The sequence below is a fragment of the Bradyrhizobium sp. Arg237L genome (assembly GCF_029990105.1).
In the GTDB taxonomy this organism is placed as follows: Bacteria; Pseudomonadota; Alphaproteobacteria; order Rhizobiales; family Xanthobacteraceae; genus Bradyrhizobium.
Window position 1 is genome coordinate 1 of the sequence record NZ_JAQMIL010000024.1, and the last position, 56770, is coordinate 56770.

At 62.3% G+C, this 56770-nt stretch carries 53 protein-coding genes, 3 tRNA genes and 2 pseudogenes (1 of these 58 cut by a window edge); 41 read left to right on the forward strand and 17 right to left on the reverse strand.

Annotation, left to right across the window (positions count from 1 at the left end):
• Positions 1 to 199: 199 nt before the first annotated feature.
• The gene (locus OZ411_RS16575) at positions 200 to 1411 is read right to left on the reverse strand and encodes an ABC transporter substrate-binding protein (RefSeq protein ID WP_282528830.1); all 1212 of its coding nucleotides are present in this window, start codon (positions 1409 to 1411) and stop codon (positions 200 to 202) included.
• Between the two features lie 154 nt (positions 1412 to 1565).
• Here OZ411_RS16575 and OZ411_RS16580 point away from each other — a divergent pair.
• Together OZ411_RS16580 and OZ411_RS16585 are read left to right on the forward strand one after the other, a co-directional pair.
• Positions 1566 to 1840: pseudogene (locus OZ411_RS16580) on the forward strand (SAM-dependent methyltransferase); the annotation flags it as partial.
• Positions 1841 to 2139: 299 nt separating this feature from the next.
• Positions 2140 to 4035, forward strand: a complete 1896-nt coding sequence (locus tag OZ411_RS16585) for a peroxidase family protein (RefSeq protein ID WP_282528831.1) — start codon at positions 2140 to 2142, stop codon at positions 4033 to 4035.
• A gap of 356 nt (positions 4036 to 4391) precedes the next feature.
• Here the strand turns inward: OZ411_RS16585 and OZ411_RS16590 are convergent, their stop codons facing one another.
• The 4 genes from OZ411_RS16590 to OZ411_RS16605 all read right to left on the reverse strand — a co-directional run bounded on the left by OZ411_RS16590 (position 4392) and on the right by OZ411_RS16605 (position 7577).
• Complete coding sequence (locus OZ411_RS16590) at positions 4392 to 4991, reverse strand: hypothetical protein (RefSeq protein WP_282528832.1); 600 nt, start codon at positions 4989 to 4991, stop codon at positions 4392 to 4394.
• Between the two features lie 332 nt (positions 4992 to 5323).
• The gene (locus tag OZ411_RS16595; protein ID WP_282528833.1) at positions 5324 to 5557 is read right to left on the reverse strand and encodes a hypothetical protein; all 234 of its coding nucleotides are present in this window, start codon (positions 5555 to 5557) and stop codon (positions 5324 to 5326) included.
• 121 nt (positions 5558 to 5678) lie between these two features.
• On the reverse strand, positions 5679 to 7088 hold the full coding sequence (gene glnA, locus OZ411_RS16600) for a type I glutamate--ammonia ligase (RefSeq protein ID WP_130583903.1): 1410 nt from the start codon (positions 7086 to 7088) through the stop codon (positions 5679 to 5681).
• Between the two features lie 150 nt (positions 7089 to 7238).
• Positions 7239 to 7577 carry a P-II family nitrogen regulator gene (locus OZ411_RS16605; RefSeq protein WP_011441447.1) on the reverse strand — a complete coding sequence of 113 codons (339 nt, stop codon included), beginning with the start codon at positions 7575 to 7577 and terminating at the stop codon, positions 7239 to 7241.
• Positions 7578 to 7931: 354 nt separating this feature from the next.
• Here OZ411_RS16605 and OZ411_RS16610 point away from each other — a divergent pair, with 354 nt between their 5' ends.
• From OZ411_RS16610 to OZ411_RS16620, 3 genes and pseudogenes are all read left to right on the forward strand, one after another.
• Complete coding sequence (locus OZ411_RS16610) at positions 7932 to 9431, forward strand: NAD(P)H-hydrate dehydratase (protein ID WP_282528834.1); 1500 nt, start codon at positions 7932 to 7934, stop codon at positions 9429 to 9431.
• 128 nt (positions 9432 to 9559) lie between these two features.
• Positions 9560 to 9857: pseudogene (locus OZ411_RS16615) on the forward strand (type II toxin-antitoxin system RelE/ParE family toxin).
• A gap of 1 nt (position 9858) precedes the next feature.
• The gene (locus tag OZ411_RS16620) at positions 9859 to 10146 is read left to right on the forward strand and encodes an addiction module antidote protein (protein WP_282528835.1); all 288 of its coding nucleotides are present in this window, start codon (positions 9859 to 9861) and stop codon (positions 10144 to 10146) included.
• Positions 10147 to 10176: 30 nt separating this feature from the next.
• On the opposite strand, the gene OZ411_RS16625 is transcribed toward OZ411_RS16620, so the two are convergent.
• Both OZ411_RS16625 and OZ411_RS16630 read right to left on the reverse strand, forming a co-directional pair.
• The gene (locus OZ411_RS16625; protein ID WP_282528836.1) at positions 10177 to 11262 is read right to left on the reverse strand and encodes an enolase C-terminal domain-like protein; all 1086 of its coding nucleotides are present in this window, start codon (positions 11260 to 11262) and stop codon (positions 10177 to 10179) included.
• Positions 11263 to 11280: 18 nt separating this feature from the next.
• Positions 11281 to 12576, reverse strand: a complete 1296-nt coding sequence (locus OZ411_RS16630; RefSeq protein WP_282528837.1) for a multicopper oxidase domain-containing protein — start codon at positions 12574 to 12576, stop codon at positions 11281 to 11283.
• A 150-nt stretch (positions 12577 to 12726) separates the two neighbouring features.
• Here OZ411_RS16630 and OZ411_RS16635 point away from each other — a divergent pair.
• From OZ411_RS16635 to OZ411_RS16665, 7 genes are all read left to right on the forward strand, one after another.
• Positions 12727 to 12811, forward strand: a tRNA-Leu gene (locus tag OZ411_RS16635).
• Positions 12812 to 12966: 155 nt separating this feature from the next.
• A complete protein-coding gene (tig, locus tag OZ411_RS16640) occupies positions 12967 to 14328 on the forward strand; it encodes a trigger factor (protein WP_282528891.1) in 1362 nt (453 codons plus the stop codon).
• Between the two features lie 241 nt (positions 14329 to 14569).
• Entirely contained in the window at positions 14570 to 15205 is a 636-nt protein-coding gene (locus tag OZ411_RS16645; RefSeq protein WP_130577037.1) for an ATP-dependent Clp protease proteolytic subunit, read from the forward strand.
• 430 nt (positions 15206 to 15635) lie between these two features.
• On the forward strand, positions 15636 to 16910 hold the full coding sequence (gene clpX / locus OZ411_RS16650) for an ATP-dependent Clp protease ATP-binding subunit ClpX (RefSeq protein ID WP_024506813.1): 1275 nt from the start codon (positions 15636 to 15638) through the stop codon (positions 16908 to 16910).
• Positions 16911 to 17224: 314 nt separating this feature from the next.
• Positions 17225 to 19648 carry an endopeptidase La gene (gene lon, locus OZ411_RS16655; RefSeq protein WP_130577036.1) on the forward strand — a complete coding sequence of 808 codons (2424 nt, stop codon included), beginning with the start codon at positions 17225 to 17227 and terminating at the stop codon, positions 19646 to 19648.
• A 110-nt stretch (positions 19649 to 19758) separates the two neighbouring features.
• Positions 19759 to 20163: a GFA family protein gene (locus tag OZ411_RS16660; RefSeq protein WP_282528838.1), complete on the forward strand. Its 405-nt coding sequence runs from the start codon at positions 19759 to 19761 to the stop codon at positions 20161 to 20163.
• A 50-nt stretch (positions 20164 to 20213) separates the two neighbouring features.
• Positions 20214 to 20290: transfer RNA gene (locus tag OZ411_RS16665), tRNA-Val, on the forward strand.
• Positions 20291 to 20315: 25 nt separating this feature from the next.
• Here the strand turns inward: OZ411_RS16665 and OZ411_RS16670 are convergent.
• On the reverse strand, positions 20316 to 20774 hold the full coding sequence (locus tag OZ411_RS16670; RefSeq protein ID WP_282528839.1) for an NUDIX domain-containing protein: 459 nt from the start codon (positions 20772 to 20774) through the stop codon (positions 20316 to 20318).
• 403 nt (positions 20775 to 21177) lie between these two features.
• Entirely contained in the window at positions 21178 to 21540 is a 363-nt protein-coding gene (locus OZ411_RS16675; protein ID WP_349017019.1) for a hypothetical protein, read from the reverse strand.
• A gap of 184 nt (positions 21541 to 21724) precedes the next feature.
• Here OZ411_RS16675 and OZ411_RS16680 point away from each other — a divergent pair, with 184 nt between their 5' ends.
• The 3 genes from OZ411_RS16680 to OZ411_RS16690 are packed head-to-tail and all read left to right on the forward strand — an operon-like array spanning position 21725 to position 23177.
• Positions 21725 to 22015 (forward strand): hypothetical protein, encoded by a 291-nt coding sequence (locus OZ411_RS16680; RefSeq protein WP_282528841.1) that lies wholly within the window; start codon positions 21725 to 21727, stop codon positions 22013 to 22015.
• Positions 22012 to 22317 carry a YciI family protein gene (locus tag OZ411_RS16685; RefSeq protein WP_282528842.1) on the forward strand — a complete coding sequence of 102 codons (306 nt, stop codon included), beginning with the start codon at positions 22012 to 22014 and terminating at the stop codon, positions 22315 to 22317. Before OZ411_RS16680 ends, OZ411_RS16685 begins: the two co-directional genes overlap by 4 nt.
• Positions 22317 to 23177, forward strand: a complete 861-nt coding sequence (locus OZ411_RS16690) for a methyltransferase domain-containing protein (protein WP_282528843.1) — start codon at positions 22317 to 22319, stop codon at positions 23175 to 23177. Before OZ411_RS16685 ends, OZ411_RS16690 begins: the two co-directional genes overlap by 1 nt.
• Before the next feature lie 139 nt (positions 23178 to 23316).
• Here OZ411_RS16690 and pepT read toward each other — a convergent pair whose 3' ends face one another.
• The 3 genes from pepT to OZ411_RS16705 all read right to left on the reverse strand — a co-directional run bounded on the left by pepT (position 23317) and on the right by OZ411_RS16705 (position 25454).
• Positions 23317 to 24573, reverse strand: coding sequence for a peptidase T (pepT, locus tag OZ411_RS16695; protein WP_282528844.1), 1257 nt, complete (start codon positions 24571 to 24573; stop codon positions 23317 to 23319).
• Between the two features lie 136 nt (positions 24574 to 24709).
• Positions 24710 to 25009 carry an HU family DNA-binding protein gene (locus OZ411_RS16700; RefSeq protein WP_282528845.1) on the reverse strand — a complete coding sequence of 100 codons (300 nt, stop codon included), beginning with the start codon at positions 25007 to 25009 and terminating at the stop codon, positions 24710 to 24712.
• A gap of 368 nt (positions 25010 to 25377) precedes the next feature.
• Positions 25378 to 25454: transfer RNA gene (locus tag OZ411_RS16705), tRNA-Asp, on the reverse strand.
• Between the two features lie 378 nt (positions 25455 to 25832).
• Between OZ411_RS16705 and OZ411_RS16710 the strand changes: the two genes are divergently transcribed.
• The gene (locus OZ411_RS16710) at positions 25833 to 27209 is read left to right on the forward strand and encodes an O-antigen ligase family protein (RefSeq protein ID WP_282528846.1); all 1377 of its coding nucleotides are present in this window, start codon (positions 25833 to 25835) and stop codon (positions 27207 to 27209) included.
• 30 nt (positions 27210 to 27239) lie between these two features.
• Here the strand turns inward: OZ411_RS16710 and OZ411_RS16715 are convergent, their stop codons facing one another.
• The 5 genes from OZ411_RS16715 to OZ411_RS16735 form a co-directional block, all read right to left on the reverse strand.
• On the reverse strand, positions 27240 to 27440 hold the full coding sequence (locus tag OZ411_RS16715; RefSeq protein ID WP_130576962.1) for a hypothetical protein: 201 nt from the start codon (positions 27438 to 27440) through the stop codon (positions 27240 to 27242).
• A gap of 96 nt (positions 27441 to 27536) precedes the next feature.
• Positions 27537 to 28178, reverse strand: a complete 642-nt coding sequence (locus OZ411_RS16720; RefSeq protein WP_282528847.1) for a haloacid dehalogenase-like hydrolase — start codon at positions 28176 to 28178, stop codon at positions 27537 to 27539.
• Entirely contained in the window at positions 28171 to 29790 is a 1620-nt protein-coding gene (locus OZ411_RS16725; RefSeq protein WP_282528848.1) for a hypothetical protein, read from the reverse strand. Before OZ411_RS16725 ends, OZ411_RS16720 begins: the two co-directional genes overlap by 8 nt.
• 8 nt (positions 29791 to 29798) lie before the next feature.
• A complete protein-coding gene (locus tag OZ411_RS16730; RefSeq protein WP_282528849.1) occupies positions 29799 to 30788 on the reverse strand; it encodes a UbiA family prenyltransferase in 990 nt (329 codons plus the stop codon).
• Positions 30789 to 31145: 357 nt separating this feature from the next.
• Positions 31146 to 31346, reverse strand: coding sequence for a hypothetical protein (locus OZ411_RS16735; protein WP_130576959.1), 201 nt, complete (start codon positions 31344 to 31346; stop codon positions 31146 to 31148).
• Between the two features lie 527 nt (positions 31347 to 31873).
• Here OZ411_RS16735 and OZ411_RS16740 point away from each other — a divergent pair.
• From OZ411_RS16740 to OZ411_RS16860, 25 genes are all read left to right on the forward strand, one after another.
• On the forward strand, positions 31874 to 32239 hold the full coding sequence (locus OZ411_RS16740; protein ID WP_027580654.1) for an NADH-quinone oxidoreductase subunit A: 366 nt from the start codon (positions 31874 to 31876) through the stop codon (positions 32237 to 32239).
• Positions 32236 to 32820 carry an NADH-quinone oxidoreductase subunit B gene (locus OZ411_RS16745; RefSeq protein ID WP_282528892.1) on the forward strand — a complete coding sequence of 195 codons (585 nt, stop codon included), beginning with the start codon at positions 32236 to 32238 and terminating at the stop codon, positions 32818 to 32820. Before OZ411_RS16740 ends, OZ411_RS16745 begins: the two co-directional genes overlap by 4 nt.
• 11 nt (positions 32821 to 32831) lie before the next feature.
• Positions 32832 to 33449 (forward strand): NADH-quinone oxidoreductase subunit C, encoded by a 618-nt coding sequence (locus tag OZ411_RS16750; RefSeq protein ID WP_282528850.1) that lies wholly within the window; start codon positions 32832 to 32834, stop codon positions 33447 to 33449.
• Positions 33450 to 33451: 2 nt separating this feature from the next.
• The gene (locus tag OZ411_RS16755) at positions 33452 to 34648 is read left to right on the forward strand and encodes an NADH-quinone oxidoreductase subunit D (RefSeq protein WP_130576955.1); all 1197 of its coding nucleotides are present in this window, start codon (positions 33452 to 33454) and stop codon (positions 34646 to 34648) included.
• Positions 34648 to 35607: an FkbM family methyltransferase gene (locus tag OZ411_RS16760; RefSeq protein ID WP_165420952.1), complete on the forward strand. Its 960-nt coding sequence runs from the start codon at positions 34648 to 34650 to the stop codon at positions 35605 to 35607. Before OZ411_RS16755 ends, OZ411_RS16760 begins: the two co-directional genes overlap by 1 nt.
• A gap of 11 nt (positions 35608 to 35618) precedes the next feature.
• Entirely contained in the window at positions 35619 to 36230 is a 612-nt protein-coding gene (gene nuoE / locus OZ411_RS16765) for an NADH-quinone oxidoreductase subunit NuoE (protein WP_282528851.1), read from the forward strand.
• Positions 36227 to 36436, forward strand: a complete 210-nt coding sequence (locus OZ411_RS16770; protein WP_080663622.1) for a hypothetical protein — start codon at positions 36227 to 36229, stop codon at positions 36434 to 36436. The genes nuoE and OZ411_RS16770 overlap by 4 nt, the downstream gene beginning before the upstream one ends.
• A 19-nt stretch (positions 36437 to 36455) precedes the next feature.
• Entirely contained in the window at positions 36456 to 37781 is a 1326-nt protein-coding gene (gene nuoF, locus OZ411_RS16775) for an NADH-quinone oxidoreductase subunit NuoF (RefSeq protein ID WP_282528852.1), read from the forward strand.
• A gap of 5 nt (positions 37782 to 37786) precedes the next feature.
• The gene (locus OZ411_RS16780; RefSeq protein WP_130576951.1) at positions 37787 to 38275 is read left to right on the forward strand and encodes a hypothetical protein; all 489 of its coding nucleotides are present in this window, start codon (positions 37787 to 37789) and stop codon (positions 38273 to 38275) included.
• Positions 38276 to 38279: 4 nt separating this feature from the next.
• Positions 38280 to 40355 (forward strand): NADH-quinone oxidoreductase subunit NuoG, encoded by a 2076-nt coding sequence (nuoG, locus tag OZ411_RS16785; protein ID WP_282528853.1) that lies wholly within the window; start codon positions 38280 to 38282, stop codon positions 40353 to 40355.
• 10 nt (positions 40356 to 40365) lie between these two features.
• Positions 40366 to 41436, forward strand: coding sequence for an NADH-quinone oxidoreductase subunit NuoH (nuoH, locus tag OZ411_RS16790; RefSeq protein ID WP_282528854.1), 1071 nt, complete (start codon positions 40366 to 40368; stop codon positions 41434 to 41436).
• Between the two features lie 7 nt (positions 41437 to 41443).
• Positions 41444 to 41932, forward strand: coding sequence for an NADH-quinone oxidoreductase subunit NuoI (gene nuoI, locus OZ411_RS16795; RefSeq protein WP_027580664.1), 489 nt, complete (start codon positions 41444 to 41446; stop codon positions 41930 to 41932).
• A 59-nt stretch (positions 41933 to 41991) separates the two neighbouring features.
• Complete coding sequence (locus OZ411_RS16800) at positions 41992 to 42630, forward strand: NADH-quinone oxidoreductase subunit J (protein WP_130579987.1); 639 nt, start codon at positions 41992 to 41994, stop codon at positions 42628 to 42630.
• Positions 42627 to 42935: an NADH-quinone oxidoreductase subunit NuoK gene (nuoK, locus tag OZ411_RS16805; protein ID WP_027537255.1), complete on the forward strand. Its 309-nt coding sequence runs from the start codon at positions 42627 to 42629 to the stop codon at positions 42933 to 42935. The genes OZ411_RS16800 and nuoK overlap by 4 nt, the downstream gene beginning before the upstream one ends.
• Positions 42936 to 42942: 7 nt before the next feature.
• A complete protein-coding gene (gene nuoL, locus OZ411_RS16810) occupies positions 42943 to 45015 on the forward strand; it encodes an NADH-quinone oxidoreductase subunit L (protein ID WP_282528855.1) in 2073 nt (690 codons plus the stop codon).
• Positions 45015 to 46526 carry an NADH-quinone oxidoreductase subunit M gene (locus tag OZ411_RS16815; protein ID WP_130579985.1) on the forward strand — a complete coding sequence of 504 codons (1512 nt, stop codon included), beginning with the start codon at positions 45015 to 45017 and terminating at the stop codon, positions 46524 to 46526. The genes nuoL and OZ411_RS16815 overlap by 1 nt, the downstream gene beginning before the upstream one ends.
• 11 nt (positions 46527 to 46537) lie before the next feature.
• The gene (gene nuoN, locus OZ411_RS16820; protein ID WP_282528856.1) at positions 46538 to 47974 is read left to right on the forward strand and encodes an NADH-quinone oxidoreductase subunit NuoN; all 1437 of its coding nucleotides are present in this window, start codon (positions 46538 to 46540) and stop codon (positions 47972 to 47974) included.
• Entirely contained in the window at positions 47975 to 48787 is an 813-nt protein-coding gene (locus tag OZ411_RS16825) for a biotin--[acetyl-CoA-carboxylase] ligase (protein ID WP_282528857.1), read from the forward strand.
• Entirely contained in the window at positions 48787 to 50457 is a 1671-nt protein-coding gene (locus OZ411_RS16830) for a ribonuclease J (protein ID WP_282528858.1), read from the forward strand. Before OZ411_RS16825 ends, OZ411_RS16830 begins: the two co-directional genes overlap by 1 nt.
• 56 nt (positions 50458 to 50513) lie before the next feature.
• Positions 50514 to 50918: a methylmalonyl-CoA epimerase gene (gene mce, locus OZ411_RS16835; protein WP_130579982.1), complete on the forward strand. Its 405-nt coding sequence runs from the start codon at positions 50514 to 50516 to the stop codon at positions 50916 to 50918.
• A 105-nt stretch (positions 50919 to 51023) separates the two neighbouring features.
• Positions 51024 to 51299, forward strand: a complete 276-nt coding sequence (locus OZ411_RS16840; protein ID WP_130579981.1) for a DUF1467 family protein — start codon at positions 51024 to 51026, stop codon at positions 51297 to 51299.
• A gap of 204 nt (positions 51300 to 51503) precedes the next feature.
• A complete protein-coding gene (locus tag OZ411_RS16845) occupies positions 51504 to 53399 on the forward strand; it encodes a sigma-54-dependent Fis family transcriptional regulator (RefSeq protein WP_282528859.1) in 1896 nt (631 codons plus the stop codon).
• A 174-nt stretch (positions 53400 to 53573) separates the two neighbouring features.
• Positions 53574 to 54362, forward strand: coding sequence for a glucose 1-dehydrogenase (locus OZ411_RS16850; RefSeq protein ID WP_282528860.1), 789 nt, complete (start codon positions 53574 to 53576; stop codon positions 54360 to 54362).
• 229 nt (positions 54363 to 54591) lie between these two features.
• Positions 54592 to 55653 carry a hypothetical protein gene (locus OZ411_RS16855; protein ID WP_282528861.1) on the forward strand — a complete coding sequence of 354 codons (1062 nt, stop codon included), beginning with the start codon at positions 54592 to 54594 and terminating at the stop codon, positions 55651 to 55653.
• Positions 55654 to 55732: 79 nt separating this feature from the next.
• Positions 55733 to 56770, forward strand: partial view of a 2,3-butanediol dehydrogenase gene (locus OZ411_RS16860; RefSeq protein WP_282528862.1) — the 5' portion only. Its footprint extends 39 nt past the window's final position; 1038 of the gene's 1077 nt are visible here — the first part of the coding sequence; its start codon is at positions 55733 to 55735; its stop codon lies off the right edge, out of view.

Sequence of the window (56770 nt, forward strand, 5' to 3'; positions counted from 1 at the left end):
CCCTGCGCGATGGTGTTACGGCTTACTTCGTGCTCTCCCCGGTGACCGGGCTTTCTTGCCACCGTCATCTCTCACGCGAACTTGTTCGCGCGAAAAACTTAGCGCCAGCGTCGGGGCGCCAGGACCACACACGACTTCGCCGTCCGCGGATGTTGCGTTCGTCTATCGCAACACCTGCAATGACGGGGTGAGTTCGGAATTACTTCTGAGCCGTCACCATCGGGCAAGCGCTGCTCGAGAGCGGTGGGAATGCGTCCTCGCCTTCGACGGTTGCGAGGATCCTGAAGACATCCGACGGGTCGGACACCTCGCTCGCCTTCTTGACCTCGGCGAGGTACATGTCGTGCACCATCAGGTTGTCAGCGCGAAGCTTGCCGTTTCGCGCGAAAGCGTCGTTAAAGGTGCGGCCCTGCAAATCCTTGACGACGGCGGCCGGATCCTTGGTGTTCGCGGCCTGGACCGATTTGATGTAGTTCAACGCGGACGAATACACGCCCGCCTGCATCATGCTCGGCGGTTTTCCCATCTTGGCGGCATAGCGCTTTGCGAATTCGCGCGTCCGGTCATCCATGTTCCAGTAGAAGCCAATCGTGGCAAGCAAGCCCTGCGCGCTCTTCAGGCCAATGCTTTGGATGTCATTGACGTCAATCAGCAGCGCGATCATCTGTTGGCCGCCGCTGGTGAGGCCAAATTCTTCCGCTTGTTTGATGCCGTTCTGAGTGTCCGCGCCAGCGTTGGCCAGTGCGATGACCTTCGCGCCCGAAGACTTGGCCGTCAGGAGGACCGAGCTGAAATCTGCCGTGTTGATCGGATGCGGCGCATGCCCCAGTGACTTCCCTCCGCCCTTGGTCACGACTTCCGTCACATCGCGTTCGAGCGCGTGGCCGAATGCGTAGTCCGCAGCAATAAAGAACCACGTGTCGGCTCCACGTTGGAGCAACGCTTTCCCGGCCACGTTCGCGAGTGCGTAGGTATTATATGTCCATTGGATGAAATTGGGAGAACATAGCTTTCCACTCAGATCCGCGGAACCTCCCGCGGATGTGATGAACATCTTGTTTCGATCCTTGGCGAAGTTCTGGACCGCAATACATACTGACGACACCGGCACGTCGAGGATGACGTCGACGCCATCCTGATCATACCATTGGCGCGCAATATTCCCGCCGAGGTCGGGCTTGTTCTGATGATCGGCGGAAATCAGCTCGATGGGTTTGCCCAGGACGCTGCCACCACACTCCTCGATCGCCAATTGGGCGGCCGCCACCGATCCCTTGCCGCCATTGTCTGCGAACAGGCCATTCATGTCCGTCAGGACACCGAACTTTAACGGCGTATCTCCCGCGGCGCGGACAATCGCCGGCGAGAAGACTGTGGCACCAAGGCCAGCAAGAAATGTGCGCCGTTTCATCTTTTCACTCCCTTTTTTGTTTTGCGGCAGTTTGCGTTGTCACTCACAGTTCTGCAAGTCATCCGTCAAGGGAAAGCAGAAGCAATCCACATGAGCGCCATCAGTCGCGCTGCTTTGACGCAACCGATCCGATGAGCAACAGAGGTGAGGGCGACTGAATGAAGCCGGCAAGGCCGTCGCCGAGATGCGCTGCGTCGTTCGATCAGGCGGCGTGGTCGCGGCAACGGTGTGGGATCATCTCGGTGGCATGCCCGGCATGCGCATGATGGTCGACACGGCGGCGGCACTCAGCGAAGCCGGGCGCGGGCTGCGGGCTCGCTATTGCTTCCAACCGATGATGCAGCCCGGCGAAATGAAGAGGACGTTTGGGGTCTCGTGGACATAAGGGAAGTGGAGCTGATGATCCGCATGGATTATGTCAGCTTCGACAAGCGATGCTGGATTCGAAGGCCGCGTTGTAAAAGCTCCATTCTTCATTGGAGTAATTCGGTAAGAAAGGTTGCCACTCCGCTGGAGTAAACGGACGAGTTCGGCGCGACCCTTCGCACGGGCTCGCAATCGACCTACTCCTGGCGAGCCTTGGATCGCTCGATATTATCATTGTGCAGCGGCGCCGAATATCGTCACTCAACTGCCGCCTGAACGTCACAATGGATCATCAAAGCGTCATTTCCTGAGCGGCCAATGAGCAGGAGCTGGGGCTATACACTCTACAGGGAGGGTGAGCCATGGCACTGGAATTCCGTACCCTCGACTTCCGCACCATCGACGGCTCCAACAACAATCTTGCCGATTCGACCATGAATCAGGCCGACACCGACTTTGCTCGGGTGGGGCCGGCGCATTTCGCCGATGGGTTCAACGAAATGACACCGGGGCCGAACCCCCGCGAAATAAGCAACATTGTCGTGGCGCAGGCGGACACCGGGGAGCAAGGCCCGCATTTGATGGACGACGCCGGCGTAGCGCTATCAGGCATGATGTATGCGTGGGGCCAGTTCATCGATCATGATCTGGATCTGCAAAAGCAGGGCACAACCACGGATATCTCGATCATGGTCCCAGCTGATGATGAGTTTCTGCCGGCCGGCAGTACCATCCCGTTGACGCGCGTAGCCATCGATCCTGCGACCGGTGTTGCCGGGCATCCGGCAACTGCCATCAACACGGTCACAGGTTGGCTGGATGGATCGCAGATTTACGGATCCGACGCTGCCACCGCAGCGAGCCTGCGGACCGCCGACGGTCATATGAAGATGTCGGCGGGGCAAAATCTGCCAATCGTCGAGACCGACCAGGGCAAGGTCTTTGCGGCCGGTGATGTGCGGGCGCAGGAGAACCCCGACCTGACGGCCTTGCAGGTCTTGTTTGTGCGCGAGCACAATTATCAAGTCGATCGCCTGCACGAGGAACATCCGCATTGGAGCGGCGACAGGCTGTACGAGACGGCCAAAGCCATCACCACGGCCGAGATGGTCAACATCACCTATAGCGAGTTCCTGCCACATCTGCTGGGTAAAGACGCCATTGAGCCGTACCACGGCTATGATCCTACGGTGGACGCGCGAATCACCGAAGAGTTTGCAGGTGCCGCGTTTCGCTTCGGTCACTCGATCGTCTCCGACGAAATCAGTGCGATCAGCAATCTAGGTGCCTTCACATCCGAGCAGACGCTGGCGGAATCGTTCTTTGAAGATACGGCGACGTTCAACGCTACGGGTGCAGATGGCTTGCTTCGGCATCTGTCGGGGGACCTTGCGAATCTGCTGGACGCCCGCATTGTCGATGGCTTGCGGAACTTCCTGGTCGATCCTCCGGACGGTCTCGATCTAGCGGCGATCAATATCCAGCGCGGCCATGATCTGGGGTTGGGCACACTGAACCAGACCCGGGAGGCGCTGGGACTTGCGCCGTATACCAGCTTCGATCAGCTCAGCTCTGATCCGAAGACGGCAGCGGCGTTCGAGAAAGCCTATGGTTCTATCGACGCCGTCGATTTGTGGGCTGGTGGATTGGCAGAGGATCATGCTGAAGGAGCCATCATCGGACCGACCTTCGGCAAAATCATCGGCGATCAGTTCACTGCATTGCGCGACGGCGATCGGTATTATTTCGAGAACCAGAACTTCGACAGCGAGACCCTGCATGAGATCAAGGGTACCACCCTGTCGGACTTGATCCTGCGCAACACCGATACCACGGCGATGCAGAGTGATGCTTTCGTTGCCACCGAGCGGCACAGCGGCACCCTGGGAGGAGTAGATCCGACCGGACAAGCGGCGGCCGAGGGCATGGCGCAGCTGGTGGTCGGATCAGCGGGCAAGGACACCCTGACCGGCGGGGATCTAGATGACACTTTGGTGGCAGCGAGCGGTCATATGACCATGACCGGCGGTGACGGTGCCGACACCTTTGTGTTCAACCTTGACTATCTCAAGGGCAAACACAACACCGCAACCATCACTGATTTCGATCCGAAAGTGGACAAGCTGCAACTTTTGAACGACGAATACGTCAAAATATCCTCCGACCATCACGGTGGAACACTGCTGCAAGTCGGCAACGAAACCATCGACTTGCTGGACGTCAAGCCGAATGAATTGCACCATCGAGACTGGGCATAAGACCAAAGGCCGCGTCGCCCTAAGTGGGCGGCGCGGCACCTCTCAATTGGTGAGATGACTCACCGTTTTTCGCATAGCGACGGGACCAATCGTGTCGCGTCCAGCACGGCGATCCAGCTAGCGATGATCATAGCCTCACAATTGCAATCCCTTGGTCGATAACGTCCGCGTTAGGACAAAATGCGAAGAACTCAGAGTGACCAAATCTAGTCCGCTCTGCCCACCAAGCGGACCGCAATGAGAGGTGTCGCCGCTTCGCTGATGGGCACACGACGAGGGTCAGCGTGCGCTCCGCAACCAACCCATCGGAAGCACTTCCAGCTGCCCGTCAACTTCAGCTATGCGTTTGGCTAGGCTCAATCACTGGTGGAGTTGCGTGGTTGGCCAGAGCACCGATTTCGCTCGGCGCGCTCTTGACCGCGACGTATTCGGCTGGAACGCGCATTTTGGGTCGAAAAGACGTCAAACCGCGAGTGCGCCCGAGTCGAAACCACGGCACGTCTGAACAGCAACTTCAACCGCGCGATCCGGTCACGAACCCATCGCCAGATCTCGGACGACGTTACCCATTCATGAAACCTGAGCCAGTTCCGATACAGGATCGCGAAGGCCGGAATCTGCATCAAGCGGTCACGCGTCAATCTGAAGAGCCGCTCGACCAGGGTAATCTTCAGAATTTCGCCTACCGCGATGGTCAGAGCGCCTTCTACAACATGGCCTGCGGAGACAAGAAACGCACCGATCGGCTTCACCGGTTCAAGGATGACGACTGGGACGGAAAAGAGAGCAAGCGCAGGGTACGGACGCAGGCTCGCAATCCAGGTGTTCAACGGACGCAGAATTTGGAGCCTTCCGATCCACGCTGATAGGGGAAGGGCCACTGATTCAAACACCACATCGGCGACGAAATAAACAGTGACGAGGACATAGCCCAGAAGTTTTAGTGCGCGCTTCATGGAGGTTGCTCCTCACTATAAAACGCAAGTGCTAGAAAAACAGTTCCGCTTTTTCCGAGGTCTCATGGGTAAGCTACGATGACTTTTCTCGTCCGTCGGGAATCGGTCAGGTCTTCATGCTGATCGCGAGCGCAACGGGATCCTGCGCCGGCAAGGTATTACACAAGTCGTTCTTGAAAATTGCCATCTCACCGAATGTAGGTCGGCTTCGGGTCACGACGGCAATGCGCTGGTTAAGCAGAAGATTCCGTTTGGTCGTCAGAAGCCGACATCTACGCCTTATGAGTACACGCATAGTTCGTAGTCCAACGAGCTACCGCGAAAATAGTGTCTTATGGAAGCTCTTTGACGTGGCCACTGCTATCAACAACGAGCGATACGACTTTGCCGTTCTTCGTGGCCTTGAAAGTAGTAATCTTTCCGGATTTCATTTCCCGGATTTGCGAATAGCCCTCGCGCTCGAGCTTCGCTGCAATCTCCTCCAGGCTCAGGCCATAGGCAGCCGAGATGGCGCCAATCATCGCTATGGCGCAAAGGGCGGGTTGATAGATTGATCGAGCCAGCATCAGTTCATCCTCTCGAATCCATCGTCGGGAAAGTCACGGACTGGTCCGGTCGCCTCACTTCGCCAAAACAAAAAAGGCGCCCCGTGTGGAGCGCCTTTCCGATCGTTGCGGCAGTGAAAATTTACTGCGAATAGTACATGTCGAATTCGACCGGGTGCGGGGTCATCTCGAAGCGTTCGACTTCGGTCATCTTGAGTTCGATGTAGGCGTCGATGAAGTCATCGTCGAACACGCCGCCGGCCTTCAGGAAGGCGCGGTCCTTGTCGAGGTTTTCCAGCGCTTCGCGCAGGCTGCCGCACACGGTTGGGATCGACTTCAGCTCTTCCTTCGGCAGGTCGTAGAGGTCCTTGTCCATTGCCGGGCCCGGATCGAGCTTGTTCTTGATGCCGTCGAGGCCGGCCATCAGCATCGCCGCGAAGCCGAGATAGGGGTTGGCCATCGGGTCGGGGAAGCGGACCTCGACGCGCTTGGCCTTCGGCGAAGCGGTGTAGGGAATGCGGCAGGAGGCCGAGCGGTTGCGCGCGGAGTAGGCGAGCAGCACCGGCGCCTCATAGCCCGGGACCAGGCGCTTGTAGGAGTTGGTTGTCGGATTGGTGAAGGCGTTGATCGCCTTGGCGTGCTTGATGATGCCGGCGATGTAGGAGAGGCAGGTCTCCGAGAGGTCGGAGTACTTGTTGCCGGCGAACACCGGCTTGCCTTCCTTCCAGATCGACTGGTGGACGTGCATGCCCGAGCCGTTATCGCCGTAGACCGGCTTCGGCATGAACGTGGCGGTCTTGCCGTAGATGTGCGCAACCTGGTGGATGCAGTACTTGTAGATCTGCAGGTGGTCAGCCATCAGCGTCAGCGTGTCGAACTTCATGCCAAGCTCGTGCTGGGCGGAAGCGACCTCATGGTGATGCTTCTCGACCTTGACGCCCATCTTGGCCATGGCGCCCAGCATCTCCGAGCGCATGTCCTGCACCGAGTCCTGCGGCGGCACCGGGAAGTAACCGCCCTTGGTGCGGATGCGGTGGCCCAGATTGCCGCCTTCATATTCGGTGTCGGAATTGGTCGGCAGCTCCGAGGAGTCGAGACGGAAGCCGGTGTTGTAGGGATTTGCGGAGAAGCGCACGTCGTCGAACACGAAGAACTCGGCCTCGGGGCCGACATAGACGGCGTCGCCGACGCCCATCGACTTCACCATCGCTTCCGCCTTCTTGGCGATGCCGCGCGGATCGCGGTTGTAGGGCTCGCCGGTGGTCGGCTCGAGCACGTCGCAGGTGATCACCATCGTCGTCTCGGCGAAGAACGGGTCGATCGTCGCGGTGACGGGGTCGGGCATCAGGCACATGTCGGACTCGTTGATCGCCTTCCAGCCGGCGATCGAGGAGCCGTCGAACATCGTGCCTTCGGCGAAAATGTCATCGTCGATCATGCCGACGTCGAAGGTCACGTGCTGCCACTTGCCGCGCGGATCGGTGAAGCGAAGATCGACGTATTTGACGTCGTTGTCCTTGATCGATTTCAGGACGTCTTTGGCGGTCTTCATGAGTATCCCTTTTGACTTTGCGGGTCGGTTTCCAGGTGAGCGACGTTGTTCTCGCTTGGGCCAAGTTCGCGCGATGATACAAACGAAATCAGGCCGCCAAAGGCAGCCTTATTCTCTTCTAGGGTCGCAAGATTTCGGATAGCACCGGGCTTAAATAGCGTCCAGCCCGGATTCGCCGGTCCGGATGCGGATCGCTTCCTCGATATTGGAAACGAAAATCTTGCCGTCGCCGATGCGGCCAGTCTGCGCCGCGCGGCGGATCGCATCGATCGCCTTCTCGACCAGGTCGTCGCCGATCACGATCTCGATCTTCACCTTCGGCAGGAAGTCGACGATGTATTCCGCGCCGCGATAGAGCTCGGCGTGACCCTTCTGCCGTCCAAACCCCTTGGCCTCCGTTACCGTGATGCCCTGAAGTCCGACTTCCTGAAGCGCCTCTTTCACCTCGTCGAGCTTGAACGGCTTGATGATGGCTTCGATTTTCTTCACTGAGGGCCTCCCGGGCATTTCCAGAATACAAAAGTGCAGGTTCGATGCGCGTGGCGCAATCAGTTCGATCCGTCAACTTCCGGCGGAGCCGGAAAACGCCCTTCACGGCCGTATAAGGCGGCCGTCCTGAGCGGCTTCCTCAAAAGCAGGGTCTATGCCAAGTTATAAATGTCCCTGATTTCGGAATGTTATCAGCCTTTTAACGGGCAGACGGACAAGGTTGGATCGAGCGCCCCATGATACCGAAGCCTGCGAAATAGGCAAACGGATGAATTGGTGTGCAATCATCGGCGGATGATCGACGCGAGCCGGGCGAGGTGCCTGTCGAAAAGGCTGATAGATTGAGGATTCAGCATGGAAATCCTGACCACGGCTGAAATGGAACGCGCCGACCGGCTGACCATTGCCGGGGGCACACCTGGCTTTTCGCTGATGATGAGCGCGGGGCAGGCGGTGGCCGAAGCGGCCATGGACTTGGTCGAGGAGGGGCCGATCCTGGTGGTGGCGGGCCGCGGCAACAATGGTGGCGATGGCTTTGTCGCCGCCGCCGAGCTTGCTGCACGGGGGCGGGAGGTCTCGGTCATCCTGCTGTGCGAGCGCGACAGCCTGAAGGGCGACGCGGCGCTGGCCGCACGCGGCTGGAAATATCCGGTGCTGCCGTTCAACCCGCAGGCGATCGGCAAGCCCGCGCTGATTATCGATGCGCTGTTCGGCGCCGGGCTCGACCGTCCCGTGAAGGGCGAACCCCATGAGATGATCGAGGCGGTCAACGCCCATGATGTGCCGGTGCTCGCTGTCGACCTGCCGAGCGGCATCAACGGCACCACCGGTGCTCCGATGGGGATTGCGATCCGCGCCACCGAGACCGTGACCTTCTTCCGCCGCAAGCCGGCGCATCTGCTCTTGCCGGGCAGGGTGCATTGCGGCCGCGTGCGCGTCGCCGATATCGGCATCGAGCCGAAGGTGCTCGAGGAAATCCGCCCGGCTACCTTCGAGAATGTTCCGTCGACCTGGCAGCACGCGTTTCCGGTGCCGAAGATCGACGGCCACAAATATTCCCGCGGTCACGTCCTTGCCGTCTCCGGCGACATCGCCGCGACCGGCGCCTCGCGGCTTGCAGCGCGCGGCGCGCTGCGGGCGGGAGCGGGCCTGGTGACGCTGGCCTCGCCGAGCGATGCGCTGGCGGTGAACGCCGCGGCGCTGACAGCGGTGATGGTGCGCGCGGTCGACAATGCGATCCAGTTCGCCGATCTCCTGAACGACAGGCGGCTGAACACGAGCGTGATCGGGCCCGGTGCCGGCGTCGGCCCACGCACGCGCGATTTTGTCCACACGGCTCTCGCGGCGAAGCGCAACCTGGTGCTGGACGCTGATGCGCTGACCAGTTTTGCGGATGCACCGGAACGGTTGTTCGAGGCGATCAAGGCATTGGACGGTGCAGAGGTGGTGCTGACACCGCATGAGGGCGAGTTCCCGCGGCTGTTCAGCGACATCAGCAACAAGCATCCCGGCCGCTCCAAACTCGAGCGTGTGCGCGCCGCCGCCGAGCGCTCCGGCGCGGTGGTGCTGTTGAAAGGACCTGACACGGTGGTCGCCGCGCCCGATGGCCGCGCCACCATCGCCTCCAACGCGCCGCCATGGCTCGCCACCGCCGGCGCCGGCGACGTGCTGTCTGGCATCATCGCGGGGCTGCTCGCGCAAGGCACGCCTGCCTTCGAGGGCGCCAGCATCGGCGCCTGGATGCACGGCGAAGCCGCGACAGAAGCGGGGCCGGGCCTGATCGCGGAAGACCTTCCCGAGACGCTGCCGGCGGTCTTCCGCCGGGTATATGACGGACTGGGGATTGAGTATTGAGGACGCCGTAGGATGGGTAGAGCGTAAGCGAAACCCATCGATTTGCATCCGCGGCGGAGATGATGGGGTCGTCCCGTTGAATGCGCCGGTCGGCTTGATCTTTTTGGTTTCGTAGTTTATAAAATACAGTGATCGAGCTCAAACAGACCGAGACTTTTCGCAAGTTGGCGCGCACGGCTCAGGGATCACCGCGCCCGAGCGCTGATCGCCTCGCGACTGAATCGACTCGCATATGGACATGCCGGCGATATCGAACCGGTGGGTGAAGGCATCAGTGAACTGCGCATTCACCATGGTCCCGGCTACCGCATCTATTTCCAGAAGCGAGGAAGCACGATCATTGTTCTGCTGTGCGGCGGTGACAAGAGCACGCAGGAGAAAGACATCAGATCGGCGAAGCGGCTGGCGCAAGAGTGGAACGAATAAGATGGCCGAGAAACTGACCACGTATGACCCGGCCGAAGACTTGCTTTCCGACGAGGGTATCGCCCTGTTCATGGAAGAAGCCTTCAAGACGGAGGACGCTGGCTATATCGCTCATGCTCTTGGTGTCGTCGCCCGCGCTAAGGGGATGACGCAGATTGCGAAGGAAACGGGGCTCTCGCGCGAACAGCTCTATCGTTCGTTTAGCACAAGCGGCAATCCGACTCTAAAGACGACCATCGCCGTCATGAAAGCGCTCGGGATCGAGCTGACAGCGAAACCCCACCATTGATCCCAACAGCGTCGTGGGACGGGTAGAGCGCTACGTCACCTGATATTTCGCGACCGCCGGCTCGTTCCATTCCAGCCCGAGGCCCGGGCCGCGGGCGGTGACGGCGCCGTCGATGACCTCGGCCGGCTTTGCCAGGATGGCGCTGGAGAGGTCGAGGAATTCGAGCCAATGCGCGGTCGGCGTCACCGCGAGCACATGGGAGCTGGCTTCCGCAAACAGATGGCTCGACATCGGGATCGAGGCGGCGTCCGCTTGCCCGGCGACCTGCAGCCAGCCGGTGACGCCACCGACCTTCATCAGGTCGGGCATGATGAAATCGCTGGCGCCGACCGAGATCGCCTCGGCAAAGCCGCGCGGGAACCACCAGTTCTCGCCGGCCTGGATCGGAATCGGCGAGTCCATTCGGACGATGGCGTGGCCGGAGAGATTCTCCTGCGGCACGGGCTCCTCGACCCAATGCAGGTCGTAGGGCGCAAGGCGCGCGATGCGGCGTTTGGCTTCCGCCGGATCGAGCGACTGGTTGAAGTCGATCATCAAGGCGATGTCCGGCCCGATGACGGCGCGCACGCCCTTGACCACGCGTTCGTCATTGGCGGCATCACCGTCGCCGCCCTTGATCTTGATGCCGCGAAAGCCCTGGTCGAGTGAGCGGCGGAGCGCGCGCTCGTCGGCTGCGGGATCGACCACGCCATAGCTGTCATAGGCGGGAAGGGGGCGCGCCGATCCGCCGAGCAACTCGACGACCGGCTTGCTCGCGACCTGTCCCAGCGCGTCCCAACAGGCCATGTCGAGGCCGGAGACAGCCATGCCGACCAGGCCCTGCCAGCCGAGCAGGCGGAACTTGGCGTCCATCGCCTTCATCAGGTCGAACGGGGCGACCGGCCGGCCGACGAGATCGCGGCCGGTCTCCTCGACCAGATGAACCAGTGGTTTAAGCGTGAGCCTGGTGTAGGCGAAGATGTAGGAACGACCGGTAACGCCCTGATCGGTTTCGATATCGATCAGGACCAGTGGCCCGGAATCGATCACGCCGAAGGCGTTCTTCACAGGACGCTTGAGCGGCACGACGACGGCTCGCGCTCTGATGCCGCGGATCGCTGGAACTGTTTGGCCCATGGTCGTTTCCCCTTGTTCTTATTCGACACTGTACCATCGCACGAGCCGTGGCGCTGCCCGGTCAGTCGCGACCTGTTCGATCAGGTAGCGGCCGGCATACTCGGCCAGGAACGCAATGCGCTGGGTCTGGCCGGGTTCGATCGCGAGTGTGTCGAGCCAGAACGGCTTCCAGCCGTCGTCGAGCCGGTCGAGCAGGCGGAAGTGATGGCCGTGGAGGTGGAAGACGGTGGTAATCGGCGCGCGATTGGTAAGCGCCAGCACCACCGCTCGGCCGGTCTTGGCGCGGAAGGCTGGTGGCGGGGAGGGGGTGAAGCTGGCCGGACGCGTCCAGTCAGCTGGCACCCCGACGACCAGTTCGAACCGCTGCGCATTCTTGAGGTCGAGCTGGGCCGGCAGGCCGTTGGGGGGAAGCGGCGGCGCCGATGGCAGCGGCGCTGGGCGGAGCGGGGCCTCGCCGGAGAGTAAGAGTCGTCCGACCGGGCGCGCCTCCTTGCCGTCATGGAGCAGGATCGATGCGCTTGCGACGGCATCGACATAGGCGTCTGCGCGGCCGCCCGGCGCCAACACGAGCGCACCGTTGCGCGCAGGAAACGGCTCGGCAGGCTGGCCGTCGATGGCCATGACGCGGACCTCGTGGCTTTCCAATTTCACCGCGAGCACAGTGCGTTGGGAGGCATTGATGAACCGGAGCCGCAGGCGCTCATTGGCGCGTGCTGAGAGTTCGAATGAAGTCCGGCCGTTAACGGTATAGACCGGCGTCGCATCCTTGGCCTCCGTCCCCGGCGCGATAGCGGAGCCATCCGGCCGCAGCCGCCATTCCTCGATCAAGAGCACCTCGTCGCGGTCGACGGAGATATGCTCGCGTTCGGAGACGACCAGTGGCTTTGCGCGCAGCGGTAGCGGTTGGCCGTCATTGAGGAGGCCGGGATCGAACAGGAATGTGCCGGCGTGGCGCAGTGGAAGCTGGAAGCCCTCCTTCGCCCCGGCGGCAAGCGGCGCCCGGGCGAGCAGGGGCTCGGCGGCCGGAGCGCCGTCGATTCCCCGGCAGTACAATGCAAGGGGTGCGGGAAGATCGTTGCCGAGCGTCAGCTCGATGGTCTCGCCGCGATTCGCCCTGATGTCCTCGCCTGGGAACGACCAGACCGGCGTAGCCGTGCCGCCCTGGCGCAGCACCAGGCTGTCGGGTCTCGCGGAAATGGCGAGTGAACGACGGGCTTGCGCCAAGGTTGCGGCGGGAAGGCCCGCTTGCAGCGCGGCGGCGCCTAGTCCGGCCAGCAGGGTGCGTCGATCGAGCTTCAGGAAAAGGCTTGCCATCGGCCCGATCCGGACCATTTTTGAACCTGTAAGTCCAGCGGCCATTTCGGCCGAGAGGACATGCGAAAAAAGCCATTTTTTTGCTGCGCCGGGGCGGGCTCATGCTATAAGCCGCCGCCCGCGGCATCGCGGCCGGAGATGATGCGCCAAGCGGGTGTGGCGGAACTGGTAGACGCGCTGGATTTAGGTTCCAGTGACGAAAGTTGTGGGGGTTCGAGTCCCTCCACCCGCACCAAGCGCTCATCCAGCGTTTGCATGATCCCTTTCTGGAGGGCCTGTCTCTGTGTTCGGGAGACAGGTCCGCCGAACCACCGGCGCAGGCGTTGAGCCGTGCGTCGAACCATTGACACAGTCGCGCCCGCAAAGGCGCGACAGGAGCGGAAGAAGAAGATGCAGGTCACCGAGACCCTTAATGAGGGACTGAAACACGAGTTCAAGATCAGCGTTCCTGCCACCGACCTCGATGCCAAGGCGGACGCGAAACTTGTGGACCTCAAGGACAAGGTCCGCATCAACGGTTTCCGTCCCGGCAAGGTGCCGGTCAGCCATCTGAAGAAGATCTACGGCCGCTCGGTGATGGCGGAGACCATCGACCAGACCATCCGCGACACCAACACGCAGATCTTCACCGACCGCGGCTTCCGCCTTGCGACCGAGCCGAAGATCACGATGCCGACCGAGCAGAAAGAGGTCGAGGAGTTGCTCGCCGGCAAGAGCGACCTGACCTACACGGTAGCGATCGAGGTCGTGCCGCCGATCACGCTTGCCGATTTCAAGACCTTCCAGGTCGAGAAGCCGGTCACTGATGTGACCGACGCCGATGTTGATGAGGCGATCAAGCGCATCGCCGATCAGAGCCGTCCCTATTCGGCCAAGAGCGAGGGCGCGAAGGCTGAGAACGGCGACCGCGTCACCATCAGCTTCAAGGGTACCATCAATGGTGAAGCCTTCGACGGCGGAACCGGCGAAGGCATCCAGGTCGTGCTCGGCGCCGGTCAGTTCATTCCCGGCTTCGAGGAGCAACTGATCGGTATCGGCGCAGGCGAGACGCGCACGCTGAAGGTCACGTTCCCGAAGAACTATGCCAGCGAAAAGCTCGCCGGCCAGCCGGCCGAATTCGAGACCACGGCGACCGCGGTGGAAGCACCCGGCGAAACCGTGATCGACGACGAGTTCGCCAAGACGCTCGGGCTGGAATCGCTCGACAAGCTGAAGGAAGCCGCGCGGGCGCGTTTGACAGCCGAGTTCGCCGGCGCGACGCGTCAGCGCGTCAAGCGCGCGCTGCTCGACCGGCTTGACGAGAACCACAGGTTCGAGGCGCCGCCGTCGCTGATCGACGAGGAGTTCAACTTGATGTGGAACTCGATCAAGGCGGAGATGGATTCCGCCGGCAAGACGTTTGCCGACGAGAACACCACCGAGGACGCCGCCAAGGAAGAGTACCGCAAGATCGCCGATCGCCGCGTGCGGCTTGGCCTCGTGCTGTCGGAGATCGGCGAGAAGAACAAGATCACGGTGTCCGATGACGAGGTCGGCCGCGCCGTGATCGAGCGCGCGCGCCAGATGCCGGGCCGCGAAAAGGAGGTCTGGGACTTCTACCGCAACAACGCCCAGGCGCTCGCCCAGCTCCGTGCCCCGATCTACGAGGACAAGGTGGTCGACTTCATCCTCGAACTCGCCAACGTGACCGAGAAAAAGGTCTCGAAGGAAGACCTGTTCAAGGATGAAGACGCCGAGAAAACTGCCGCGTAATCCCGGCACCTCGTGTTAATGATGAACGGCGAAACCGGCCCGGCGACGGCGTTCCGTCGCTAGGCGGGACCAGCCGAATCGGTTTGAGTTGCCGCGTTCGGACCTAGCCATCTGTGCGGTCTTGCCGCCGCGAAAATGGCGCATATCTGAGCGCAGCTTAACGCAGTCCTGCATCACGGGACGATCGTCCGTCCGGAACAGCCGGCGGCCGTTCGGCCCCGCCAACTCCAGGGGTAATCCCATGCGCGATCCCGTTGAAACCTACATGAACCTCGTGCCGATGGTCGTCGAACAGACCAACCGCGGTGAGCGCGCCTACGACATTTTCTCGCGCCTGCTGAAGGAGCGCATCATCTTCGTGACCGGCCCGGTCGAGGATGGCATGTCGACGCTGATCGTCGCGCAGCTTCTGTTCCTCGAGGCCGAGAATCCGAAGAAGGAAATCTCGATGTACATCAACTCGCCCGGCGGCGTGGTGACATCGGGTCTTGCGATCTACGACACCATGCAGTTCATCCGCCCGCCGGTGTCGACGCTGTGCACGGGCCAGGCGGCCTCGATGGGATCGCTCTTGCTCGCTGCCGGCGAGAAGGACATGCGCTTCACGCTGCCGAACTCGCGCATCATGGTGCATCAGCCCTCCGGCGGCTTCCAGGGCCAGGCCACCGACATCATGCTGCACGCGCAGGAGATCCTGAATCTCAAGAAGCGGCTGAACGAAATCTACGTCAAGCACACCGGCCAGACCTACAAGGCCATCGAGGATGCGCTCGAGCGCGACAAGTTCCTCACGGCGGAAGACGCGAAAGCGTTTGGTCTCGTCGACAAGGTGATCGATAGGCGTCCCGAGGATCCGGCTGCAGCGAAAGCCGCGTAGTCTTACGGGATCGCTTGCGCGATTTTTGCGTTGACGACAAAATCCCTGTCGGCAAACTCAGGCGATTGCGGTGCAGTATGCCCCAACTTGGGCAGAAAGTTCCGCTTTCGTATCGAGCTGTCGCGTGGCAATGTCGCAACGACCGTGCGTTTTCGACAGGTTATTTACGTGCGGAGGCTATAAATCACGGTATTGTCACGGTGCCCGGCAAGCCCCCGGTTAGCGAATTCTTGATAGTCGGATGACAGCATGGTTGGCTCTGACGTATCGGATGTAGTTGCGGGGGAGATTCGACTGAACCGCGATTCGCCGGATCAGTATTAAGTAGGGTCTTTTTTGGTACGGTTTTTGCTCTATCTACACCTAAAGCCCGGACAGTACCGGAATAGGTCGATGGAGCGACGGGTTCGAACGGCGGACGGAGATAAGAATGAGTAAGGTCGGCACGAGCGATTCCAAGAACACGCTATATTGCTCGTTCTGCGGCAAGAGCCAGCACGAAGTCCGCAAGCTGATCGCGGGTCCCACCGTTTTCATCTGCGACGAATGCGTTGAGCTCTGCATGGACATCATCCGTGAGGAGAACAAGTCCTCGCTGGTGAAGTCGCGCGACGGCATCCCGACTCCGAAGGAAATCTGCAAGGTGCTGGACGATTACGTCATCGGCCAGAGCCATGCGAAGAAGGTGCTGTCGGTTGCCGTGCACAATCACTACAAGCGGCTCAATCACCAGACCAAGCACAACGACGTCGAGCTCGCGAAGTCGAACATCCTTCTGATCGGTCCGACCGGCTCGGGCAAGACGCTGCTCGCGCAGACGCTGGCGCGCATCCTCGATGTGCCTTTCACCATGGCGGATGCGACGACGCTGACGGAAGCCGGCTATGTCGGCGAGGACGTCGAGAACATCATCCTGAAGCTGCTGCAGGCGGCCGACTACAATGTCGAGCGCGCACAGCGCGGCATCGTCTACATCGACGAGATCGACAAGATCAGCCGCAAGTCGGACAATCCCTCGATCACGCGCGACGTGTCGGGTGAGGGCGTGCAGCAGGCGCTGTTGAAGATCATGGAAGGCACGGTGGCTTCCGTCCCGCCGCAGGGCGGCCGCAAGCACCCGCAGCAGGAATTCCTCCAGGTCGACACCACCAACATCCTGTTCATCTGCGGCGGCGCCTTCTCCGGGTTGGAGAAGATCATCTCCGCACGCGGCCGCTCGACCTCGATCGGCTTTGCCGCGCAGGTGCTCGCTCCGGAAGATCGCCGCACCGGCGAGATATTCCGCCACGTCGAACCGGAGGATTTGCTGAAGTACGGCCTGATCCCGGAATTCGTCGGCCGCCTGCCGGTGGTCGCGACGCTGGAGGATCTCGACGAGACCTCGCTGAAGAAGATCCTGACCGATCCGAAGAACGCGCTGGTCAAGCAGTATCAGCGGCTGTTCGAGATGGAGAACATCGAGCTGACCTTCGCCGACGAGGCGCTTGGCGCGGTCGCTCGCAAGGCGATCGAACGCAAGACCGGCGCGCGCGGGTTGCGCTCGATCCTGGAGAGCATCCTGCTCGAGACCATGTTCGATCTTCCGGGCCTCGAAGGCGTGGAGGAGGTCGTGATCTCGCGCGAGGTGGTCGAGGGAACGGCCCGTCCGCTGTACATCTACGCGGATCGTTCCGACCGCGCCGTCGAGAGCAGCGCAAGCGCCTGATCGCGCTTGCCGGCCGCGGCCGGCGGATGAACGAAAATACCGATGGCTGCCGGGATTCCCGGTGGCCATTTCGATGTAATTAATTCTGCGCGTTTAGTCCGGATTTTCCGGTATTTCTAAGTACTTGACACCCCCATGGCCGATAGCCACCTAATGCTGTCGGTGATGAAAATTTACGTCTCAAGATTCGTCATCCGAAATCCGGAACGAGAAGCGGCCGAGGGCCGAACGACATTCGGATCATACAGGCACCTTGTGGTGGTTGCGCAAGCAAGCGGGCCGCGTGCAAGGGGGCACAACGAAAGGAATAGGCCATGACAACCTCAAAACCCCGGCCATCGATTGTCTACGGCGAAAGCCATTCTTATCCGGTGCTGCCGCTCCGTGACATTGTCGTCTTCCCGCACATGATCGTGCCGCTCTTCGTCGGCCGCGAGAAGTCGATCCGCGCTCTTGAAGAAGTGATGAAGAACGACGCGTTGATCCTGCTCGCGACGCAGAAGAATGCGTCCGACGACGATCCGGCGCCAGAGTCGATCTACGAGACGGGGACGCTCGCCAGCGTGCTGCAGCTCCTGAAGCTGCCCGACGGCACTGTGAAGGTGCTGGTCGAAGGGCTTGAGCGCGCGCGCGTCGAGAAATACTCCGACCGCAGCGAGTACTACGAGGCGACCGCGGTCGCGCTCGCCGACACCGACGCCGATTCGGTCGAAGCCGAAGCCCTGTCGCGCTCGGTCGTGTCCGATTTCGAGAGCTATGTGAAGCTGAACAAGAAGATCTCCGCCGAAGTCGTCGGCGTTGTTCAGGGGATCACCGACTTCGCCAAGCTGAGCGACAACGTCGCTTCGCATCTGGCGGTCAAGATCGCCGATCGCCAGGCCATCCTGGAGACGCTGTCGGTCACCCAACGCCTGGAGAAGGTGCTGGGCCTGATGGAGAGCGAGATCTCGGTCTTGCAGGTCGAGAAGCGCATCCGCTCGCGCGTCAAGCGCCAGATGGAGAAGACCCAGCGCGAATATTACCTGAACGAGCAGATGAAGGCGATCCAGAAGGAGCTCGGCGACGACGAAGGTCGCGACGAGCTGGCCGATCTGGAAGAGCGCATCAACAAGACCAAGCTGTCCAAGGAAGCGCGCGAGAAGGCGCAGCATGAGTTGAAGAAGCTGCGTCAGATGTCGCCGATGTCCGCGGAAGCGACCGTGGTGCGCAACTATCTGGACTGGCTGCTGTCGATCCCGTGGAACAAGAAGTCCAAGGTCAAGAAGGACCTGGAAGCCGCGCAGGCGGTGCTGGACTCCGACCATTACGGGCTCGAGAAGGTCAAGGACCGTATCGTCGAGTATCTCGCGGTGCAGTCGCGCGCCAACAAGCTGACCGGACCGATCCTGTGCCTGGTCGGGCCTCCCGGCGTCGGCAAGACCTCGCTTGGCAAGTCGATCGCGAAGGCGACGGGGCGTGAATTCGTGCGCGTCTCGCTCGGCGGCGTGCGCGACGAAGCCGAGATCCGCGGTCACCGCCGCACCTATATCGGCTCGATGCCCGGCAAGATCATCCAGTCGATGCGGAAGGCGAAGACCTCCAATCCGCTGTTCCTGTTGGACGAGATCGACAAGATGGGCGCCGACTTCCGCGGCGATCCGTCATCGGCGCTGCTCGAGGTCCTGGACCCCGAACAGAACTCGACCTTCAACGACCACTACCTGGAGGTCGACTACGACCTGTCCAACGTGATGTTCATCACGACCGCGAATACGCTCAATATTCCCGGACCGCTGATGGACCGCATGGAGATCATCCGGATCGCCGGCTACACCGAGAACGAGAAGGTCGAGATCGCGCGCAAGCACCTGATCCCGAACGCGCTCTCCAAGCATGGTCTGGATTCCAAGGAATGGTCGATCGACGACGATGCGCTTCTCTTGATGATCCGCCGCTACACCCGCGAAGCGGGCGTGCGCAACCTGGAGCGTGAGCTCTCCACACTTGCCCGCAAGGCGGTGAAGGAGCTGATGATCTCCAAGAAGAAGTCGGTCAAGGTCACCGAGAAGAACATCGAAGAGTTCCTCGGCGTGCCGAAGTATCGCTTCGGCGAGATCGAGAGCGAGGACCAGGTCGGTATCGTCACGGGTCTGGCCTGGACCGATGTTGGCGGCGAGCTGTTGACCATCGAAGGCGTCATGATGCCCGGCAAGGGCAAGATGACCGTCACGGGCAATCTGCGCGACGTCATGAAGGAATCGATCTCGGCGGCGGCGTCCTACGTCCGCTCGCGCGCGATCACCTACGGCATCGAGCCGCCGCTGTTCGACAGGCGCGACATCCACGTGCACGTGCCCGAGGGCGCGACGCCGAAGGATGGACCGTCCGCAGGCGTGGCGATGGCCACCGCGATCATCTCGGTCATGACCGGCATTCCGGTCCGCCACGAGGTCGCGATGACCGGCGAAATCACGCTGCGTGGCCGCGTGCTGCCGATCGGCGGCCTGAAGGAGAAGCTCCTGGCTGCCGCCCGCGGCGGCATCAAGACGGTGCTGATCCCCGAGGACAACGCCAAGGATCTCACGGAGATTTCCGATGCGATCAAGGGCGGCATGGAGATCATCCCGGTCTCCCGGCTCGACGAGGTCGTCGCCAGGGCGTTGGTGCGGGTGCCCACACCGATCGTCTGGGAAGAGGAGACCAAGGTCGACGTCAAACCCGACACCGCCGAAGAGACCGGCGGCCTGACGGCCCACTGACCGGACCGGATTGCTTGAACAACGAACGGCGCCTTCGGGCGCCGTTTTTGTTTATGGGAGTTTCGCTCGAAGATGCCGCAGGATAGGGAGCAGGCGGAGAGGAGGGCGCCATGAAGATCGACGGACAATGTCACTGCGGCTTCGTGACGTTTGAGGCTGATATCGACCCGGAGCGGGTCTCGATCTGCCACTGCACGGATTGCCAGACGCTGACCGGCTCGCCCTACCGCGTCACCGTGATCTGCGCCGGCGACGCAATACGCCTCACGGGCAAATCGCCGAAAATCTATGGCAAGCCCGGCGACAATGGCCGGATCCGCTTCCAGCATTTCTGCCCCGAATGCGGTTCCCCGCTGTTCACGAGCGGCGAGGACGGGGGCCCCGAGGATTGGGGTATCCGCTGGGGCAGCATCCGCCAGCGCGACCAATTGCAGCCGCGGCGCCAAATCTGGTGCCGTTCGGCCGCGCCCTGGATCAACGATCTCAAGGCGTTGCCGGGACTTCCGACTGAATGATGGACCCCACCTTGCGCCTCGGGGCAGGGCGAGGGTAAAGAAGCGGGCGAGGGCGGCTAGCTCAGCTGGTTAGAGCATCTCGTTTACACCGAGAGGGTCGGGAGTTCGAATCTCTCGCCGCCCACCACAGCCCCGCTGCCCGCGCTGGGATTTCAGGGGCCAGGTAGCTCCGGAACAGTCATGTTGGTCGATTTGGCCTCCGACAAGAAGGCGTCGACGGCAAATTGGGCAAGCGGCGCGAGGGATTCCCTGATCTGACAAAGCTCGGCGAGTGTGAACGTCTTTAGCTGGCCCTCGGTAATCGTCAGCTCTTCAGAACAAATCGATCGGACGATAAATATCTCGGCGTGAAAGTTGCCACCGGTAATCGGGTGGTTTGAACCAACGCAGCGAGCGAGATGCTGGAAGCTCTCTGCCGGCAGACGGCAGCCCAGTTCTTCGTGGATCTCACGGGCGATACAGTCCCTGAAAGTCTCATTGCCTTCGCGTCGGCCACCAAAAAGGCTGACCTTGCCGGGATCAACGATACCGGGCTTGTCGTCGCGCAATTGCATGAGAAAGCGACCATCTGTATCGATCACGATGGCCGCGGCGCCTTCTCTCAAGCTCATGATGATCCTCGCTGGCACATTACCCATAATGTCGCCAGCACGGAGCCGCAACGGCTGCATTTCATCAGATGGGCAAGAATAGCGCATCAGTCCCGATTGAGCTCGCGCGAATGCGCTTCGATCGTGCGATGCAGGAATTAGACAAAAAGATCCAAGAGAAGAGGCAGGCTGAGCGAGCGCAACGCGAGAGGGAAAACCTTATACGCAAATCAGAGAAGGTTGCGGAGCGCAAAGAGGCGCGTATGGACCAGCCTTCGCCCTGCGGGCTTCGGCTCGGCGAGCCGGAGTACGTAGGGCGAAGACTGTCGCGCCGAAGCTCGCAGAGCAAAGGCGGACTGGTTTGGTTAGCAAGTGAATCTTCGAGCAAGGCGCCGCTCAACGAGCGACGCAAGCTCCGCCGATCTCACGCCGTCTTCGTGAACATCGTCAGGACACCGTCGGCGATGTTGATGGCAACGACTTGCGACGACGTCACGCCCTTGGCCTTGAGCGCGGATACCGCCTGCGGCGTCGCGTCGATGGTCTTCCGAAGTGACTGCATGTCCTCATCGCTCGTCTGCGAGATGATCTCATCGACTTTCGAGCGCACAGCCGGCTGCAGTTCCTTGACGTCGACAACCTGTATGGTCCGTATCACGGTGCCGGGCTGAGACTGAGCGGGCGGCGACTCCGCCCCACGTTGCGAGGGAGTTCCCTGCGCCAGCACCAAAGCCGGTGTTCCGAGGCAGAGAGCTGCAATGATGGCGGATGCCGTAAAGATGCGCATGGTCATGCCTTTCCAGGTTGAAGACCAAACAGCTACTATCCGTGAAATCTGGTTGGCATCTGCTTTTCATGTGGCCATTCAGTGAAAGCAATGCGGCCTCAATGCGCGGCGCTGCGCTCGCCGGAGGATTGGCGATGCGACCAACCGGGTGATATCATTGCGTGAAAACCCCGGGGAGTTGCCCATGCGAGTCTTTGTTGCCGCCGTGATGATCGCGCTGATGGCCGGATCGGCGTTCGCGCAGAATGCCGTGCCGCAATATGGCGACGTCGACAAGGACAAGAGTCCGTCGCAGAAGGAGGAAGAGCGCAACGCCGAGCGCGCCTACAAGAGATCGCTGCGCAACATTCCCGACAAGGCGGGGCCCAGCGATCCCTGGGGCGCCGTGCGCAGTGACAACGCGGCCCCTTCGGCCACCAACACGACGCAGAAGAAACCCAAGACCGGCAGCGCCGCGAAGCACGCGCCGCAATGAGATATTTCGTCTGCAAGCTTGTTCCGCCGCGTCCGACCTTTCCGCAGGACATGACACTTAGCGAGGCCGAGATCATGCAGGCTCACACGGCCTATTGCGGGGAACTGCTGCGGGCTGGCAACGCGATTGTGTTTGGCCCGGTGGCTGATCCGGCCGGCGTCTGGGGGGTAGGCGTGCTACAATTGCCTGACGATGCCGAGCCGCAGACCATTCTCGCCAACGATCCCGTCATGAAGGCCGATGCCGGCTTCACCTATCAGGTGATGCCGATGCTGCATGCTGCGACGAAAGAGACCTGCTGATGGACGCCGCCCTTGGCCACGAGCAAAACGCCGACCAGATCGCCTACTGGAACGGGCCGGGTGGCCAGCGCTGGGCCGACCGGCAGGCGGCGCAGGACGTCCTGCTGGCTCCGGTCCTCGACATCCTGATCGATCGCGCCAGGCCGAAGACAAGCGAGCGCGTCATCGACATCGGCTGCGGCAGCGGCGCGACCACCGTCGCGTTTGCAGGGAAGGTCGGGCCGTCCGGCCACGTGCTCGGCATCGACGTATCAGGCCCGATGCTCGAGCGGGCGCGGCAACGCGTGACGCCGGGATTGTCGCTGCAGTACGCGCTCGCGGATGCAACGGTGTACCCGTTCGCTCCCGCAAGCTTCGACCTGTTGGCGTCGCGATTCGGCGTGATGTTCTTTGCCGATCCCGCGGTGTCGTTTGCGAATATGAGGAAGGCGCTGCGATCGTCAGGGCGGCTTGCGTTCATCTGCTGGCGCGAGCCGCGCGAGAATCCATTCTTCATGGCGCCGTTGCAGGCCGCCTACAAACACGTGCCGAAATTGCCGCAGCAGGGGCCCGAGGATCCCGGGCCGTTCGCGTTCGCCTCGGAAGAACGTGTGCGACGCATCCTCGGCGCGGCCGGCTTTACGAATGTGGAGATGGAGCCGTGCCCGCTCTCGCTCGATGCCGCGATCGGCGGCGGCCTCGATGGCGCCGTACAAGGCGCGCTCGAGATCGGGCCGGTCAGCCGGGCGCTGCAGGATCAGCCACCTGAACTCCGCGCCGCTGCCGCCGGTGCGATCCGCGAGGCGCTCGCGCCGTTCGTCAAAGGCAATTCGGTGATGCTGCCTGCCTCGATCTGGATCGTGACGGCGAAGGCTTCGTAGCAGCCCACCGTCATTGCGCCCTTACCGTCATTGCGAGGAGCGACAGCGACGAAGCAATCCATGCTTCCGCGCATGTGGAAGGATGGATTGCTTCGCTGGCGCTCGCAATGACGGGGGAGAAAGCTTGCGTACGTAACTGCTACGCCCGCTCTTCCCAGATCATCGCGAGATGCACGATGGTCTGCACCGCCTTTTCCATGTCCTGCCGGCTCACCCATTCCAGGCGCGAGTGGAAGGCGTGCTCGCCGGCGAAGATGTTGGGGCAGGGCAGGCCCATGAACGAGAGGCGCGAGCCGTCGGTGCCGCCGCGGATCGAGGTCTTCACCGGGGTCAGGCCGGCGCGGCGGATGGCTTCGCCCGCGTAGTCGACGATCTCGGGGTGACGGTCGATCACTTGCTTCATGTTGCGGTACTGCTGCTTCACCTCCATGCGGTAGGTCGAGCGCGGATAGGCCTTCATCACGTCCTTGACGATGGCCTCCAGCAGCGCCTCCTTCTCCTTCAGCCCGGCTTCCGTGAAATCGCGCACGATGAAGTCGAGCCTGGCCTGCTCCAGCGCGCCCGAGATCGCGATCGGATGCAGAAAGCCTTCCTTGCCTTCGGTGGTTTCCGGCGAGCAGGTGGTCTTCGGCAGCCGCTCGACGATCCCTGCGGCGATCTTGATCGCGTGCTCCATCTTGCCCTTGGCGAAGCCGGGATGGGTGGAGACGCCTTCGATCGTGATGCTGGCGCCGTCGGCGGAAAAGGTCTCGTCCTCGATATGGCCGGCGGTTTCGCCGTCGATCGTATAGGCGAAATCTGCGCCGAGCTTCTTCAGGTCGACCTTGTCGACGCCGCGGCCGATCTCCTCATCGGGCGTGAACAGGATCTTGATGGTGCCGTGCTTCACTTGGGGATTGTTAACGAGGAAATGGGCGGCATCCATGATCTCGGCGACGCCGGCCTTGTTGTCCGCTCCCAGCAGCGTGGTGCCGTCGGTGGTGATGATGTCATTGCCGATCTGGTCGGAAAGCGCAGGATGCTCGGCGGCCCGAATCACCTGCGCGCGGTCGGCCGGCAGCACGATGTCGCCGCCGCGATAGTTTTTCACGATCTGCGGCCGCACATTCCTGCCGGTGCAGTCCGGCGAGGTGTCCATGTGCGAGCAGAAGCAGATCACCGGCACCTTCTTGTCTGATGTGGCCGGGATGGTCGCGTAGACGTAGCCATGCTGGTCCAGATGGGCGTCGCCGAGCCCCATCGCCTGCAATTCCGAGACGAGGAGGCGGCCGAGATCCTTCTGCTTCTCGGTGGAAGGGCAGGTTGGCGATTCCGGATCGGACTGGGTATCGATCACGACGTAGCGCAGGAAGCGCTCGGTGACGGTGTGTTTGAAATCAAGCGTTGGAGCTAGCATGGTGACCGCAAGTCCAAGAGGGGGACGAGAGAGGGATTGGGCTGGCTCTATAACAGAAAAGCGCCACTCCGGGGGCCGCGTCGATGAGCCGGAATGGCGCTGACTGAACGAAGGGCTTGGCCGATCACTTGGCCGATCAGATGGCTTCCTTGAGTTCCTTCGAGGGGCGGAAGGCGACCTTCTTGCTGGCCTTGATGTGGATCTGCTCGCCGGTGGCGGGATTGCGGCCCATCCGGGCGGCGCGCTTGCGCACCTGCAGGATGCCGAGGCCGACGATGCGAATGCGCTCGCCCTTCTTCAGGTGCTTGGTGATTCGCGTCACGACGTCGGTCAGGATGCTTTCGGCCTGCTTCTTGGAGAGTTCCTGGTCTTCGGCGATCGCCGCCGCCAGATGCTTCAGGGTGATGGTCGCCGGGGTCGCTGCTTTCTTCGCCATGTGTGGCCCTCCTCGTGATGAACGGCTTAAAGAAGCGTTTTCGAACGAAGCGGATGCTGAATCGTTGGGGAAAACGCGTCGACGGGAGATCTGGAGCCCTTGGGGGTCTCGATGGCGAGGGTCCAGGAAACCCTGACATTTCAGGCCTTATTCGATTCGGACCCTGACTGACTACGCCGTTTCGCCCGAAAATCGGCCACTTCCCGCATCGAAACCGCAAAACCGCCAAACGTCGCAGCTACGAAACGGCTGTGCGAATTGGTCCGTTCGCAACAACTGAAGCCGCCGAGTTGCCGGCGGGAAGTTTGGCGAAGGGGACGGATCGAAAGTCGAGCGCGGAGCTAACTGTTTGAAACACATCGCCAAAATGGCGCGAGAGACGGGGCTCGAACCCGCGACCTCCGGCGTGACAGGCCGGCGCTCTAACCAACTGAGCTACTCCCGCGTGATGCGCAATTCCGCGAGACGTGGGGGACTTAAAGGGGCGGTCTTTTGAAGTCAAGGACGTTGAGATTCCCTGGGTCCTGCAGGGCTTTGCAGTGTGTTGATGGGGAATCAGCGGTGCTGCACGGAAGGCTCCGCGTTTCCTGCCTCGAGGCGACTCGCCGGGTTCCATCAGATGGCAGGCCGGAAGCTGTTCCGATCAGAGGCGCTTGGAGGTGCCATCGTATTGCCACAAGCATAGAGCGAATTTACTTCGAGTAGCGACCGGCGCGTGCCGCTACCTTTGGAATTGCGAGACCTGTCATGGAGTCGATATAGAACTGTTCTGAGAACTCTTCTGATTGAGCTTCGACACTATCAGTTTCACGAGGGCCGGGCTTTGCAATCGGTATTGTTCGCCATACTGCTGTCCGCGGGGCCGATTGCGGTGCTCGCGCACGGTTTCGCCGGGACCGGCTCGACAATCACCGGTCTGCTGATGGCCGCGCCAATTGCTGCGCTCCTTCTTCTGGCGAGATGGCGTGAATTCAGGCCCGACATTTGCGACGTGCTGTTCGTGCTGTTTTGTTGCGGCATCGCGCTCTCGTTCGCAGTCAACGGCGTCGCTGCGCCGAAAGAGGCCGCCCTTCTGGGGTTGTCGCTCGCGGCCTATCCCGCGGTCAGGGTGAGCTCCCGTTGTGGGCAAGTTCCTCAAGCCTTCGTGGTCGTCACAGGCGCGATCGTGGCGGTCGGAGCCGTCGTCACCCTGGTGGCGCTGCTTGGTCAATGGAACGACCACCATGGTAAGCCGCTGGTCTTTGACGAGTACGACGCTGCGCCGGCGCAATTCACGACAGCGCTTGGCTTGCTGCTTCTGGCGCTGGCCTGCACAGAACTCAATTGGCGACGGACTGCATGGATTTCGATCCTCGCGGCCGTGCCCCTGGCCATCTTCGCGGCGTCGATGGTACGCTACTCCTTCATCGTGATCGTGGTGGCGCTGCTCGCAGCGATGTTGGTTGCCAAGGCCGGCCAGCGCAAATTCATTGCTGTGATCGTGTGCGTCACGATCGCTTCGGTTGCGCTTGGCGCAGTCGTCAGGTCATCAACAACGCTCAGATTCGCCAAGCTCGCCGAAGCGGCGTTGGGTTTTCAGGTTGCGGAGCCGGGTAACGATGAATCGCCGGCGCCGCCGGTTTCGCCGCCGGCAAGTGCACTGCCAGCCCCCGCCGCATCAGGCCGCGTTGCTACCGAGGCGGCTCCGCCAGTGCCAGCGCCTCCGCCTTCGCAAGCTTCCTGTCCTTCGATCGACCCGGACAATTCGATCATCATCCGGCAGCAGCTCTACAAGGACGCCTTCGCGTTGCTGCCGGAAGCGGGGCTGACGGGACTGGGACTGGACGGTTTCCCCCAGCGGTCGTGCCTGAAAGGCTTCCAGGTTCACAACTCGATCCTGCAGGCCATCATCGAATTCGGCTGGCCGGCGGGTATCTTCCTCATCCTGTTGCTCTATCACGCGATGGGAACGCGGATGTTCTCGCTGGCGAGGATCAATCGCGAAGCCCGCTTCGTGCTGTGCAGCCTGGTGTTCACGCTCATGCTGAGCATGGCGCATGGCAGGATCAGCAGGGACCTCGCATTGTTCCTGTTTCTGGGATACGCCGCAAAGCTGCGAAGCAGTGCGCTCGATATTGAAGAGCAAGCCTGGGTATTCGGAGACGGTCCGATCAGGACCATTCCGGCACCGGGCGTCGGCGCTCGCTTGAACGCCGCCTGACGGCGGAGGTCGCTCGATTCTAGGCCCAGGCTAGAATTCGTAGAGGTCGCGGCCGCGGCGGGCCAGATTCCTGAGATCGGCCAATGTGCCGCGGACGGCGTTGCAGCAGCGGCACTCGATGACCGTGTCACCGGATGCGGCGGCCGGTCTCTCCAGCTTGATCGATAGGCTGCCGCAATCGGTGCAGACGATCTTGAAGCCGGAGGAGTATGTTTCCTGATGCAGATTCATCGGCGGCGAGGGTCCTGCTGGCCTTCTCTATACGCGCCGAAATTTAAGCTTGGGATCGCAACGTCAATTGCAATCGAACGATTGCGTTAGCGCTTGTTAACGCTGGCTGTCTGGCCGGGTGGATAAATCCAGCGTTGGCCGTCCCAGCGCCAGCGCGGCGTCACGGACCGATCGTCGCGTGTTGACGAGGATGATGCCGCTGGCGTGGGCCCAGACTGCGACGTCGGATTTGCTGTCGCCGGCGTAGATGAAGCCTTCCGGAAATAGCTCGCGGAGCAGCGCGGCCTTGGCCGGTCCCTTCAGGTTTCCCTTGCCGTCGGAGGCGAACACCCGATCGAAGACGGGCAGGCGGAATGCGAGTTGGGCGGCGAGCACGGCGTCGGCGGCGGTAGCAAGCACGATCATGCGGCCGGCCGCCTGCTCCCGGTGCGCCAGCGCGACAACCTCCTGATGGAATTCGAGCCGATCCCAGTCGATGCGGTTGCGCAGCGCAAGCTGGCGCTTGAGCGCGGCGCGTCCTCGCAAAAGCCATCTGGCGCAGGCGAGCACGATCAGCGGATTGCGGCGCAGGATCGAGAAGAAGCTCTTGTAGAGCAGATCGCCCTTGATGAGCGTGCCGTCGAGGTCCAGCACCAGCGGCATCGATATCGGGAGGCCGAGCAGCGTATCCGCGGCGGCGTCGGCTGCATCCGGCCGCTTCAGCGGCGTTGGGGCCATGTCTAGGGTAAGGTCAGTCACGCATCGCACTCAACTGGTTTGGAATCGTGCAAGCCACGATCTCGCGTCCGCCGCTTCGGTTCGCCTTGCAGTCGCGATAGCCGAGATTGCTTGCGACGGCTGATCCGCTCTGGTCGGAGGACGACACGATCAGCACCTGCGGCGCGCCGCGATTGGCGCTCTGGAATTTTGCCAGCTCAGCGGCATCGCGCTCGCTTTCCCAGTCGGCAGTCGCGCGAAGGAAATCGTGCGACGGCACATATTGCAGCGGAAAATAGCCGAAATAGCGGGTCGAGGGCAGCGTGGAGGAGAGGCCCGCGCCGCGGGCAGCCAGCGCCGCGGTCTGGGCCGCATGCAGAGTGGGGCGAATGCGCCAGGCGAACAGGGAGCTGTCGCGCTGGGCGATCAAGTCGGCGTTGACGAAGGTCTTGCCGGGATTCTCGCGGCCGATCTCAAGCTCGCTTTCCAAAACCGGCGCCCAGCTCTTGTAGGCCACCGTGCGGATCGCGGTCTGGCCGACCAGGCCGGCGATCGCGGCCAAGCATAGGATGCGCACCAGCGCTTCGTGCGGCTGGCGACTCGCGATCAAGAGCACGACCGCGATCCAGCTATAGGGAGCGAGCCGTTCCGACAGCAGCGCCGAGCCGGTCTTCAGGTTGAGGAGCGACAGCAGCACGACAAGGACGAAGAAGACGGGCCAGGTCAGGTTGCCCGACCGCAAGCTGCGCAGCGCCGTGGCGCCGGCCACCAGCACCGCCACCAGAAGCGGCGCCAGCGCTACCACCTCCCAAGAGGTGAAGGTGAAGAGGTGGGTGGCGGCAACGATCCGGCGCAGGATCTGCGTGATGCCGCCTTCGCCGCCCGGCACATCGCCGGGAATGTTCTGATAGGTCAGCAGGAAGCCTGCGATCAGGACCAGCACCGGCATGGCCGCGGCAGCGGCCCAGGCGCCATCGATGAGCAATCGTCGGCCGGCGGCGCGCGGGCCGGCGTGCTCCAGCGTGCGGAGCGCACGGGCGATACCGTCAGCCGCAAGCAGCAGGCAGGCGGCGACCACGGAGGTGATGTGGGTCAGGTAGAGGGCCGCCAGGAACAGTGCGGTGGCGAGGAAGGTGAAGATGTCACCGCGCCCGCGCACCTTGCTCCAGAAGCTTGCGAACAAGAGGAACAGCGGCACGCCAAGAGCGAAATTGTAGAAGCCCCAATGGATGAAGACGCCGAAGGCGACCGGCAACAGCAGCAGCATCGGCAGCAGCGGCCGTTCGGTTTCCGTGCGGGACACCACAAAGGCGGCCGCAATCCAGATCAGCCCGTACAGGCTCAAGAACAGCGTGTTGGCGAGCAGCGGATTCCCGGTCAGCCGGATCAGGCCGGCGAGCAACAGATAGATTGCGGAGTTCGGTTCGATGCGCGAATTCCACTGGTAGAAGGAGGCGGCAGGCTCCTGCAGGACGCCACCCCAGCCGAAGCGGGCGATCAGGTCGGCCTGTGCCAGATGCACCGGGCCGTCCTGGGTCGGCACCAGCTTGACCAGCCAGACCGGGCCATCGAGCAGAAGCGCCAGCGCGGCAAAAGCCAGCGTCGCGACTGCGACGCCGGCGTAGTTTCGTGGGGCGCTCAGGGAAGCCGTCATCGACATGGTCAGCGGCCCGTGCTGAGGCGGATGAGGTCCGAACTGGTCAGGCTGTTGAGCAGTGGCAGGTCGACGAAGGTCAGGATGCCGAACAGCGCCATGGTGACGGCGGCGGCAATCAGCATGGACGGCTGCCGCATCAGCTCCTCGGGCCGCGCGGCCGCGGAATCCGGGGTCAGCGCGAGCCGCATATAGGCGGCGAACAGCGCGATCAGGAACGGGATCGCGACGATGTATTCGATCCGGTACTTGATCAGGAAGATCGCCATCATGAACGCGAAGCCCTGGGCGTAGACGAGGCAGCTCGTCACCAGGCTCGAATGCGTATAGACGGCGAAGGAGGGGCGATAGGCGGCGAGGTTGGCGGTGCCGCCGGCCTCGACGATGGCGCGATGCTCGGAGACGCGCTTGGCGGCCATCAGGAAGGCGCCGCCGAACCAGTAGGCAAGCAGGATCGAGATCGGTGGGGCGATATGCGGGACCACCGCGAACCAGCCGAACAGGAAGCGCAGGGGATTGTTGAGGGACTCGACGATGACGTCGAGGAAGGCGCGATCCTTGGCGCGGATTGGGCGCACGTTGTAGATGACGCCGAAAGCGGCGAATACGGCCGCGGTGAGGGCAAAGCTGCGGCCAAGCTGGTTGGCGACGAGCAGGCCCACGCCAGTCAAGAGGATGTACTGGGCAAAGACGATGCTGGGCGACATCGCGGTCTGTACCGCCGGACGCGCCCGCTTGGTCGGGTGCATGGCGTCGAAGGGGGCATCGAGCCATTCGTTGATGGTGTAGTTGGCGGATGACAGCGCCATGGCGACGAACAGGCAGGCGAGCAGGCGCTCTCCGAGCGTCGCGTAGTCGACCGGTCCGGTCCCTGCCATGATCATCGCGAAGGCGACGCCTGGCACGATCAGCACGTGCTTGATCCAGTGATCGGGCCGGGCGATGGCGATGTAGTCGGCGAGACCCGCCGACGGCGGCGCGTAGTGGGTGACGGACATGCAATCCTCCAGGCTGCCTCTGTGCCGCATCGGGGCGGATGCGACAGAAGATGCCTTGGAAGGGCAGCGATCGTGCCGCAGTGGCTGACGAAGGCCGTCATGGGCGCCGAAACCCGGGTAACGCGGTTAACGGCGGTAGCGGAGGCGGGGTTTTCTTGGATTTTCCACCCTCGGCATGAGCCATCGTGCATCCGAATCCCGGTCGGCGGCGGCGAAACGTGGGGGGCGATTTCGTCAGCCTATGCGCCGGATTGGTACAGGCTGTTCCAAATCGGGCAGGGCGTCAGCTTCGCAAGCCCACCAAACAACAAAGCCGCCCGGAGGCGGCCTTACGTGCCTTATCAGCAAATGCGCGGGTCAGCGGACCGTCGAGGTGCCTGAACTGGTAATCGCCACCGGCTTGCCAGCCTTCACCACCTGGGTCTGGGCGGTCTGGGTGAATTCCGAATTGTTGCGCGCGGCGATACCCAAGGCTGCGACCGCAATGCCCGCCACCAGCGCGACCACCACGATTTTCAGGTGGGTCGAGCGATCCGCCGAGTGAATTGAGTGGTTCATCTTGCGCCTCCGGGCGAGCTTTGCCGCCGCCTGTTGGGCAAAGAGGTACCCTTGGTCTGTTTCAGAATGGTTTCGCGGGTTCCCCAAAATGGTTTCATTGCTCGGCGGGATTGGTTTCGTGCGTGGCTGCAGGACGCCGGGGCTAAAGGAAAAAAGTCACAAGCGACGGAGGATTCCTTGGGGATAACGCCGCTACAGGGGGTGGCGGGCCAACATGCCGTGTCGGCCCGATAGGACCGCCGCGGTTCAACTAAACGAGAGGTGCGCAGAGATGGCCGGGCGATTATTGGCCACTGTGGATTTTGGCGATCGGGAGCTCAAATCTGGGGCACGAACCTTCGAGGTCACGCGTTCTTCATCTTGGGCGAGAACGCGCGCTTAACACCGGTTGATCGGAGGCGGCCTAGCCCGACGGAGCTTTAAAATAGCTTGTCTTGCGCCCTCTGTTGCGCTGCGCTAAGGCTCAAGAATAATTCCAATGACACGAATCTGCGGCTGTCCGAAACCGCAGCAAGAAGGCACCGCCGATGAACGGCATCCTGCAGAATTATCTTCCACTTGTGGTGTTTATCGGGGTCGCAGCCGTGATCGGCCTGGCGCTCCTGATCGCGCCATTCCTGCTCGCATTCCAGCAGCCCGATCCGGAAAAGCTCTCCGCTTATGAATGCGGATTCAACGCTTTTGACGACGCCCGCATGAAGTTCGATGTCCGCTTCTATCTGGTGGCGATCCTCTTCATCATCTTCGACCTCGAAGTGGCGTTTCTTTTCCCCTGGGCGGTGGCGTTCGGAAAGCTGGGCGCGACCGGGTTCTGGTCGATGATGGTGTTTCTGGCCGTGCTGACGGTCGGCTTTGCCTATGAATGGAAGAAAGGCGCGCTCGAATGGGATTGAGCCCTACTGCCGCAACGTCCCGGCCGGCAATCGCGCCGGCGCCGAGGGGCATCCTTGATCCCGCCACCGGCAAGCCGGTCGGCGCCAATGATCCGTATTTCCGCGAAATCAACCACGAGCTCTCCGACAAGGGTTTCTTCGTCGCGGCCGCCGACGACCTGATCACCTGGGCCCGTACCGGCTCGCTGATGTGGATGACGTTCGGCCTGGCCTGCTGTGCGGTCGAGATGATGCAGGTCTCGATGCCGCGCTACGACGTCGAGCGCTTCGGATTCGCCCCGCGTGCTTCGCCGCGGCAGTCGGACGTGATGATCGTCGCGGGCACGCTGACCAACAAGATGGCGCCGGCGCTGCGCAAGGTCTACGACCAGATGCCGGAGCCGCGCTACGTGATCTCGATGGGCTCCTGCGCCAATGGCGGCGGCTACTACCACTATTCCTATTCGGTGGTGCGCGGCTGCGACCGCATCGTGCCGATCGACATCTACGTGCCGGGCTGCCCGCCGACGGCGGAAGCGCTGCTCTACGGCGTCTTGCTGCTGCAGAAGAAGATTCGCCGCATCGGCACTATCGAACGCTAAGGTATTACGTCATGGACGACGCCAAGCTCGACGCCTTGGGGCAGACGATCGTTAGCGCGCTTCCCGGCGCGGCGAAGGCGCATTCGGTTGCGTTCAATCAGCTCACGGTTGATGTGGACGCGGAGAAGATCGTCGACGTCGTCAAGCACCTGCGCGACGATCCGGCCCTGCGCTTCGTCAACTTCACCGACGTGACCGCGGTTGACTACCCCGAGCGGGACAAGCGGTTCGACGTTGTTTATCACTTCCTGTCACCGACGCTGAACACACGCATCCGCCTGCGCGCGGAGGCCGACGAGAACACGCAGGTGCCGTCGATCATCGAGGTCTTTCCCGGCGCCGACTGGTTCGAGCGCGAGACCTACGATCTCTATGGCGTGATCTTCACCGGCCATCCCGACATGCGCCGGCTCCTGACCGATTACGGCTTCGACGGCCATCCGCTGCGCAAGGACTTTCCGCTCACCGGCTTCGTCGAGGTTCGCTACGACGACGAGGAGAAGCGGGTGGTGTACGAGCCGGTGCGCCTCAACCAGGAATTCCGCAAGTTCGATTTCCTCTCGCCTTGGGAAGGTGCGGATTATCCGCTGCCCGGAGATGAGAAGGCTAAGGCGGAGCCGAAGGCCTGACCATGAATGAACAACCGCAGAATCTGCGCAACTTCACCATTAACTTTGGACCGCAGCATCCGGCCGCGCACGGCGTGTTGCGCCTCGTGCTCGAACTTGATGGCGAAGTAGTCGCGCGCGTCGATCCGCATATCGGGCTCTTGCATCGCGGCACCGAGAAGCTGATCGAGCACAAGACCTACCTGCAGGCGATCCCGTATTTCGACCGGCTCGATTACGTCGCGCCGATGAACCAGGAGCATGCCTTCTGCCTCGCGGCGGAAAAGCTGCTCGGCATCACGGTGCCGCGGCGCGGGCAACTGATCCGCGTGCTCTATTGCGAGATCGGCCGTATCCTGTCGCATCTGCTCAACGTCACCACGCAGGCGATGGACGTCGGCGCGCTCACCCCGCCGCTGTGGGGGTTTGAGGAGCGCGAAAAGCTGATGATGTTCTACGAGCGCGCCTCCGGCTCGCGCATGCATGCCGCCTTCTTCCGCGTCGGCGGCGTGCACCAGGACCTGCCGCCGAAGCTGATCGACGATATCGATGCGTGGTGCGACCCGTTCCTCAAAGTGGTGGACGACCTCGATACGCTGCTCACCGGCAACCGCATCTTCAAGCAGCGCAACGTCGACATCGGCGTGGTGTCGCTGAAGGAAGCCTGGGAGTGGGGCTTCTCTGGCGTGATGGTGCGCGGCTCGGGCGCGGCCTGGGACCTGCGCAAGGCGCAGCCCTACGAATGCTACGCCGAGATGGATTTCGACATTCCGATCGGCAAGAACGGCGACTGCTACGACCGCTACCTGATCCGCATGGAAGAGATGCGCCAGTCGGTGCGCATCATGAAGCAGTGCATCCAGAAACTGAAATCGCCCGACGGGCAGGGGCCGGTCGTCGTCGAAGACAACAAGATCGCGCCGCCGCGGCGCGGCGAGATGAAGCGCTCGATGGAAGCGCTGATCCATCACTTCAAGCTCTACACCGAGGGCGTGCACGTACCGGCCGGCGAAGTCTACGCCGCGGTGGAAGCGCCCAAGGGCGAGTTCGGCGTCTATCTCGTCGCCGATGGCACCAACAAGCCCTACAAGTGCAAGATCCGCGCGCCGGGCTTTGCCCATCTGCAGGCGATGGACCACATCTGCACGGGCCATCTGCTCGCCGACGTCTCGGCGATCCTCGGCTCGCTCGACATCGTGTTCGGAGAGGTCGATCGGTGATGGTGCAGCCGCCCATCCAGTTTGACCGCGCCTCAGGGGCTCTCGAAGGAGCCAACCTGTGGGAGCGGACGGCTGCGCTGGCGCTGTCGACCGGTTCGAAGATCTCCTCGCACTTTTCCCACATGGGCTACATCGCCTGCGCTAACCTGCTGCGCAAGACGCTGCCCGAGCGCAACATCGCCATCCGGCTCAATGAGGACGCGGTGTTCGAGTTTCCCTATGGCGACGGCTATTGGAGCAAGCTGCTCAACCGATCCTACCATTACGAGGACGAGCTCGAGCTCCTGTTCAAGGATTCCGCCGACGTCGACTACACGCTGATCGATTGCGGCGCCAATTACGGCTACTGGTCGGTGCTGGTCTCGAGCAAGCCGTTCGGTTCGCAAAAGGCGATCGCGATCGAGCCGTCGGGACAGAATTTTCCGAAGCTTGCGAATAACGCTGCGATCAACGGCACCCGCTTCGAGACGATGAAATGCGCGATCGGCGCGGGCAGGGGCACGGCAAAACTCTCCGGCACCAAGCATGAGGCGTTCAGCATCGCCGGCGACCAGGCCGACGGCGAGGAAGTGCCGGTGATCGCGCTCGACAATCTGCTCGACGACGGCAAGATCGAGCTGAACGGAAAATATCTGATCAAGCTCGACGTCGAGGGCGTCGAGATCGAGGCGATGAAGGGCGGCGTCCGGCTGATGCAGGGCGACAGCGTGCTGCTCTGCGAGGAGCATGGCAGCGATCGCAAGCACACCGTGTCGCGCTACATCCTTGAAGAGACCCCGCTCAAGCTGATCGTCTACGATCCCAGCTCCAATCGCCTTGAAACCGTGACCGAGCTTTCGATCCTCGATCGCATCAAGGTATCGACCCATGTCGGCTACAACGTGTTCGGCACCGCAAGCGCCTTCTGGCAGGACCGGATCAACGCGCTGAATGCGAAGACCGTTCGCCGCATGCAATGAGAGAGTAAGAAATGTCGGTCCGTCGCCTCGCCCCGAAGGAATTGCAGCCCGCGAGCTTTGCGTTCACGGAGGAGAATCTCGCTTTCGCCAAGCAGCAGATCGCGAAGTATCCGCCGGGACGTCAGGCCTCCGCGGTGATCGCAATCCTGTGGCGGGCGCAGGAGCAGAACGAGGGCTGGGTTTCGGAAGCCGCGATCCGCACCGTCGCCGACCTGCTCGAAATGCCCCACATCCGCGTGCTGGAGATCGCGACCTTCTACACGATGTTCCAGTTGCAGCCGGTCGGCAAGAAGGCGCATGTCCAGGTCTGCGGCACCACGCCATGCCGCCTGCGCGGCGCGGGCGATCTGATCGAAGTTTGCCAGCATCGCATCAGTCACGAGCCCTTCGAATTGTCGAAGGACGGCAATTTCAGTTGGGAAGAGGTCGAGTGTCTGGGCGCCTGTGTGAACGCGCCGATGGTCCAGATCTGGAAGGACACTTACGAGGATCTGACCAAGGAGAGCTTAGGCAAAGTGCTGGATGGTTTCGCCTCGGGTAATCCGCCGAAGCCGGGCCCGCAGGTCGACCGTCAGTTCTCGGCACCGGCGGGCGGGCCGACCACGCTGAAGGAAACCACATGAGGCCTGGTCTCGCATGGCAGCGGGCGGGAAGGGAGGTCGCGATGAAACACTGGCGTTACATCGCTCTCCACGCGGCGGTCGCCGCCGCGTTCATTTTCCTGCTGCAGCGCTATGGGCTGAACGCCTCGCTCGAATCCAGCCTGTTGTGGGCGCTGACCTTCGGCGGATGCGCTGCGGGGCTCGCTTACGCCCAGGCCAATCGTTGATGTTTGGAAAGTTCTAGGCATGCTCGACGACAAGGACCGCATCTTCAAGAACCTCTACGGCCTCCATGATTGGGGCCTCGAGGGCGCGCGCCGCCGCGGCGCCTGGGACGGCACCAAGGCGATTATCGACAAGGGCCGCGACTGGATCATCGCCGAGATGAAAGCCTCCGGCCTGCGCGGCCGTGGCGGGGCCGGTTTTCCGACCGGCTTGAAATGGTCGTTCATGCCGAAGGAATCGACCGACGGCCGGCCGAGCTATCTCGTGGTCAATGCCGACGAGTCCGAGCCGGGGACCTGCAAGGACCGCGAGATCATGCGGCACGATCCGCACCTCTTGATCGAAGGCTGCCTGCTCGCGAGCTTCGCGATGAACGCGCATGCCTGCTACATCTATGTCCGCGGCGAATTCATCCGCGAGCGCGAGCATCTGCAGGCTGCGATCGATCAGGCCTATGAGGCCAAGCTGATCGGCAAGGACAACGTCAATGGCTGGCCGTTCGACCTCTACGTCGCCCATGGCGCCGGCGCCTATATCTGCGGCGAAGAGACGGCGCTGTTGGAAAGCCTCGAGGGCAAGAAGGGCCAGCCGCGGCTGAAGCCGCCGTTCCCGGCCAATGTCGGCCTGTTCGGCTGCCCGACCACCGTCAACAACGTGGAGTCGATCGCGGTTGCACCGGATATCCTGCGCCGTGGCGCGGCCTGGTTCGCCGCGATCGGCCGGCCCAACAATGTCGGCACCAAACTGTTCTGCGTCTCCGGCCATGTCGAGCGGCCCTGCAACGTCGAAGAGGCGATGGGGATCCCGTTCCGCGAGCTGATCGAAAAGCACTGCGGCGGCATCCGCGGCGGCTGGGACAATCTGAAGGCGGTGATCCCCGGCGGCTCGTCGGTGCGCATGGTGCCGGCCGAGCAGATCATCGACACGCCGATGGATTTCGACTCCTTGAGCAAATTGCGCTCCGGCCTCGGCACCGCGGCCGTGATCGTGATGGACAAGTCGACCGACCTGATCCGGGCGATCGCGCGCATCTCCTACTTCTACAAGCATGAGAGCTGCGGCCAGTGCACGCCGTGCCGCGAAGGCACGGGCTGGATGTGGCGCGTGCTCACCCGCATGGCCGAGGGGCGCGCGCACAAGCGCGAGATCGACATGCTGCTCGAGGTGACGAAGCAGGTCGAGGGTCACACCATCTGCGCACTCGGCGACGCCGCGGCCTGGCCGATCCAGGGCCTGATCGCGCATTTCCGTCATGAGATCGAAGCACGCATCGACCAATATTCGCACAAGGCCGATATTGACGACGTCGGCGTGCTCGATCCCGCGCACATGGTGGCGGCGGAGTGATCTTGATGTCGCAACCAAGCTTCTGGTGGCAGAGATACGGGACGCTGGCGCAGATGGCGCAGGCGGCCGTGGCGCTGCTCGGCTTTGTTGCGATCCTGTTCCAGATCAACGAGCTACGCACCGGCAGTCGCGCCTCCAGCGCGCGTCAGGCGTTTCTCGGCTACACCGATCTTGCCTTCAGGAACCCGAAATATTCGCAGCCGGACTATGAGCGGATCAAGGCGGGCAGCCAGGAGGACCAGGTGCAGTACGAGAGCTTCGTCTCGTACTTCCTCTATGCCTGCGAGGAGGCGATGTCGGCGTTTGCCAATCGGCGCGAATGGGCGGCTTCCTGCGACTACGATTTGAGACCGCATCTGCCGTTCCTCTGCGCCAAGAATGCCGCCGAGCCGGCCTATCTCGCGACCTACAGCGCCGACACCCAGCAATGGGTTAAGGCTTCACTGAAGACCGCCAGCGTCGTGCCGCCCGACTGCAAGCTGGGAAAGACGTAAAGAAATGACCAAACTGATCATCGATGGCAAAGAGATCGATGTGCCGCCGGAATACACGCTGCTGCAGGCGTGCGAGGCCGCCGGCGCCGAAATCCCGCGCTTCTGCTACCACGAGCGGCTGTCGATCGCCGGCAACTGCCGGATGTGCCTCGTCGAAGTGAAGGGCGGCCCGAAGCCGGTCGCGAGCTGCGCCTGGGGCGTGCGCGACTGCCGTCCGGGCCCCAAGGGCGAACCGCCGGAAATCTCCACCCGCTCGCCGATGGTGAAGAAGGCGCGCGAAGGCGTGATGGAGTTCCTGCTGATCAACCATCCGCTGGACTGCCCGATCTGCGACCAGGGCGGCGAATGCGACCTGCAGGACCAGGCGATGGGCTATGGCGTCGACACCAGCCGCTTCGCCGAGAACAAGCGCGCGGTCGAGGACAAATATCTGGGCGCGCTGGTCAAGACCTCGATGAACCGCTGCATCCAGTGCACCCGCTGCGTCCGGTTCTCCGCGGAAGTGGCGGGCGCCCCGGAAATGGGCGCGACCGGCCGCGGTGAGGACATGGAGATCACGACCTATCTCGAACACGCCCTGACTTCGGAATTGCAGGGTAATCTCGTCGACATCTGTCCGGTCGGTGCGCTGACCTCGAAGCCCTATGCCTTCGCCGCTCGTCCCTGGGAACTCGGCAAGACGCAGTCGGTCGACGTCATGGACGGCGTCGGCTCGGCGATCCGGGTCGACACCCGCGGCCGCGAGGTGATGCGGATCCTGCCGCGCATCAACGAGGCCGTGAACGAGGAGTGGATCTCCGACAAGACCCGCCACATCGTCGATGGCCTGCGTACCCAGCGGCTCGACCGGCCCTATATCCGCGAGAACGGCAAGCTCCGCCCGGCCTCGTGGCAGGAAGCCTTCGCAGCGATCGCGGCCAAGACCGGCCGGGTCGACGGCAAGCGGATCGGCGCCATCGCAGGCGACGTTGCCGCGGTCGAAGAAATGTTCGCGCTGAAGGAACTGCTGGCGAAATACGGCTCGTCCAACCTCGCCGTGCAGGGTGGCGATGCCTTCGATCCGAAGGCCGGCCGCGGCAGCTACATCTTCAACCCGACGATTGCAGGCATCGAGCGGGCGGATGCGCTCCTGATCATCGGCTCGACCCCGCGCAAGGAAGCCGCGATCATCAACGCACGCATCCGCAAGCGCTGGCGCTCCGGCCAACTCAAGATCGGCGTGATCGGCCCGAAGGCGGACCTGACCTATGACTACGACTATCTTGGCGCCGGACCGGAGACGCTCGCGACGCTCGCCGCCGGCAAGCATTCCTTCGCCGACGTGCTCAAGAATGCCAAGAACCCGATCGTGCTGGTGGGCGCCGGCGCGTTCGGGCGCCAGGACGGCGCGGCGGTGCTGGCGCAGGCGGCGAAGCTTGCGGTCGACTTCGGCGCGCTGAAGGACGGCTGGAACGGGTTCGGCGTGCTCCACGATACCGCCTCCCGCGTCGGCGCTCTCGATATCGGCTTTTCGGCCGGCGCCGGCGGCTTGAATGCGGCGCGGATGACGACCTCCGGCGCGCTCGACGTGCTGTTCCTGCTCGGCGCCGACGAGATCAAGGTGTCGGACGGAACGTTCGTCGTCTATATCGGCACCCATGGCGACCGCGGCGCCCACTGCGCCGACGTGATCCTGCCGGGCGCGGCTTACACCGAGAAGTCCGGCATCTACGTCAACACCGAGGGCAGGGCACAGATGGCCGCCCGCGCCGCCTTCCCGCCCGGGGAAGCGCGCGAGGACTGGGCGATCATCCGCGCGCTCTCGGACGTGCTGGGCAAGAAGCTGCCTTACGATTCGCTGGCTGCCTTGCGCCAGGCGCTGTTCAAGGCGGTGCCGCATCTGATGCGGATCGACCAGATCGAACCGGGCAAGGCCGACGATATCAAGGCGCTTGCGTCGAAGGGCGGAAGCGCCGACAAGGCGGTGTTCCAGAGTCCGGTCGAGGACTTCTACCTGACCAACCCGATCGCCCGGGCGTCCGCCGTGATGGCGGAATGTTCGCGCCTGGCCTCGGCGCGGATGCTGACGGCAGCGGAGTGAGCGTGACCTAATGGCTGATTTCTTCGCAAGCTCGTTCTGGACCGGCTTCCTCTGGCCGCTGATCATCATGCTCGCCCAGAGCGTGCTCCTGCTCGTCGTGCTCCTGATCGCGATCGCCTACATCCTGCTCGCCGACCGCAAGATCTGGGCGGCGGTGCAGATCCGCCGCGGCCCCAACGTGGTCGGTCCGTGGGGACTGCTGCAATCCTTCGCCGACCTGCTGAAGTTCGTGCTGAAGGAGCCGACGATCCCGGCAAGCGCCAACAAGGGCGTGTTCCTATTGGCGCCGCTGGTGTCCTGCGTCCTCGCGCTCGCCGCCTGGGCGGTGATCCCGATGGATTTCGGCTGGGTGATCTCCGACATCAATGTCGGCGTGCTCTACATCTTCGCGATCTCCTCGCTGTCGATCTACGGCATCATCATGGCCGGCTGGTCGTCGAACTCGAAATACCCGTTCCTGGCCGCGCTTCGCTCCGCGGCGCAGATGGTGTCCTATGAGGTCTCGATCGGCTTCGTGATCATCACCGTGCTGCTCTGCGCCGGCTCGCTCAATCTGTCCGCAGTGGTCGAAGCGCAGAACACCCGTGGGCTGGCCCACCTGATCGGCCTGCCGCAGCTCACCATCCTGAACTGGTACGTCTGGCCGCTATTCCCGATGTTCGTGGTGTTCTACGTCTCGTCGCTGGCGGAAACCAACCGTCCGCCCTTCGACCTCGTGGAAGCGGAATCCGAACTGGTCGCGGGCTTCATGGTCGAATACGGCTCGACGCCGTATCTTCTGTTCATGCTTGGCGAGTATGTCGCGATCACCACGATGTGTGCGCTGGCGACGATCCTGTTCCTCGGCGGCTGGCTGCCGCCGGTGGCGCTGCCGCCGTTCACCTGGATCCCCGGCGTGATCTGGTTCGCGCTGAAACTCTTCTTCATGTTCTTCATGTTCGCGATGGCGAAGGCGATCGTGCCGCGCTACCGCTACGATCAACTGATGCGGCTTGGCTGGAAGGTGTTCCTGCCGCTGTCGCTGGCGATGGTGGTGGTCGTGGCCGCTGTGCTGCAATTCGCCGGCATCGCGCCGAAGTGAGGCCGTCATGAATATCAACGCAACAGCCCGCTCGCTTCTGCTCTCGGAATTCGTCTCGGCGTTCTTCCTCGCCATGCGCTATTTCTTCAAGCCGAAGCCGACCATCAACTATCCCTTCGAGAAGAACCCGATCTCGCCGCGGTTTCGCGGCGAGCATGCGCTTCGCCGCTATCCGAACGGCGAGGAGCGCTGCATCGCCTGCAAGCTGTGCGAGGCGATCTGCCCGGCGCAGGCGATCACGATCGAGGCCGGCCCGCGCCGCAACGACGGCACCCGCCGCACCGTGCGCTACGACATCGACATGGTGAAATGCATCTATTGCGGCCTGTGCCAGGAGGCCTGCCCGGTCGATGCCATCGTCGAGGGACCGAATTTCGAATTCGCGACCGAGACACGCGAGGAACTCTACTATGACAAGGCCAAGCTGCTCGCCAATGGCGACCGCTGGGAGCGCGAGATCGCCAAGGCGATCGAGCTCGATGCGCCGTACCGTTGAGGTGAGGGCATGATCCTTCAGAACATTCCCACGTCATTCCGGGGCGCGGAGGCTCGCCGATGATCCTTCCCGCACTGTTCTTCTATCTGTTTGCCGCGGTCTGCGTGGCGTCGGCCGTGATGGTGGTTGTGTCGCGCAACCCCGTTCATTCGGTGCTGTATCTGATCCTGGCCTTCGTCAACGCCTCGGGCCTGTTCGTGCTGATGGGCGCCGAGTTCCTGGCGATGATCCTGATCGTCGTCTATGTCGGCGCGGTCGCGGTGCTGTTCCTGTTCGTGATCATGATGCTCGACGTCGATTTCAGCGAGCTTCGCGAGGGCTTTCTCGAATACCTGCCGGTGGGTCTCGTGATCGGCGGCATCTTCATGTTCGAGCTTCTCTTGATAGTCGGCGCCTGGGTGATCAACCCCGCCGTCACCAAGACGATCACCGCGGCGATCCCGACCAATGTCTCCAATACCGAGGCGCTCGGACTCGTGCTCTATACGAAGTACATCTTCTACTTCCAGCTCGCCGGCCTCGTGCTGCTGGTCGCGATGATCGGCGCCATCGTGCTGACGCTGCGCCACAAGACGAATATCAAGCGGCAGAACATCACCGTGCAGAACGCGCGCACGCCGGAAATGGCGATGGCGCTGCGCAAGGTGTCGTCGGGGCAGGGGCTGCAGGAAGCTGATGCGGCGGAGTGGGTGAAATGACGATCGGGCTCGGACACTATCTCGCGGTCGGCGCGATCCTGTTCACGCTCGGGATCCTCGGCATCTTCCTGAACCGCAAGAATATCATCGTCATCCTGATGTCGATCGAGTTGATCCTGCTCTCGGTCAACATCAACCTGGTGGCGTTCTCGACCTTCCTCGGCGACATCGTCGGCCAGGTGTTCGCGCTCCTGGTGCTCACCGTCGCGGCCGCGGAGGCCGCGATCGGGCTTGCCGTCCTGGTGGTCTATTTCCGCAACCGCGGTTCGATCGCGGTTGAAGACGTCAATCTGATGAAGGGCTAACGCGCCGATGTACCAGGCAATCGTCTTTCTGCCGCTGCTCGGCGCCATTCTTGCCGGCCTGATTGCGATCGTCGGCGCGCATGGACGCAATCCGAGCGGCGACACCGTCGAGCATCACGATGACGGGCATGGCGCGGACGCTCACGCTGCCGAAGCCCATGACGCGCACGGTCATGATGATCACGGCCATGACGATCATCATGCTGCCGAACCGCCGGCCGCCGGCTCCCGCGCGGCCGAACTGATCACGACCGGACTGTTGTTCGTCTCGGCTGCGTTGTCCTGGTTCGCGCTGGTCGATGTCGGCTTCCTGCACCACGACGTCCGCGTCACGCTATTTCCGTGGATCACCTCCGGCGACTTGCAGGTTTCCTGGGCGCTCCGGATCGACACGCTGACCGCGGTGATGCTCGTCGTCGTCAACACCGTGTCCTCGCTCGTGCACCTCTATTCCATCGGCTACATGGACGAGGATCCGTACCGGCCGCGCTTCTTCGCCTATTTGTCGCTGTTCACCTTCGCGATGCTGATGCTGGTGACCGCGGACAATCTGGTGCAGATGTTCTTCGGCTGGGAAGGCGTGGGCCTGGCGAGCTACCTGTTGATCGGCTTCTGGTATCAGAAACCGTCGGCCAACGCCGCCGCGATCAAGGCCTTCATCGTCAACCGTGTGGGCGATTTCGGCTTTTTGCTCGGCATCTTCGCGGTGTTCGCGCTGATCGGCTCGACTGATTTCGACACCATCTTCGGCGGTGCCGCAGGCCTGACCGGCAAGACCATCAATTTCTTCGGCTGGCATGTCGATGCGCTGACGCTGACGTGCGTTCTCTTGTTCATGGGCGCGATGGGCAAATCGGCGCAGTTCCTGCTGCACACCTGGTTGCCGGACGCGATGGAAGGCCCGACCCCGGTCTCGGCCCTGATCCATGCCGCGACCATGGTGACCGCCGGCGTCTTCATGGTGGCGCGGCTGTCGCCGCTGTTCGAGCTGGCGCCGAACGCGCAGGCCGTGGTGATGTTCTTCGGCGCGACCACCGCGTTCTTTGCCGCGACCATCGGTCTGGTACAGAACGACATCAAGCGCATCGTCGCCTATTCAACCTGTTCCCAGCTCGGCTACATGTTCGTGGCGATGGGAGCGGGGGCCTATTCGGTCGGCATGTTCCATCTGTTCACCCACGCCTTCTTCAAGGCGCTGCTGTTCTTGGGCTCCGGCTCCGTGATCTACGCGATGCATCACGAGCAGGACATCCGCAACATGGGCGGGCTGTGGCGAAAGATCCCCTATACCTACGCGGTGATGGTGGTCGGCACGCTGGCGCTGACCGGATTCCCGCTGACCGCGGGCTACTTCTCCAAGGACGCGATCATCGAGTCGGCCTACGCCTCGCACAATCCGTTCGCGTTCTACGGCTTTCTGCTGACCGTCTTCGCTGCCCTCCTGACCTCGTTCTATTCCTGGCGTCTGATCTTCAAGACCTTCCACGGTACGCCGCATGACGAGGAGCATTACGAGGCTGCGCATGAGAGCCCGATCTGGATGCTGATCCCGATCGGCGTGCTCGCGGTCGGCTCGATCGTGGCCGGCTTCCCGTTCAAGGAATTGTTCGCGGGCCACGGCATCGAGGAGTTCTTCCGCGACTCCGTGAAGATGAACCCGCATATCATCGAGGAAATGCACCACATCCCCGAGAGCATCGCGTTCCTGCCGACCGTCATGATGGTGCTGGGCTTCCTGATCTCGTATCTCTTCTACATCAGCCGGCCGTATCTGCCGGTCGAACTCGCCAAGCAGCAGCCGATGCTTTACCAGTTCCTGCTCAACAAGTGGTATTTCGACGAGCTGTACGATCTGATCTTCGTGCGGCCCGCGAAGTGGATCGGCTACACCCTCTGGAAGAAGGGTGACGGCGCCATCATCGACGGCTTCGGACCGGATGGCGTGTCGGCGCGTGTGCTCGACGTCGCCCGTAACGCCGTGAAGATCCAGACCGGCTATCTCTACCACTACGCCTTCGCGATGCTGATTGGCGTCGCCGGCCTGATCACCTGGTTCATGTTCGGCCTGGGAGGCCAGTGATGACGACCTGGCCTATCCTTTCCGTTGTTACCTTCCTGCCGGCGCTCGGCGCGCTCTTGGTCTATCTGCTCGCACGGGGCGGGGATGAAGCGGCAAACCGCAACGCCCGCTGGATTTCGCTGTGGACCACGCTGATCACCTTCCTGATTTCGTTGATCCTGGTGGTGCGGTTCGATCCGGCGAACGCCGACTTCCAGTTTGTCGAGAAGGCGTCGTGGCTCGCCACCGGCATCAACTACCACATGGGCGTCGACGGCATCTCGCTGCCGTTGCTGATCCTGACCACCGCGGTCATGCCGTTCTGCATCATCGCGAGCTGGAAATCGGTCACGCAGCGCGTGAGCGAATACATGATGGCGTTCCTGATCCTGGAAACGCTGATGGTCGGCACCTTCTCGGCGCTCGACCTCGTGCTGTTCTACCTGTTCTTCGAAGGCGGCCTGATCCCGATGTTCCTGATCATCGGCGTCTGGGGCGGCCCGCGCCGGGTCTATGCTTCCTTCAAGTTCTTCCTCTACACGCTGCTCGGCTCGGTGCTGATGCTGCTTGCCATCATGGCGCTGTACTGGAATGCGGGCACGACCGACATTCCGACCCTGATGCACACCGCCGTGCCGCACAACCTGCAGAAGTGGGCCTGGCTCGCGTTCTTTGCCTCCTTTGCGGTGAAGATGCCGATGTGGCCGGTGCACACCTGGCTGCCTGACGCCCATGTCGAGGCTCCGACCGCGGGGTCGGTGATCCTGGCGGCAATCCTTCTGAAGATGGGCGGCTACGGCTTCCTGCGCTTCTCGCTGCCGATGTTCCCGCTGGCGTCGCACGACTTCGCGCCGCTGGTCTTCACGCTGTCCGTCATCGCCATCATCTACACCTCGCTGGTGGCCCTGATGCAGGAGGACATCAAGAAGCTGATCGCCTATTCGTCCGTCGCCCATATGGGCTTCGTCACCATGGGCGTTTTCGCCGGGACCATGCAGGGCGTCGCCGGCGGCGTGTTCCAGATGATCTCCCACGGCATCGTCTCCGGCGCGCTGTTCCTCTGCGTCGGCATCGTCTACGATCGCATGCATACCCGCGAGATCGCCGCTTATGGCGGCCTGGTGAACCGGATGCCGCTCTATGCGCTGGTGTTCATGGTCTTCACCATGGCCAATGTCGGCCTGCCCGGGACCAGCGGGTTCATCGGCGAATTCATGACGCTGCTCGGCACCTTCAAGGTGTCGCTGCCGACCACCGTGCTTGCGACCACCGGCGTGATCCTGTCCGCGGCCTATGCCTTGTGGCTCTATCGCAAGGTGGTGTTCGGCGCGCTGGTCAAGCCGTCCTTGATGAGCATCAAGGATCTGACGGCGCGCGAATGCCTGATCCTGTTCCCGCTGGTGGCGCTGACCATCCTGTTCGGCGTCTATCCAAAGCCGGTGCTCGACATGTCCGAGGCTTCGGTCCAGCAGCTCGTCAATAATTACAACACCGCCGTGACTGCCGTGAAGGCAGCCGCGCTGCTCCAGTAAGGCCTTAACCCATGAGCTTCTCGAGTGCAGGTTATCAGTTGCAGCCGGTGCTGCCCGAGCTCGTGCTCGCGGTCGGCTCGATGGTGCTGTTGATGATCGGGGCCTATCGCGGGCAGGGGACGACCCGGCTCGTGACCACGCTTGCGACGTTGCTGCTGATCCTCACCGGCGTGCTCATACTGATGCTGCCGTCCGGCAAGCTCGTGACCTTCGGCGGCAGCTTCATCGTCGACGACTTTGCGCGCTTCCTGAAGATACTCGCGCTGATCGGCTCGGCGGCAACCCTCATCCTGTCGACGGAATTCCTATCCGATCCGTCGCGCCGCATCTTCGAATATTCGATCCTGGTGCTGCTCTCGACCCTCGGCATGATGGTGCTGATCTCGGCGGGCGACCTGATCGCGCTTTACCTCGGGCTCGAGCTGATGAGCCTTGCGCTCTACGTCGTCGCCGCCAGCCACCGTGACAACGCCAAGTCAACCGAAGCCGGCCTCAAATATTTCGTGCTGGGCGCGCTGTCCTCGGGCATGCTGCTCTATGGCGCCTCGCTGATCTATGGCTTCACCGGCACCGTCAGCTTCGCCGGCATCGCGGCGGCGGCCACGACCGGCACGCCCGGCATCGTGTTCGGGCTGGTGTTCCTGCTCGCCGGCCTCTGCTTCAAGGTCTCGGCGGTGCCGTTCCACATGTGGACGCCCGACGTCTATGAGGGCGCGCCGACGCCGGTCACGGCGTTCTTTGCTTCCGCACCGAAGGTCGCGGCGATGGCGGTGTTCACGCGTGCGACGCTGACAGCATTCCCAGGCATCGTGCCGCAGTGGCAGCAGATCCTGGTGTTCGTCTCCATTGCCTCGATGGCACTGGGCTCGTTCGCCGCGATCGGGCAGAAGAACATCAAGCGCCTGATGGCCTATTCCTCGATCGGCCACATGGGCTTTGCGCTGGTTGGCCTTGCCGCCGGCACGGTGGAAGGCGCGCAGGGCGTGCTGATGTACATCGCGATCTACGTCGCGATGACGCTCGGCTCGTTCGCGATCATCCTCGCCATGAAGCGCAATGGCCAGGCGGTCGAGCAGATCAGCGATTTTGCCGGGCTCTCGCGCACCAATCCGCTGCTCGCCTTCTTCTTCGCGATGCTCTTGTTCTCACTCGCCGGCATTCCGCCGCTCGCGGGCTTCTTCGCCAAGTGGTACGTGTTCGTCGCAGCGATCAAGGCCAACCTGTTCACGCTCGCCGTCATCGGCGTGCTCACCAGTGTGGTGGGCGCCTACTACTATCTCGCCATCATCAAGACGATGTATTTCGACGAGCCGGTCGGCAAGCTCGACCCGGTCCGGATCGAGTTGCGCGGGGTGCTGGCAGTCGCGGGCCTCTTCAACATCTTCTTTTTCGCCTATCCGGGACCGCTGGTCAGCGTTGCGACCGCCGCGGCGAAGTCGCTGTTCTAGATGCCGTTCACGCTTGGTCATCGCGCCACTTCCGCCGGCTACAGGCTAGCCGCCTTTGACCAGATCGGCTCGACCAATGCGGAAGCTCTAACCCGCGCCCGCGAAGGCGAGCGGGGGCCGATCTGGTTCGTCACGCCGGAGCAGACGGCGGGGCGCGGCCGGCGGCAGCGGGCCTGGATCGCGCCGCGCGGCAATCTCGCCAGCAGCATCCTCGAGGTGGTGGACGTGGCGCCCGCGGTCGCGGCGACGCTCGGCTTTGCCGCGGGGCTGTCGCTGGAGGCGGCGCTGCAGAAAGTGAGCGTCGAGGCAGTGCTGCGTCTGGGCCGGGCGGATGCGCTGAAGTTCTCGCTGAAATGGCCGAACGACGTGCTGGCCGGGGACAAGAAGCTCGCCGGCATCCTGCTCGAGGCCGAGATCGTGGCCGGCGGCGGCCTTGCGGTCGTGGTCGGCATCGGCACCAATGTCGTGGGGGCGCCGGAGGGCACGCCGACGCCCGCGACCTCACTCGCTGCTCTTGGCGTCCATGTCAGCGCCGAGGAGCTGTTTGCCGCGCTTTCGGACGCCTGGGTGGAATTCCGCGGCATTTGGGACAATGGCCGCGGCTTTTCGGAAATCCGTCAGCTTTGGCTCGAGCGTGCGGCCCGGCTGGGGGAGAATGTGGCGATTCGGACGGGGAACGCTATTCTCGAAGGCACGTTCGACACCATCGATGAGACAGGTTGCATGATTATCCGGCTGCCCGACGGCAAGCACGTCCCAGTAACCGCAGGCGAGGTCTATTTCGGCACGACGGCCTCGGTGGGATCGGCCTGATGGCGCGGCCGGATGAACTGACTTTTGCGCCGCTCGGCGGCGTCGGCGAGATCGGCATGAACCTGTCGATCTATGGGCTCGGCAACCGCCACCAGCGGTCCTGGCTCGCGGTCGATCTCGGCGTCTCCTTCGGCGACGAGGAGCATCTGCCCGGCATCGACCTGATCATGCCCGACATCTCGTTCCTGGAGAAGGAACAGCAGAACCTGATGGGCCTCGTGCTGACGCACGCCCATGAGGACCACTTCGGCGCCATCATCGATCTCTGGCCGAAGCTGCAGTGCAAGATCTACGCGACCAAGTTCAGCGCGGCGCTGTTCGAGGCCAAATGCGCCGCCGAGCGCAACCCGCCGAAAATCCCGATCACCGTGGTGCCCTCTGGCGGGCGCGTCGATATCGGCCCGTTCAATGTCGAATTCATCCCGGTCGCGCATTCGATTCCCGAGTCGCATGCGCTCGCGATCCACACCGAGGTCGGCACGGTCTTGCACACCGGCGACTGGAAGCTCGACCCCACGCCGACCGTCGGTTCGCCGACCGATGAGAAACGCTTGCGCGAGCTTGGTGACGCCGGCGTGCTGGCGCTGGTCGGCGATTCCACCAACGCCGTGCGCGACGGGCGTTCGCCCTCGGAAGCCGAGGTGTCGAAGACCATCGCCGAACTGGTGAAAGGCGCGAAGGGCCGCGTCGCGGTGACGACCTTTGCCTCCAACGTCGCTCGCATCAAGGCGGTTGCCGACGCGGCGCGGGTGGCGGACCGCGAGGTCGTGGTGGTCGGCCGCGCCATGGACCGCGTGGTCCAGGTCGCGCGTGAGACCGGCTACCTCGATGGCGTGCAGAATTTCCGCGGGCCCGATCTCTACGGCCATTTCCCGCCCGACAGGGTGCTGGCGATCTGCACCGGCAGCCAGGGCGAGCCGCGCGCGGCGCTGGCGCGGATCGCCAAGGACGATCATCCCGAGATCACGCTCAACAAGGGCGATTGCGTGATTTTCTCCTCCCGCACCATTCCCGGCAACGAGAAGGCGGTCGGATCGATCATCAACGACCTGGTCGAGCAGGGTATCGAGGTCATCACCGACCGCGACCATCTGGTCCACGTCTCCGGCCACCCGCGCCGCGACGAAGTGCGCGACATGCTCTCCTGGGTGCGGCCGCAAGTTCTGATCCCCGTGCATGGCGAGGCGCTGCATCTGCACGAGCACGCCAAGCTCGCGCGTGCCGCGGGCGTGCCAAGAGTCATCGAGTGCCGCAACGGCGACCTGGTCAAGCTCGGGCCCGGCGAGCCCGGGATCATCGCTGAGCTGCCCTCGGGGCGCCTCTACAAGGACGGCATCATTCTGGAGGACGCCAAGTCGCGCGCCGTGGTCGAGCGGCGGCGGTTGGGATTTGCCGGCTGTGCCTTCGTTGCGATCGCCATGACGGCGCAGGGGGAATTGGCCGAGGATCCGGAGGTCGACCTGGTCGGCGTGCCGGAGAAAAATACCGCGGGCGAGGCGCTCGACGAGATCGTGTTCGATGTGGTGGTATCGACGGTGGAAAGCCTGCCACGGGCGCGCCGGCGCGATCCGGATTCGGTCGCGGAATCGGTGCGCCGCGCCGTGCGCGGGACCGTGAACGAGCATTGGGGGAAGAAGCCGATCTGCCTCGTTCACGTGTTGGTGGTCTGACGCCTGTTCGGCGAAGGCGGCGACAAGAACAAGCGTAACTACGAGGGAGAGACAACATGCTGGGCCGGCTCAACCACGTCGCGATAGCGGTCAAGGACGCCAAGAAGGCGGCCAAGATCTACGGCACGGCATTCGGCGCCGAGATTTCGGATGCGGTGCCGTTGCCGGAGCACGGCGTCATCACCGTGTTCGTGACCTTGCCCAACACCAAGATCGAGTTCATCGAGCCGCTCGGCGATGCTTCGCCGATCGCAAAATTCGTCGATCGCAATGCCGACGGCGGCATCCATCACGTCTGCTATGACGTGCCCGACATCATCGCCGCGCGCGACCGGCTGATCGGCGAAGGCGCGCGCGTGCTCGGCGACGGCCAGCCCAAGATCGGCGCCCACGGCAAGCCGGTGCTGTTCTTCCACCCGAAGGATTTTTCCGGCGCGCTGGTCGAGATCGAGCAGGCGTAGCGCCGGATCGGTTCTGATTGCATCAGAATCGATCAGGCTCTAGCTTCTACTTTGGCGCGTTTTCTTGACGCGAACCGGCATCCACTTCGCTTGAAAACGTAGAGCATGGCCTACAGCATCTCAACCGCATTCGCGATCTACTTCGTCTTGTGGTGGGTCGTGCTGTTCCTGACGCTGCCGTTCGGCGTGCGCAGCCAGCACGAGGAGGGCGGGGGCGTTGAAGGCACCGATCCCGGCGCGCCGATCATGGCGCGGATGGGCCGCAAGCTGCTCTGGACCACGCTGATCTCCGCGGTCATTTTTGCTGTTGCGATGTGGGCCTACAACGCCGGCTATCTCAGCATCGAAAGATTGTCGAAGCTGATGGGTACGCCGTTCTAGCGCACGGTGCTTTTTAGACTAGTCCAGTGACCGGTCCGGATCTGTTTGAAAATGCTGCTGTGCGATGCAGCGGACACAGGCGCTTGACGCGAGCTGATCCCGCTGGAAGCAGGTTTACATTCGACCAAACTCGTGCAGACTGCCCGGCCTGGGAAAAAAGAGAAAATATGGTCGTGGCCGTTGGGAGGCAGCCCGGATTGTCGCATGTTTTCGCATTCTGACCATATCCGCGAAATCGAAAGCGTCAGTCTCGGCGCGGCAACCAACCGTGATGATATTGTTGTGCAGAGCTGGCTGCGCTGCATCAACCAACACCGGCTCGATCCGGCACAGGCTTGCGAAGCCTATATCGTGCCCGATACCGAGTTGCGTGAACACCGTCAGCAGTCGGAAGAACTCATATCGATCGCGCGGTCTGGACTTGAGAACCTGTTTCGGCAGGTCGCCGGCCAAAATTATGTGCTGCTGCTCTCGGATCGCCAGGGCGTGACGGTCGAATTTCTTGGAGATCCGCTGTTCGACAATAATCTGCGCAAGGCGGGGCTCTATCTTGGTTCCGAGTGGTCGGAATCCCGGGCGGGAACCTGTGCCGTCGGCGCCTGCATCGAAAGTGGGGATGCGCTAAGCATTCATCAGACCGATCATTTCGATAATACGCACACGCCGCTGTCCTGCACTGCTGCGCCGATCTACGATGTTCGGGGGGCGCTCGCGGCGGTGCTCGACATTTCGCTCCTGAGTTCTCCCATCAAGAAGGCAAGCCAGAATCTCGCGTTGCACCTGGTCACGGCGACCGTGCGGCGTATCGAGCTAGCCAACTTGATGGCGCAGGCAAGCCGGGAGTGGGTGCTGCGCTTCGCCCGGTCGCCGGAATTTCTGGACGTCGATCCCGAGGCGGCCATTTCCATCGACGGATCTGGACGCATCATCGGGATGACCAATGGTGGCGCCAAGATCTTGGCGCGTTCCGTGAGCCGCGACTGGCGCCAGTCCGGCGATCTGATCGGGCAGCCGATTTCACGCTTCTTTGAAATTGATATCAACGACCTGCCGAATTTGACACGGCAACGCCGGACGCAGGATCGCCTCGTCTTTGCCCGCGATGGCAACGCGCTGTTTGCCCATGCGATCGAACCGAACATCGCCGTGCGCGCGCCTACAAGCGTCCGGCACGAGATTCCAGCCTCGTTGCGCGATCTCGGCCGAGGCGATCCGCAAATCGGAGTTCTTCAGGTCAAGGCTGCAAAACTCGCCGCAAGGCCATTGTCGATCCTCATTCAGGGTGAAACGGGGACGGGCAAGGAATATCTCGCCCGTGCGATCCATGACAGCAGCGCCGTCAAGGGCAGGTTTGTAGCCGTCAATTGTGCGGCGATTCCCGAGCAGTTGATCGAAGGCGAATTGTTCGGTCATGTTCCGGGGGCGTTCACCGGGGCCAACGCCAAGGGCCGCAAGGGTCTGATTGAAGAGGCTGACGGCGGCACGTTGTTCCTCGACGAGATCGGTGACATGCCGCTACCGCTCCAGAGCCGGTTGTTGCGTGTGCTCGCGGAGAAGGAGCTGATGCCGATCGGTGCGACCCGTCCGAAGCCGGTCGATGTTCGCGTGATCTCCGCCTCTCACCGCATGATCGAAACGCTCGTGAAGGACGGACGTTTTCGCGAGGACTTGTTTTACCGGTTGAACGCCGCAACGCTTTTCTTGCCTCCGTTGCGAGGGCGATCTGACTTTGCGTGGCTTCTGGGCAAGATCGTGGAGAGGCATCGGGCGAAGGAAGGCTCGCTGGCCGTGTCCCCGGCAGCGCTCGATGCGCTTGAGGCATACGCCTGGCCTGGCAATATCCGTGAGCTGGACAATGTCATCTCAGTCGCCGCGGCGCTCTGCCAAAATGGAGTCATCGAACCTCACGATCTTCCCGAGGCCTTGCTGAAAACGACCGGCGTCGCACAGGCGAAAGAACCGCATTCGCAGAAAACGATGCTGGAAACGGTGCTTGCGGCCTGCGGCGGGAATGTTTCGGAAGCCGCGCGCAGGCTGGGTGTCGACCGGTCCACCGTTCATCGTCAAATCAAACGATACGGTTTGAACCAACCTACCTGACGTTGTCGCGGTGAGACTGCAACAGGTGTGGCATCTGTTGCAGGCCTTGCAACAGTAGCGCTCCCTGTTTCACCTGAAAACGAAGGATTTCTTCGGGTTTTGCCGTTGGCACGGCGATTGCTCCTTTCATTTGCAAGCATTCGTAAGAGTGCAACAGCAAATGGGAGGATTTTCATGTCATTCGATCTCGAGGGGCGCGCGATTGTCGTGACCGGATCCGGCCGCGGCATCGGCGAAGCCATCGCACGCGGCCTTGCGGCGGATGGGGCACTGCTGACGATCGCGGACATTGACGAAGGCAATGCTTCGACAGTCGCGGAAGGAATTCGCGCCGCAGGCGGCAAGGCGATCGCCGTCCGCGTCGATGTCACCGACCGCGACAGCGTCAAGGCCATGATCGCCGCGACGGTGAAGGCGCACGGCAAGCTGGATGTGATCTTCAACAATGCGGGCATAGCGCAGACGAAGCCGTTCCTGTCCATCACCGAACAGGATTGGCGCAGGGTCATGGATACCAACGGTCTTGGCGTTCTCATCTGCATGCAGGAGGCGATCAAGCAGATGATCGCGCAGGGCCACGGCGGCAAGATCATCAACACCGCCTCCATCGCGGGCAAGCAGGGTTATGAGCCGCTGGCTCACTATTCGGCCAGCAAGTTCGGCGTCGTGGCGTTGACGCAGGCGGCGGCCCGCGCCTTCGGAGCTCAGAAGATCAACGTCAATGCGATCTGTCCGGGTGTCGTGGCGACGGACATGTGGAAGCTCATCGACAAGGGCTTCAAGGACGAGGGGTTGACCTCGCGCGACAACGAAGCCTTCGAGACGTTCTCTGCCGGGATTTTGCTCGGGCGTCCATCCGCGGCGGACGATCTCTGTGGTGTTGCGCGATTCCTGGCGTCATCCGCATCCGACTACATGACCGGCCAAAGTCTCGTCGTCGACGGAGGCTTGGTTCTTATCTGAGGTCGCGCCGAGCTGAGGCGTCGGGCCTCGCCGCGACAAATGGAGCGGCGTTTTCTGTCGCTGCAATGAAAGGACTAGCAAAGGCGACGCCGTGAAATGAAGCGAACTCTGGACTCGGGACACTAGTGCGTTTGTGGAAAGCGGTTCGCGAAGAAACCGCATCAAAACAAAAACCAGAACCCCGGCTTGATTCCATCAACGCCGGAAAGGCTCCAGGAGGGAAACAAACATGCAGTATGCGATCGAGGTTGCGCCATTCCGGCTAAATTCGTCGGTCAAGGGATTGGCGTTGGTCTACGGGCTCACCATTCTTTCGTGTTTCATCGTCAACCTGATCGTCAAGGCGATGCCGATCGGACCATGGAGCAGCGATCAGATCAGCCAGATGTTCTGGCTAGATAACGTCACCTGGCAATTGCTCAGTCTGTGGTGGGCCCTGCTGTCGATCGTATGTTGCGGCTGGCCGTTTGATCGAATCAAGAGCAATCTCGCGCGCGGATTTGTCATCGTTGCAGCTTCGTGGGTCTTGGGCTGGCTATCGGCAAAGTCGATCTACTGGAGCGGGCTTGGCGCCGATTGGATATTTCCGATCGTCGGATGCATCTTCTTCTTTCTGGCGTTCTTTTCATTCACGGGTGAGAACTGGATCGTGGCGGGTATGCCGCCGTACCGGCAGTTTTTCATTCTGCTGGTTCTGATCGGCTCCTGCACCTATCTCGTCACGAGCTCGGTGGTACGGTGGATACCGGCTTGGTGGTTTCCCTTCGTGCAGATGGGGGCCGCTACGGGACTCCTCGCATACTGGACGCGGGGGATGAAACAACCGGGTCGAGGGTTTACACAGATGGCGATCCTCTTCCTGACCGTGCTTCTCTGCCTATGGGTCAGCCGCTACTTGGGGCTGTGGGATTCCGCTAAGCCCGGCGTCGGGAATTTCTGGTCCATCGGATACTTCACCGACGATCAATACTGGCTGCTGTGGTTCATGGTCGCCTGCTCGGTTACCTATGGCGTTTTGATCCCCATTCACAACTGGCCGTTCTCCCAGATTCCCATGCCGTGGGGTGGATTGGCGGCGTCCGGCTTTTGCCTGTTGCTCGCCTATCTGGTGACGAAACTCTTGTTCGACCTGATCGGGCCGGTTTTCGGCAACATCAGTGAAGCCTTCACCTACGGCTACATGGGCACGCACTGGTCCTTCATCGTTCCGATGCTGTTCGGCTACGGCCTGGCTGAGCCCTATCTCTGGAAGGGACAGAGGACGCCAGGCTCTTGGGACGATGTCCCGTGAGGATGAGAGAGGCGCCGAACTGGGCAACTCGCGATCATATGCAGCAAACCACCAACGCAAATACTTACAGGAGCAAAGAATGAAAGCCTTACGATTTCATGCAGCCAAAGATCTGCGTCTCGATACGATTCCAATACCATCGGAAACGCCTGCCACAGGTCAGGTGCTGATCCGGAACCGCTTCGTCGGCATCTGCGGCACTGACCTGCACGAGTATGCTTACGGGCCGATCTTCATCCCCGTCGAACCGCATCCGTTTACAGGCGCCAGCGGGCCGCAGGTTCTCGGTCATGAATTCGGCGGCGTGGTCGAAGCGGTCGGGAAGGGCGTCACATCGGTAAAGCCGGGCGACCGCATATCGGTTCAGCCGTTGATCATGCCACGCTCCGGCGACTATTTCGCCGACCGCGGTCTCTTCCATCTCAGTTCGCAACTTGCATTGGCGGGGCTGAGCTGGGTGTCCGGCGGAATGGCGGAATATGCCCTGCTCAACGAATATAACGTTGAGAAGATCCCGGACGAGATGACTGATGAGGAAGCTGCGCTTGTCGAGCCGACGGCGGTGGCCGTCTACGCCTGCGACCGCGGTGGCGTGACGGCAGGCAACAGCGTGCTGGTAACCGGCGCGGGCCCAATCGGGATATTGACGCTGCTGGCTGCGCGGGCGGCGGGTGCTGCTCAGCTTTTCGTTTCAGATATCAACAACGCGCGACTGAAATTCGCCAAGTCCATCTTGCCTGACGTCGTCACCATTAATCCGAAGCGCGACAATCCCGGCGATGTGGTCCGCTCGTTGAGCGAAGGCAATGTCGGCTGCGACGTCGCGATCGAATGCGTCGGCAACGAGCAGGCTCTCAAAGCTTGCACGGACGCGGTGCGGAAGCAGGGGGTGGTGGTGCAGACCGGTCTTCATCCCCACGAAAATCCGCTCGACTGGTTCCAGGTCACCTTCAAGGACATCGATATACGCGGCTCGTGGGCCTATCCGACGCATTACTGGCCGCGTGTTATCAGGCTGATCAGCACCGGTCTGCTTCCGGCGAAGAAGGTGGTGACCAAGAAGATCACGCTGGATCAGGCGGTCGGAGAGGGTTTCGACGTGCTGCTCGATCCTGCC

Bases quoted from the DNA above. Each gene is read 5' to 3' on its own strand.
- OZ411_RS16575 (WP_282528830.1), bottom strand. From the start codon at position 1,411: ATGAAACGGCGCACATTTCTTGCTGGCCTTGGTGCCACAGTCTTCTCG.
- OZ411_RS16585 (WP_282528831.1), top strand. From the start codon at position 2,140: ATGGCACTGGAATTCCGTACCCTCGACTTCCGCACCATCGACGGCTCC.
- OZ411_RS16590 (WP_282528832.1), bottom strand. From the start codon at position 4,991: ATGAAGCGCGCACTAAAACTTCTGGGCTATGTCCTCGTCACTGTTTAT.
- OZ411_RS16595 (WP_282528833.1), bottom strand. From the start codon at position 5,557: ATGCTGGCTCGATCAATCTATCAACCCGCCCTTTGCGCCATAGCGATG.
- glnA (WP_130583903.1), bottom strand. From the start codon at position 7,088: ATGAAGACCGCCAAAGACGTCCTGAAATCGATCAAGGACAACGACGTC.
- OZ411_RS16610 (WP_282528834.1), top strand. From the start codon at position 7,932: ATGGAAATCCTGACCACGGCTGAAATGGAACGCGCCGACCGGCTGACC.
- OZ411_RS16620 (WP_282528835.1), top strand. From the start codon at position 9,859: ATGGCCGAGAAACTGACCACGTATGACCCGGCCGAAGACTTGCTTTCC.
- OZ411_RS16625 (WP_282528836.1), bottom strand. From the start codon at position 11,262: ATGGGCCAAACAGTTCCAGCGATCCGCGGCATCAGAGCGCGAGCCGTC.
- OZ411_RS16630 (WP_282528837.1), bottom strand. From the start codon at position 12,576: ATGGCAAGCCTTTTCCTGAAGCTCGATCGACGCACCCTGCTGGCCGGA.
- tig (WP_282528891.1), top strand. From the start codon at position 12,967: ATGCAGGTCACCGAGACCCTTAATGAGGGACTGAAACACGAGTTCAAG.
- OZ411_RS16645 (WP_130577037.1), top strand. From the start codon at position 14,570: ATGCGCGATCCCGTTGAAACCTACATGAACCTCGTGCCGATGGTCGTC.
- clpX (WP_024506813.1), top strand. From the start codon at position 15,636: ATGAGTAAGGTCGGCACGAGCGATTCCAAGAACACGCTATATTGCTCG.
- lon (WP_130577036.1), top strand. From the start codon at position 17,225: ATGACAACCTCAAAACCCCGGCCATCGATTGTCTACGGCGAAAGCCAT.
- OZ411_RS16660 (WP_282528838.1), top strand. From the start codon at position 19,759: ATGAAGATCGACGGACAATGTCACTGCGGCTTCGTGACGTTTGAGGCT.
- OZ411_RS16670 (WP_282528839.1), bottom strand. From the start codon at position 20,774: ATGAGCTTGAGAGAAGGCGCCGCGGCCATCGTGATCGATACAGATGGT.
- OZ411_RS16675 (WP_349017019.1), bottom strand. From the start codon at position 21,540: ATGCGCATCTTTACGGCATCCGCCATCATTGCAGCTCTCTGCCTCGGA.
- OZ411_RS16680 (WP_282528841.1), top strand. From the start codon at position 21,725: ATGCGAGTCTTTGTTGCCGCCGTGATGATCGCGCTGATGGCCGGATCG.
- OZ411_RS16685 (WP_282528842.1), top strand. From the start codon at position 22,012: ATGAGATATTTCGTCTGCAAGCTTGTTCCGCCGCGTCCGACCTTTCCG.
- OZ411_RS16690 (WP_282528843.1), top strand. From the start codon at position 22,317: ATGGACGCCGCCCTTGGCCACGAGCAAAACGCCGACCAGATCGCCTAC.
- pepT (WP_282528844.1), bottom strand. From the start codon at position 24,573: ATGCTAGCTCCAACGCTTGATTTCAAACACACCGTCACCGAGCGCTTC.
- OZ411_RS16700 (WP_282528845.1), bottom strand. From the start codon at position 25,009: ATGGCGAAGAAAGCAGCGACCCCGGCGACCATCACCCTGAAGCATCTG.
- OZ411_RS16715 (WP_130576962.1), bottom strand. From the start codon at position 27,440: ATGAATCTGCATCAGGAAACATACTCCTCCGGCTTCAAGATCGTCTGC.
- OZ411_RS16725 (WP_282528848.1), bottom strand. From the start codon at position 29,790: ATGACGGCTTCCCTGAGCGCCCCACGAAACTACGCCGGCGTCGCAGTC.
- OZ411_RS16730 (WP_282528849.1), bottom strand. From the start codon at position 30,788: ATGTCCGTCACCCACTACGCGCCGCCGTCGGCGGGTCTCGCCGACTAC.
- OZ411_RS16735 (WP_130576959.1), bottom strand. From the start codon at position 31,346: ATGAACCACTCAATTCACTCGGCGGATCGCTCGACCCACCTGAAAATC.
- OZ411_RS16740 (WP_027580654.1), top strand. From the start codon at position 31,874: ATGAACGGCATCCTGCAGAATTATCTTCCACTTGTGGTGTTTATCGGG.
- OZ411_RS16750 (WP_282528850.1), top strand. From the start codon at position 32,832: ATGGACGACGCCAAGCTCGACGCCTTGGGGCAGACGATCGTTAGCGCG.
- OZ411_RS16755 (WP_130576955.1), top strand. From the start codon at position 33,452: ATGAATGAACAACCGCAGAATCTGCGCAACTTCACCATTAACTTTGGA.
- OZ411_RS16760 (WP_165420952.1), top strand. From the start codon at position 34,648: ATGGTGCAGCCGCCCATCCAGTTTGACCGCGCCTCAGGGGCTCTCGAA.
- nuoE (WP_282528851.1), top strand. From the start codon at position 35,619: ATGTCGGTCCGTCGCCTCGCCCCGAAGGAATTGCAGCCCGCGAGCTTT.
- OZ411_RS16770 (WP_080663622.1), top strand. From the start codon at position 36,227: ATGAGGCCTGGTCTCGCATGGCAGCGGGCGGGAAGGGAGGTCGCGATG.
- nuoF (WP_282528852.1), top strand. From the start codon at position 36,456: ATGCTCGACGACAAGGACCGCATCTTCAAGAACCTCTACGGCCTCCAT.
- OZ411_RS16780 (WP_130576951.1), top strand. From the start codon at position 37,787: ATGTCGCAACCAAGCTTCTGGTGGCAGAGATACGGGACGCTGGCGCAG.
- nuoG (WP_282528853.1), top strand. From the start codon at position 38,280: ATGACCAAACTGATCATCGATGGCAAAGAGATCGATGTGCCGCCGGAA.
- nuoH (WP_282528854.1), top strand. From the start codon at position 40,366: ATGGCTGATTTCTTCGCAAGCTCGTTCTGGACCGGCTTCCTCTGGCCG.
- nuoI (WP_027580664.1), top strand. From the start codon at position 41,444: ATGAATATCAACGCAACAGCCCGCTCGCTTCTGCTCTCGGAATTCGTC.
- OZ411_RS16800 (WP_130579987.1), top strand. From the start codon at position 41,992: ATGATCCTTCCCGCACTGTTCTTCTATCTGTTTGCCGCGGTCTGCGTG.
- nuoK (WP_027537255.1), top strand. From the start codon at position 42,627: ATGACGATCGGGCTCGGACACTATCTCGCGGTCGGCGCGATCCTGTTC.
- nuoL (WP_282528855.1), top strand. From the start codon at position 42,943: ATGTACCAGGCAATCGTCTTTCTGCCGCTGCTCGGCGCCATTCTTGCC.
- OZ411_RS16815 (WP_130579985.1), top strand. From the start codon at position 45,015: ATGACGACCTGGCCTATCCTTTCCGTTGTTACCTTCCTGCCGGCGCTC.
- nuoN (WP_282528856.1), top strand. From the start codon at position 46,538: ATGAGCTTCTCGAGTGCAGGTTATCAGTTGCAGCCGGTGCTGCCCGAG.
- OZ411_RS16825 (WP_282528857.1), top strand. From the start codon at position 47,975: ATGCCGTTCACGCTTGGTCATCGCGCCACTTCCGCCGGCTACAGGCTA.
- OZ411_RS16830 (WP_282528858.1), top strand. From the start codon at position 48,787: ATGGCGCGGCCGGATGAACTGACTTTTGCGCCGCTCGGCGGCGTCGGC.
- mce (WP_130579982.1), top strand. From the start codon at position 50,514: ATGCTGGGCCGGCTCAACCACGTCGCGATAGCGGTCAAGGACGCCAAG.
- OZ411_RS16840 (WP_130579981.1), top strand. From the start codon at position 51,024: ATGGCCTACAGCATCTCAACCGCATTCGCGATCTACTTCGTCTTGTGG.
- OZ411_RS16845 (WP_282528859.1), top strand. From the start codon at position 51,504: ATGTTTTCGCATTCTGACCATATCCGCGAAATCGAAAGCGTCAGTCTC.
- OZ411_RS16850 (WP_282528860.1), top strand. From the start codon at position 53,574: ATGTCATTCGATCTCGAGGGGCGCGCGATTGTCGTGACCGGATCCGGC.
- OZ411_RS16855 (WP_282528861.1), top strand. From the start codon at position 54,592: ATGCAGTATGCGATCGAGGTTGCGCCATTCCGGCTAAATTCGTCGGTC.